This window comes from Micromonospora noduli, assembly GCF_003264365.1.
GTDB lineage: Bacteria > Actinomycetota > Actinomycetes > Mycobacteriales > Micromonosporaceae > Micromonospora > Micromonospora noduli.
Window position 1 is genome coordinate 1 of record NZ_PYAK01000023.1, and the last position, 57,671, is coordinate 57,671.

Annotated in this window: 50 protein-coding genes and 1 pseudogene (1 of these 51 running past the window's edge); 31 read left to right on the forward strand and 20 right to left on the reverse strand. The window is 71.0% G+C overall.

Annotated features, from left to right (window positions below):
• Positions 1-201, forward strand: a 201-nt coding sequence (locus GUI43_RS18405) for a helix-turn-helix domain-containing protein (RefSeq protein WP_146765925.1), incomplete at its 5' end; no start/stop codon positions are given.
• A gap of 44 nt (positions 202-245) precedes the next feature.
• Here GUI43_RS18405 and GUI43_RS18410 read toward each other — a convergent pair.
• A complete protein-coding gene (locus GUI43_RS18410) occupies positions 246-2,039 on the reverse strand; it encodes an ABC transporter ATP-binding protein (protein WP_112699352.1) in 1,794 nt (597 codons plus the stop codon).
• 82 nt (positions 2,040-2,121) lie between these two features.
• Here GUI43_RS18410 and GUI43_RS18415 point away from each other — a divergent pair, with 82 nt between their 5' ends.
• Both GUI43_RS18415 and GUI43_RS18420 read left to right on the forward strand, forming a co-directional pair.
• The gene (locus tag GUI43_RS18415) at positions 2,122-2,553 is read left to right on the forward strand and encodes a MarR family winged helix-turn-helix transcriptional regulator (protein ID WP_112590140.1); all 432 of its coding nucleotides are present in this window, start codon (positions 2,122-2,124) and stop codon (positions 2,551-2,553) included.
• A gap of 98 nt (positions 2,554-2,651) precedes the next feature.
• The gene (locus tag GUI43_RS18420) at positions 2,652-4,436 is read left to right on the forward strand and encodes an N-acetylglutaminylglutamine amidotransferase (RefSeq protein ID WP_112699353.1); all 1,785 of its coding nucleotides are present in this window, start codon (positions 2,652-2,654) and stop codon (positions 4,434-4,436) included.
• 25 nt (positions 4,437-4,461) lie between these two features.
• On the opposite strand, the gene GUI43_RS18425 is transcribed toward GUI43_RS18420, so the two are convergent.
• Positions 4,462-5,595 (reverse strand): carboxylate-amine ligase, encoded by a 1,134-nt coding sequence (locus tag GUI43_RS18425; RefSeq protein WP_112603199.1) that lies wholly within the window; start codon positions 5,593-5,595, stop codon positions 4,462-4,464.
• Between the two features lie 235 nt (positions 5,596-5,830).
• Here GUI43_RS18425 and GUI43_RS18430 point away from each other — a divergent pair, with 235 nt between their 5' ends.
• A complete protein-coding gene (locus tag GUI43_RS18430; RefSeq protein ID WP_112699399.1) occupies positions 5,831-7,492 on the forward strand; it encodes a DUF885 domain-containing protein in 1,662 nt (553 codons plus the stop codon).
• Here GUI43_RS18430 and GUI43_RS18435 read toward each other — a convergent pair.
• Entirely contained in the window at positions 7,446-8,666 is a 1,221-nt protein-coding gene (locus tag GUI43_RS18435) for an RNA polymerase sigma factor (protein ID WP_112699354.1), read from the reverse strand. The genes GUI43_RS18430 and GUI43_RS18435 overlap by 47 nt on opposite strands.
• A gap of 2 nt (positions 8,667-8,668) precedes the next feature.
• Positions 8,669-9,025, reverse strand: coding sequence for a YciI family protein (locus GUI43_RS18440; RefSeq protein ID WP_112699355.1), 357 nt, complete (start codon positions 9,023-9,025; stop codon positions 8,669-8,671).
• A gap of 183 nt (positions 9,026-9,208) precedes the next feature.
• On the opposite strand from GUI43_RS18440, the gene GUI43_RS18445 reads away from it, so the two are divergent.
• Entirely contained in the window at positions 9,209-10,519 is a 1,311-nt protein-coding gene (locus GUI43_RS18445; protein ID WP_112699356.1) for a flavin monoamine oxidase family protein, read from the forward strand.
• Between the two features lie 109 nt (positions 10,520-10,628).
• Here the strand turns inward: GUI43_RS18445 and GUI43_RS18450 are convergent, their stop codons facing one another.
• Together GUI43_RS18450 and GUI43_RS18455 are read right to left on the reverse strand one after the other, a co-directional pair.
• Entirely contained in the window at positions 10,629-13,265 is a 2,637-nt protein-coding gene (locus GUI43_RS18450; RefSeq protein ID WP_112699357.1) for a discoidin domain-containing protein, read from the reverse strand.
• 227 nt (positions 13,266-13,492) lie between these two features.
• The gene (locus tag GUI43_RS18455; RefSeq protein WP_112699358.1) at positions 13,493-14,692 is read right to left on the reverse strand and encodes an ROK family transcriptional regulator; all 1,200 of its coding nucleotides are present in this window, start codon (positions 14,690-14,692) and stop codon (positions 13,493-13,495) included.
• Positions 14,693-14,927: 235 nt separating this feature from the next.
• On the opposite strand from GUI43_RS18455, the gene GUI43_RS18460 reads away from it, so the two are divergent.
• The 5 genes from GUI43_RS18460 to GUI43_RS18480 all read left to right on the forward strand — a co-directional run bounded on the left by GUI43_RS18460 (position 14,928) and on the right by GUI43_RS18480 (position 20,305).
• Positions 14,928-16,226 (forward strand): ABC transporter substrate-binding protein, encoded by a 1,299-nt coding sequence (locus GUI43_RS18460; RefSeq protein WP_112590117.1) that lies wholly within the window; start codon positions 14,928-14,930, stop codon positions 16,224-16,226.
• Positions 16,227-16,296: 70 nt separating this feature from the next.
• Positions 16,297-17,289, forward strand: coding sequence for a carbohydrate ABC transporter permease (locus GUI43_RS18465; RefSeq protein ID WP_112590114.1), 993 nt, complete (start codon positions 16,297-16,299; stop codon positions 17,287-17,289).
• The gene (locus GUI43_RS18470) at positions 17,282-18,121 is read left to right on the forward strand and encodes a carbohydrate ABC transporter permease (protein ID WP_091398610.1); all 840 of its coding nucleotides are present in this window, start codon (positions 17,282-17,284) and stop codon (positions 18,119-18,121) included. The genes GUI43_RS18465 and GUI43_RS18470 overlap by 8 nt, the downstream gene beginning before the upstream one ends.
• A gap of 29 nt (positions 18,122-18,150) precedes the next feature.
• The gene (locus tag GUI43_RS18475; RefSeq protein WP_112590112.1) at positions 18,151-19,527 is read left to right on the forward strand and encodes a GH1 family beta-glucosidase; all 1,377 of its coding nucleotides are present in this window, start codon (positions 18,151-18,153) and stop codon (positions 19,525-19,527) included.
• Between the two features lie 109 nt (positions 19,528-19,636).
• The gene (locus GUI43_RS18480; RefSeq protein ID WP_112590109.1) at positions 19,637-20,305 is read left to right on the forward strand and encodes a TMEM175 family protein; all 669 of its coding nucleotides are present in this window, start codon (positions 19,637-19,639) and stop codon (positions 20,303-20,305) included.
• Here the strand turns inward: GUI43_RS18480 and GUI43_RS18485 are convergent.
• A complete protein-coding gene (locus tag GUI43_RS18485; protein WP_170158751.1) occupies positions 20,265-20,873 on the reverse strand; it encodes a nucleotidyltransferase family protein in 609 nt (202 codons plus the stop codon). The genes GUI43_RS18480 and GUI43_RS18485 overlap by 41 nt on opposite strands.
• A 126-nt stretch (positions 20,874-20,999) precedes the next feature.
• Between GUI43_RS18485 and GUI43_RS18490 the strand changes: the two genes are divergently transcribed.
• Genes GUI43_RS18490 through GUI43_RS18515 form a run of 6 tightly spaced genes read left to right on the forward strand, consistent with a single transcriptional unit; the run spans position 21,000 to position 26,174 of the window.
• Positions 21,000-21,497 carry a 2Fe-2S iron-sulfur cluster-binding protein gene (locus GUI43_RS18490; RefSeq protein WP_181518587.1) on the forward strand — a complete coding sequence of 166 codons (498 nt, stop codon included), beginning with the start codon at positions 21,000-21,002 and terminating at the stop codon, positions 21,495-21,497.
• Positions 21,494-22,477, forward strand: coding sequence for an FAD binding domain-containing protein (locus GUI43_RS18495; RefSeq protein WP_112590100.1), 984 nt, complete (start codon positions 21,494-21,496; stop codon positions 22,475-22,477). Before GUI43_RS18490 ends, GUI43_RS18495 begins: the two co-directional genes overlap by 4 nt.
• Positions 22,474-24,564 (forward strand): xanthine dehydrogenase family protein molybdopterin-binding subunit, encoded by a 2,091-nt coding sequence (locus tag GUI43_RS18500; RefSeq protein WP_112699359.1) that lies wholly within the window; start codon positions 22,474-22,476, stop codon positions 24,562-24,564. Before GUI43_RS18495 ends, GUI43_RS18500 begins: the two co-directional genes overlap by 4 nt.
• 28 nt (positions 24,565-24,592) lie before the next feature.
• The gene (locus GUI43_RS18505) at positions 24,593-24,958 is read left to right on the forward strand and encodes an ArsR/SmtB family transcription factor (protein WP_112590094.1); all 366 of its coding nucleotides are present in this window, start codon (positions 24,593-24,595) and stop codon (positions 24,956-24,958) included.
• The gene (locus GUI43_RS18510) at positions 24,958-25,599 is read left to right on the forward strand and encodes an SRPBCC family protein (RefSeq protein ID WP_112590092.1); all 642 of its coding nucleotides are present in this window, start codon (positions 24,958-24,960) and stop codon (positions 25,597-25,599) included. The genes GUI43_RS18505 and GUI43_RS18510 overlap by 1 nt, the downstream gene beginning before the upstream one ends.
• A gap of 59 nt (positions 25,600-25,658) precedes the next feature.
• Entirely contained in the window at positions 25,659-26,174 is a 516-nt protein-coding gene (locus tag GUI43_RS18515) for an NUDIX domain-containing protein (RefSeq protein WP_112590089.1), read from the forward strand.
• A gap of 108 nt (positions 26,175-26,282) precedes the next feature.
• Here the strand turns inward: GUI43_RS18515 and GUI43_RS18520 are convergent, their stop codons facing one another.
• Both GUI43_RS18520 and GUI43_RS18525 read right to left on the reverse strand, forming a co-directional pair.
• Positions 26,283-27,716, reverse strand: a complete 1,434-nt coding sequence (locus tag GUI43_RS18520; protein WP_112699360.1) for an ATP-binding protein — start codon at positions 27,714-27,716, stop codon at positions 26,283-26,285.
• Positions 27,717-27,814: 98 nt separating this feature from the next.
• Complete coding sequence (locus tag GUI43_RS18525) at positions 27,815-29,473, reverse strand: NAD(P)/FAD-dependent oxidoreductase (RefSeq protein ID WP_112590084.1); 1,659 nt, start codon at positions 29,471-29,473, stop codon at positions 27,815-27,817.
• 151 nt (positions 29,474-29,624) lie between these two features.
• Between GUI43_RS18525 and GUI43_RS18530 the strand changes: the two genes are divergently transcribed.
• The 7 genes from GUI43_RS18530 to GUI43_RS18565 all read left to right on the forward strand — a co-directional run bounded on the left by GUI43_RS18530 (position 29,625) and on the right by GUI43_RS18565 (position 36,688).
• The gene (locus tag GUI43_RS18530; RefSeq protein WP_112699361.1) at positions 29,625-31,862 is read left to right on the forward strand and encodes a hypothetical protein; all 2,238 of its coding nucleotides are present in this window, start codon (positions 29,625-29,627) and stop codon (positions 31,860-31,862) included.
• A gap of 25 nt (positions 31,863-31,887) precedes the next feature.
• Entirely contained in the window at positions 31,888-32,379 is a 492-nt protein-coding gene (gene smpB, locus GUI43_RS18535) for an SsrA-binding protein SmpB (RefSeq protein WP_112590079.1), read from the forward strand.
• Between the two features lie 128 nt (positions 32,380-32,507).
• Positions 32,508-32,900 (forward strand): SCO5389 family protein, encoded by a 393-nt coding sequence (locus tag GUI43_RS18540; RefSeq protein WP_112590077.1) that lies wholly within the window; start codon positions 32,508-32,510, stop codon positions 32,898-32,900.
• A 569-nt stretch (positions 32,901-33,469) separates the two neighbouring features.
• A complete protein-coding gene (locus GUI43_RS18550; protein WP_112699363.1) occupies positions 33,470-33,892 on the forward strand; it encodes a TOBE domain-containing protein in 423 nt (140 codons plus the stop codon).
• A gap of 131 nt (positions 33,893-34,023) precedes the next feature.
• Positions 34,024-34,791 (forward strand): molybdate ABC transporter substrate-binding protein, encoded by a 768-nt coding sequence (modA, locus tag GUI43_RS18555; RefSeq protein ID WP_428842220.1) that lies wholly within the window; start codon positions 34,024-34,026, stop codon positions 34,789-34,791.
• Complete coding sequence (gene modB, locus GUI43_RS18560; protein WP_112699364.1) at positions 34,788-35,624, forward strand: molybdate ABC transporter permease subunit; 837 nt, start codon at positions 34,788-34,790, stop codon at positions 35,622-35,624. The genes modA and modB overlap by 4 nt, the downstream gene beginning before the upstream one ends.
• Positions 35,621-36,688, forward strand: coding sequence for an ABC transporter ATP-binding protein (locus tag GUI43_RS18565; RefSeq protein ID WP_112590061.1), 1,068 nt, complete (start codon positions 35,621-35,623; stop codon positions 36,686-36,688). The genes modB and GUI43_RS18565 overlap by 4 nt, the downstream gene beginning before the upstream one ends.
• 84 nt (positions 36,689-36,772) lie before the next feature.
• Here GUI43_RS18565 and GUI43_RS18570 read toward each other — a convergent pair whose 3' ends face one another.
• The 4 genes from GUI43_RS18570 to GUI43_RS18585 form a co-directional block, all read right to left on the reverse strand.
• Positions 36,773-37,186, reverse strand: coding sequence for a type II toxin-antitoxin system Phd/YefM family antitoxin (locus GUI43_RS18570; protein WP_112699365.1), 414 nt, complete (start codon positions 37,184-37,186; stop codon positions 36,773-36,775).
• A 29-nt stretch (positions 37,187-37,215) separates the two neighbouring features.
• On the reverse strand, positions 37,216-37,788 hold the full coding sequence (locus GUI43_RS18575) for a GNAT family N-acetyltransferase (protein ID WP_112590056.1): 573 nt from the start codon (positions 37,786-37,788) through the stop codon (positions 37,216-37,218).
• Positions 37,789-37,868: 80 nt separating this feature from the next.
• The gene (locus GUI43_RS18580; protein ID WP_112602463.1) at positions 37,869-38,309 is read right to left on the reverse strand and encodes a hypothetical protein; all 441 of its coding nucleotides are present in this window, start codon (positions 38,307-38,309) and stop codon (positions 37,869-37,871) included.
• A gap of 34 nt (positions 38,310-38,343) precedes the next feature.
• On the reverse strand, positions 38,344-39,570 hold the full coding sequence (locus GUI43_RS18585) for a hypothetical protein (protein WP_112590053.1): 1,227 nt from the start codon (positions 39,568-39,570) through the stop codon (positions 38,344-38,346).
• 176 nt (positions 39,571-39,746) lie between these two features.
• On the opposite strand from GUI43_RS18585, the gene GUI43_RS18590 reads away from it, so the two are divergent.
• On the forward strand, positions 39,747-41,300 hold the full coding sequence (locus tag GUI43_RS18590; protein ID WP_112699366.1) for an NAD(P)/FAD-dependent oxidoreductase: 1,554 nt from the start codon (positions 39,747-39,749) through the stop codon (positions 41,298-41,300).
• A gap of 33 nt (positions 41,301-41,333) precedes the next feature.
• Here the strand turns inward: GUI43_RS18590 and GUI43_RS18595 are convergent, their stop codons facing one another.
• Both GUI43_RS18595 and GUI43_RS18600 read right to left on the reverse strand, forming a co-directional pair.
• Positions 41,334-42,152: a hypothetical protein gene (locus GUI43_RS18595; RefSeq protein WP_170158752.1), complete on the reverse strand. Its 819-nt coding sequence runs from the start codon at positions 42,150-42,152 to the stop codon at positions 41,334-41,336.
• Positions 42,153-42,310: 158 nt separating this feature from the next.
• Positions 42,311-43,036, reverse strand: a complete 726-nt coding sequence (locus GUI43_RS18600) for a TetR/AcrR family transcriptional regulator (protein WP_249037783.1) — start codon at positions 43,034-43,036, stop codon at positions 42,311-42,313.
• Between the two features lie 22 nt (positions 43,037-43,058).
• Here GUI43_RS18600 and GUI43_RS18605 point away from each other — a divergent pair, with 22 nt between their 5' ends.
• On the forward strand, positions 43,059-44,186 hold the full coding sequence (locus tag GUI43_RS18605) for an FAD-dependent oxidoreductase (protein ID WP_112699367.1): 1,128 nt from the start codon (positions 43,059-43,061) through the stop codon (positions 44,184-44,186).
• 353 nt (positions 44,187-44,539) lie between these two features.
• Here the strand turns inward: GUI43_RS18605 and GUI43_RS18610 are convergent, their stop codons facing one another.
• Positions 44,540-45,091 (reverse strand): hypothetical protein, encoded by a 552-nt coding sequence (locus tag GUI43_RS18610; RefSeq protein WP_146765926.1) that lies wholly within the window; start codon positions 45,089-45,091, stop codon positions 44,540-44,542.
• Between the two features lie 168 nt (positions 45,092-45,259).
• On the opposite strand from GUI43_RS18610, the gene GUI43_RS18615 reads away from it, so the two are divergent.
• Positions 45,260-45,775 (forward strand): hypothetical protein, encoded by a 516-nt coding sequence (locus tag GUI43_RS18615; RefSeq protein ID WP_112699369.1) that lies wholly within the window; start codon positions 45,260-45,262, stop codon positions 45,773-45,775.
• A 40-nt stretch (positions 45,776-45,815) separates the two neighbouring features.
• Here GUI43_RS18615 and GUI43_RS18620 read toward each other — a convergent pair whose 3' ends face one another.
• Positions 45,816-46,661: an SAM-dependent methyltransferase gene (locus tag GUI43_RS18620; RefSeq protein WP_249037784.1), complete on the reverse strand. Its 846-nt coding sequence runs from the start codon at positions 46,659-46,661 to the stop codon at positions 45,816-45,818.
• A gap of 233 nt (positions 46,662-46,894) precedes the next feature.
• On the opposite strand from GUI43_RS18620, the gene GUI43_RS18625 reads away from it, so the two are divergent.
• The gene (locus GUI43_RS18625) at positions 46,895-50,359 is read left to right on the forward strand and encodes a ThuA domain-containing protein (RefSeq protein WP_112699371.1); all 3,465 of its coding nucleotides are present in this window, start codon (positions 46,895-46,897) and stop codon (positions 50,357-50,359) included.
• 496 nt (positions 50,360-50,855) lie between these two features.
• A pseudogene (locus tag GUI43_RS18630) lies at positions 50,856-51,251 on the forward strand (SDR family NAD(P)-dependent oxidoreductase); the annotation flags it as partial.
• 24 nt (positions 51,252-51,275) lie between these two features.
• Here the strand turns inward: GUI43_RS18630 and GUI43_RS18635 are convergent.
• Positions 51,276-51,743 carry a nuclear transport factor 2 family protein gene (locus GUI43_RS18635; protein WP_112699404.1) on the reverse strand — a complete coding sequence of 156 codons (468 nt, stop codon included), beginning with the start codon at positions 51,741-51,743 and terminating at the stop codon, positions 51,276-51,278.
• A gap of 199 nt (positions 51,744-51,942) precedes the next feature.
• Between GUI43_RS18635 and GUI43_RS18640 the strand changes: the two genes are divergently transcribed.
• Entirely contained in the window at positions 51,943-52,587 is a 645-nt protein-coding gene (locus GUI43_RS18640) for an alpha/beta fold hydrolase (RefSeq protein WP_112699372.1), read from the forward strand.
• An 82-nt stretch (positions 52,588-52,669) separates the two neighbouring features.
• Positions 52,670-53,194, forward strand: coding sequence for an orotate phosphoribosyltransferase (pyrE, locus tag GUI43_RS18645; protein ID WP_112699373.1), 525 nt, complete (start codon positions 52,670-52,672; stop codon positions 53,192-53,194).
• Positions 53,195-53,368: 174 nt separating this feature from the next.
• Here the strand turns inward: pyrE and GUI43_RS33915 are convergent, their stop codons facing one another.
• Positions 53,369-53,605 carry a hypothetical protein gene (locus GUI43_RS33915; RefSeq protein WP_170158753.1) on the reverse strand — a complete coding sequence of 79 codons (237 nt, stop codon included), beginning with the start codon at positions 53,603-53,605 and terminating at the stop codon, positions 53,369-53,371.
• Between the two features lie 194 nt (positions 53,606-53,799).
• Positions 53,800-56,871, reverse strand: a complete 3,072-nt coding sequence (locus GUI43_RS34945; RefSeq protein WP_112699375.1) for a S8 family serine peptidase — start codon at positions 56,869-56,871, stop codon at positions 53,800-53,802.
• 267 nt (positions 56,872-57,138) lie between these two features.
• Between GUI43_RS34945 and GUI43_RS18660 the strand changes: the two genes are divergently transcribed.
• Positions 57,139-57,671 carry the 5' portion of a DUF4034 domain-containing protein gene (locus tag GUI43_RS18660; protein ID WP_112590025.1) on the forward strand. 427 nt of this gene lie beyond the right edge of the window, so 533 of the gene's 960 nt are visible here — the first part of the coding sequence; its start codon is at positions 57,139-57,141; the stop codon falls past the right edge of the window.

Sequence of the window (57,671 nt, forward strand, 5' to 3'; positions counted from 1 at the left end):
GCCGCCCCGGCGTCGCCACCGGACGCGACCGGCGGGGCGGCGGGTCGGCGTCGGCGGCCGGGACGGCCGCCCGCGCTGGGCCGGGAGCAGGTCGAGGCGGCCCGGCGCATGCACGCGGCGGGCACCCACAGCGTGGACGCTATCGCCGCCACGCTGGGTGTCTCGCGGGCCACCGTCTACCGCCACCTGACCGCGTCATAACGAGACAGTTCCGAGACTGTTTCGAGACGGTTGTGATCCGGCGTTCAGGCCGCCAGGGTGGCGTAGCGGCCGTTTCGGTTTAGCAGGCTGGCGTGGGTGCCGGCCTCGACGATCCGACCGTGGTCGAGCACCGCGATCTGGTCGGCGTCGCGGACCGTGGAGAGCCGGTGCGCGATGGTGATCGTGGTGCGTCCCTGGGCGAGCACGTCGAAGGCCCGCTGCACGGCGCGTTCGGTCTCGGTGTCCAGCGCGCTGGTGGCCTCGTCGAGGACCAGGATGCGCGGGTCGCGCAGCAGGGTCCGGGCGATGGCGAGGCGCTGCTTCTCACCGCCGGAGAACCGGTGCCCGCGTGAGCCGACCACTGTGTCGTACCCGTCGGGCAGCCCGGCGATCAGGTCGTGGATCTGGGCGGCGCGGGCGGCGTCCTCGATCTCGGTGTCGGTGGCCTCCGGCCGGGCGTAACGCAGGTTCTCCCGGACGGTGGTGTGCAGCAGGTACGTCTCCTGACTGACCACGCCGACGATCGCGGCCAGGTCGGCCAGGCGCAGGTCGCGCAGGTCGACGCCGTCGACGGTGATCCGGCCGGCGCTCGGGTCGTGCAGTCGGCTGATCAGCCCGGCGAGGGTGCTCTTGCCGGAGCCGGTCTCGCCGACCAGCGCGAGGCTGGTGCCGGCGGGCACGTCGAGGGTGATCCCGGCGAGGGCGGCGGTGTCGCTGCCCGGGTAGCCGAAGGTGACGTCCTCCAGGCGCAGGTGGCCGCGCACCCGGGTGGGGTCGAGGCGGACCGGCTCGGTGGGGTCGGCCACGTCGACCGGAAGGTCCAGGTATTCGAAGATCCGGGCGAAGAGCGCCAACGACGCGGTGAGCGAGACACCCACGTTGAGCAGCCCCATCAGCGGTCGGAACAGACCGCCCTGCAGGGCCGTGAAGGCGACCAGGGTGCCGATGCTCAGCGTGCCGGCGGTACCGGGCAGCCCGGCGGCGAGGTAGATGACCGCCGGTACGGCGGCGAAGATGATGCTCATCGAGGCCATCCGCCAGCGGCCGGCCAGCTCACTGCGCAGTTCCAGGTCGACCAGGCGGGCCGAGGAGGCGGTGAAGCGGTCGATCAGCGCGGGGCCGGTGCCGAGGGTCTTGGCCAGCTGTACGCCACTGATCGAGAGCCCCTCCTCGACGGTGACGTTGAGGTCGGCGAGTTCGCGTTGCCGTTGAGCGGTGATCTCGCGGCGCATCCGGGCGACCCGACGGGTCAGCCAGATGGCCGGCGGCAGCACCACGAGCGAGACCAGGGAGAGCTGCCAGGAGAGCGCGACCATGGCGACAGTGGTGGCGACCACTGTGGTGAGGTTGGCGGCGACGGCGGTGGCGGTGGAGGTGACGACCGACTGCATGCCGCCGATGTCGTTGGTGATCCGGGACTGCACCTCGCCGGTGCGGGTGCGGGTGAAGAACCCGAGCGACTGGCGTTGGAGGTGGCTGAAGACGTCGGTGCGCAGCCGGTGCATGACCCGCTGGCCGACCTGGGTGGAGATCCAGGTCTGTACGACGCCGAGGGCGGAGGTCACCGCCGCGACGGCGACCATGCCGAGGACCAGCCAGACCAGCAGCGTCACGTCGCCCTGCGGCAGGGCCCGGTCGATCACGGCACGCAGCAGGAACGGGGTGGCCATCGCGATGATCGAGGAGATCACGATGATCGCGGTGACGGCGGCCAGCGCGGGCCGGTGGGGGGTGAACAGGCGGCCGATGCGGCGCAGCGACACCTGACGGGCCTGCGTCTTCTCTTCGGCGCTGACGGTGCGGTGGCCGCGGTCGCGGCCCTTCGGGGTGGGTTCCAAGGGGGCACTACCCTTCGTCGACAATATTGCTGAGGTTACCTCATCATGAGGGAGCAACCACATATCCTGCTACCGTATTCCGGTGACCGAGCACACCGTCGAGAGCGCCGACGACGAGAGCCTGGCGGAGACGTTCTGGGCCGTGGCGTCCCGTCTGCGCCGGCAGAGTCGCGACTCACTGGCGCCCTGGGACGTCACCCCCAGCCAGTCCCGGGCCCTCGGCGTGCTGGCCCGCCACGGCGAGGTACGCCCCGGCACCCTCGCCGAGCACCTGCGCATCGCGCCCCGCTCGGCGACCGAGGTCGTCGACGACCTCCAGACCCGGGGGCTGGTCGAACGCCGACCCGACCCGGCCGACCGTCGGGCGACCCTGGTCGCGCTCACCGAGGAGGGCGACCGGGTCAGCACCGCCATCCGGGCCGCGCGCCGGGCCGAGGCCGACCGCTTCTTCGGCCACCTCAACGACACCGACCGCGCCGAACTGGCCCGCATCCTGCGCACCCTGCGTGGCTGACGGGTTTGCTCCCCGCGCCCACGGGTAGCCAGCGCCCCCGGTCCGGTCGGCGGGACCGGCCGGCACCGGTCGGCGCGAGGTGACGGGAGGCCCGGCTGATGTGCGGGATCAGCGGGGAGGCGCGATTCGACGGCCGCTCGCCCGACGCGGCGGCGGTCACCCGGATGACCGAGGCGATGCGCTCACGCGGCCCGGACGACGAGGGCCTGTTCACCGACGGCTGGGTGACCCTCGGGCACCGTCGGCTGACCATCATCGACCTGTCCGACGCGGGCGGGCAGCCGATGGTCCGCGACGACCTGGGCCTGGCGCTGGTCTTCAACGGCTGCATCTACAACTACCCGGAGCTGCGCGAGGAGTTGCGTCGGGCCGGGTACGCCTTCCACTCCACCAGCGACACCGAGGTGATCCTGGTGGCGTACGCCCACTGGGGTGAACGGTTCGTCGACCACCTGGTCGGCATGTTCGCGATCGGGCTCGTCGACCGGGTGCGGCGGCGGCTGATTCTGGCCCGCGACCGGCTCGGCATCAAACCGCTCTACCTCGCCGAGACACCGGGACGGCTGCGGTTCGCCTCCACCCTGCCCGCGCTGCTGCGAGCCGGCGACGTCGACACCGGCATCGACCCGGTCGCGCTGCACCACTACCTGTCCTGGCACTCCATCGTGCCCGCGCCGCGGACGGTACTGCGCGGCGTGCGCAAGCTGCCGCCGGCCACCCTGCGGGTGATCGAGGCGGACGGGAGCAGCCGTGAGGAGATCTACTGGCGACCGGACTACGTGCGGGAGCCCGCCGACGCCGGGATGGACGCCGCCGACTGGCGGGCCTCGATCGGCGACGCGCTGCGCGCGGCGGTACGCCGACGGCTGGTCGCCGACGTGCCGGTGGGGGTGCTGCTCTCCGGCGGGCTGGACTCCAGCCTCATCGTGGCGCTGCTCGCCGAGGCCGGCCAGCAACACCTGCGTACGTTCAGCATCGGCTTCGACAGCCGCGACGGCGAGTCCGGCGACGAGTTTCACTACTCAGACCTGGTGGCCCGCGCGTACGACACCGACCACCATCGGATCCGGCTGGCCGACGACGACCTGGTGCCCGCCGTCCGACGGGCCGTGCTGGCGATGACCGAACCGATGGGCAGCCACGACGTGGTCGCCTTCCACCTGCTCTCCGAGCAGGTGGCGCAGCACGTGAAGGTGGCCCAGTCGGGGCAGGGCGCCGACGAGGTGTTCGCCGGCTACGGCTACCACCAGCCACTGGTCGAGGCGCCCCGGCACGGCGCCGCCGAGACGTTCGCCGCCGCGTTCTTCGACCGCGGCCACGACGAGCTGCGCCGCATCGTCGGCCCGGCGTACGCGCTGGAGCACGACGCCAGCCGGGACCTGCTCACCGGGCACCTCGCCGCGCCCGGGGCGCAGACCGCGCTGGACGCCGTGCTGCGCCTGGACACCCACCTGATGCTCCCCGACGACCCGGTCAAGCGGGTGGACAGCATGAGCATGGCGTGGGGTCTGGAGGTGCGTACGCCCTTCCTCGACCAGGACCTGGTCACCCTGGCCGCGCACTGCCCGCCGGAGCACAAGGTCGCCCAGGGCGGCAAGGGCGTGCTCAAGGAGGTCGCCCGGGAAGTTCTGCCCGCCGAGGTGATCGACCGGCCCAAGGGCTACTTCCCGGTGCCGGCGCTGCGCAACGTGGACGGCCCGGTGCGCGAGCTGGTGGCCGAGGCGTTGCAGGCGCCGGCCGCACGCGAGCGAGGTCTGTTCCGCCCGGAGTACGTGGCTCATCTGCTGGCCGAGCCGGACCGGGCGGAGGCCGCGGCCGGCAGCAACAAGCTGTGGCAGCTCGGCCTGCTGGAGCTGTGGCTACAAACCCACGACATCCGCTGAATCCCCGGTGCGTGCTGACGGGCGGTCAGTTGGCGGCGGTGCGGGTGATCAGGTCGTCGAGGACCGCGCGCAGGTCCCCGGCGCGGTCCAGCACCTGTCGCTGCCGCATCGCACCGGTGCCGTCGCGGCGCAGCCGGGCGAGCTGCGCCAGCACGTACCCGAGGTCGCCGTGGCGCAGCAGGGCCGGCGCGATCACCGCCATCAGCTCGTCGACGAGCGCCCAGGCGGGGCGGGTCCCGCCGGCACGCAGGTCGATCAGCTCGCCGTCGAGACCGTCGTGGGCGGCCCGCCAGTGCGCCGCGGCGACCAGGCAGTCCCGGACGTCCGGGGCGGTCACCCCGGCGCGTACGTCGTCGGCGAGGGTGGCCACGAGGGACCGGACCAGCGCGGCGACCAGCACCGCGTCGTCCACCTCGGTGCAGACGTCACCGACCCGCACCTCCACCGTGGGGTACATCGACGACGGCCTGGCGTACCAGTAGACCATCGCCGCGTCGAGCATGATGCCGGCGGCGATCAACTCGTCGACAGTGCGGTCGTAGTCGGCGACGGAGGCGAAGTACGGCGTCGGACCGATACTGGGCCAGCGTTCCAACTGCATCGAGCGCCAACTGGCGTGCCCGGTGTCGTACCCGTCGTGCAGCGGAGAGTTGGTGGTTATCGCCTGCACCACCGGCAGCCACACCCGCAGGTGGTTGCAGACCTGCACGGCCAGTTCCCGGTCGGGCAGCCCGACGTGCACGTGGCAGCCACACACCGCCGGGTCGTGCGCCACCGGCCCGTACCGGCGCGACATCGCGTGGTAGCGCGGTTCGTCGGGGACCGTCCGGTGCGGTTCGGCCACCGGGGTGGCGCCGACCGCCACCAACCGGGCCCCGGCCGCCGTGGCGGCCTCCGCGGCGGAGCGGCGCAGCGCCACCAGGTGCGCGCGCAGTTCGGTGAGGTCGGCGCAGACCGGGGTGACCATCTCCACCATGCTGTGCCGGAACTCCTGGCGGCTCTGGTCCCGGGCGGGGCCGCGCAGCGCGGCGAGCACCTGATCGGCGACCGGCAGGTTCCGGCCACTGTCCGGGTCGAGCAGCAGGTACTCCTCCTCCACGCCGAGCGTGAGGGTGGACAGGTCGGGCGCGGTGTCGACGACGGTCCGGCGGTACGCCATGGCCCCTCCCCATCCCCTGCTGCGGCGGTGCCTCGGGTTCCCGGCCTACCCCGATGACAAACACGCGCTGAGGGCCGCCGCGCGGGCGGTGAGGAAGGCCTGTTCGGCGGCGTTGTCCGTGAAGGCGACGGCCGTCCGGTACTTCGACGGCCTCCGCGTCCCGACCGAGCCGGGCCACCGCGATCGATCCGGCTCGCACCACGGCAGACCAGGCCAAGGCCCTAGCATGGCCCCCGTGATCGAGGATTTCGCGGATCGGCTCCTCTGTGACATGGCCAGCCTCGACCCCTGCACAGCGGTCGTCGAGGCTGGCGAGCAGGATGTCGACGGGCTTACCGACTACAGCCCGGAGGGCCACCAGGCCCGCGCCGACCTCGCAGTCCGCGCCCTGTGCGAGCTCGAGAGCTTGGGCGACGCACTGCCGGCCGCGGGCCCGCTGCACGCCCACCTCGCCGAACGGCTGCACACGCGTATCGCCTTCCACGACGCCGGGGAGGACCTGCGAGAACTGCACGCGGCCGCCACCGGTCCGCTCCAGCTCATCCGCCAGGCCGTCGAGGCCACCGTTCCCGGCCCCGGCGCCGAGGGCGCGGCCTTCGAGGAGGCCTGGGCTCGTGTCGGTGCGCGCATAGCCGCGATCCCCGCCGCCCTGGACGGGTATGCCCGCAGCCTCGCACTCGCCGCAGAGCGCGGCAATCTGCCGACGCGGCGTCAAGTGGAGCTCGTCACGCAGCGCTGCCGCAACTGGATCGACGACGATGTCGCCCTGGTGGACCGCTACGGCGAAGGGCGTCAGCGGGCGTCGTTGCAGGCCGCAGCGACGGACGCGCGAGAGGCGTACCAGAAACTGGCTGGGATGCTGACCGCGGACCTGGCCCCACAGGCCGTCGAGGAGGAGGCGTTCGGCCAGCAGCGGTACGCACTCTGGGTGCGTACCTTCCTCGCGGCGCAGCCTGATTTGCGTGAGCTGTACGACTGGGGCTGGAACGAGTTCAGAGCGACAGAGGCAGAACTGATCGCGGAAGCGAAGGCCCTGGGCGGGGGCGTGCCAGAGGTGCTTGCCCGGCTCGCCAGCCCCGACGCACCCGGCACCCTGCACAGCAGGGAGTCGTTCGCCGCGTGGCTGCAGGAGTTGTTGGAGGCTGCCGCCGAGCGGCTGGACGGCGTGCACTTCGACATCCCCGCCCCGCTGCGGTGCATCGAGTCACGGTTGACCACGTCGTCCGGCATTGCCTACACCGGGCCGTCGCGGGACCTGACGCGGCCGGGCCGGGTCTGGTGGTCCATCCCCGAGGACGCAGCGAGTTTCCCCACCTGGTACGCCTACAGCACCGCCTATCACGAGGGCATTCCCGGCCACCACCTCCACCTCGGCTCCGAGGTCTGCCGCGGAGGCCTCGGGCGGAGGCTCAACCTGCTCGGCGGCCTTTCCGGCAGCCAGGAGGGCTGGGCACTGTACGCCGAGCGGTTCATGGACGAGCTCGGGTTCTACGAACAGCCGGGTGCTCGACTGGGGTACCTGTACATGCAGCTGCTGCGCGCCGCGCGGGTCGTGCTCGACATCGGCCTGCACCTGCGACTGCCGATGCCATCTGGCGATGGAGCCGTGTGGACGGCGGACGCGGCGCTGAAGCTGTTGCAGGACCGCTGCCATCAAGGGCCGTACGCATCCGCCGAGCTCGCGCGTTACCTGGGCCGGCCAGGGCAGGCGCTGGCCTACAAGGTGGGTGAGCGCGTGTGGCTGGCAGGCCGTTCGTCCTTCCCCGGCGACCGGCGCGCATTCCATCGCCAGGCCCTGGAGCTGGGTTCACTGGGCTTGGATCAGTTGACAGCTTCCCTCGATTTCCGGCCTACCCCGGTGGTAGACGCGCGCTCAGGGCGGTCGCGCGTGCGGTGAGAAAGGCCCGTTCGGCCGCGTTGTGCGTCAGGGCGACGGCCGTCCGGTACGCCTCGACGGCCTCCCCGCGCCGGCCGAGCCGAGCCAGCAGGTCGGCGCGGACCACGTGGTAGACGTGGAAGCCGACCAGTTCGAGGCGGTCCACCTCGGTCAGCGCCGCCGCCGCACCGGACACCTCGGCGAGCGCGACGGCCCGGTTCAGCGCCACCACCGGGCTGGGGGCGACGACCGTCAGCTGGTCGTACAGCTGAAGGATCTGGGCCCAGTCGGTGTCGGGGGCGCGCCGCGCGGCGCTGTGCACGGCGGCGATCGCGGCCTGGATCTGGTACGGGCCCGGCCGGTCGCGGCGCAGGCAGCGACGCACCAGCGCCTGCCCCTCGGTGATCAACTCGGCGTCCCACCGGGCCCGGTCCTGGCTCGGCAGCGCCACCAGCTGACCCTCGGCGTTGGTCCGCGCTGCCCGGCGGGCTTCGGTCAGGAGCATCAGGGCGAGCAGACCGAGCGCCTCCGGCTCGTCCGGCATCAGCTCGACCAGCAGCCGGGTCAACCGGATCGCCTCGGCGCACAGCTCAGCGCGGACCAGGTGCGGGCCGGCGCTGGCCGTGTACCCCTCGTTGAAGATCAGGTAGAGCACCGCGAGAACCGCGTGCAGCCGGTCGGGCAGGTCGGCGTCGCGGGGCACGCGGTACGGGATCCCCGCGTTGCGGATCTTCGACTTGGCGCGGACCAGCCGCTGCGCCATGGTCGGCTCCGGCACCAGGAAGGCTCGGGCGATCTCGGCGGTGCTCAGTCCGCCGAGCAGCCGCAGGGTGAGGGCGACCCGGGTGTTCGGGGCGAGCGCCGGATGGCAGCAGGTGAAGATCAGCCGTAGCCGGTCGTCGTGCACCGGTCCCTCCTCGACGGGACTGTCGGCGGCGAACAACAGAGTCGCCTGGGCGTGCCGGTCGACCCGGGACGCGTCGCGGCGCAGCCGGTCGATCGCCCGGTGCCGGGCCGTGGTGATGATCCAGCCGGCCGGACTGGGCGGCAGACCGGTCGTCGGCCAGCGCGCCACCGCGACGACGAAAGCCTCCTGGACGGCCTCCTCGGCGAGGTCGATGTCGCCGAGGAGGCGAACCAGGACGGCGACCGCGCGGCCGTACTCGGCGCGGAACACCGCCTCCACGTCGGGCACTGTCAGTTGCCGGCCCCGCCCTGGAAGGGGCGCACCTCGATCGGCAGGGTGGTGGCCAACGCGTAACGGCGACCCCAGTGCAGGGCGGCGTCCAGGTCCGGCACGTCGATGATGGTGATGCCGCCGAGGTACTCCTTGCCCTCCACGAACGGTCCGTCGGTGATGAGCACCTCGCCGTCGCGGGGACGCAGCACGGTGGCGGTCTCCGGGCCGTGCAGGCCCTGCCCGAAGACCCACGACCCGGTGGACGCCAACTCGTCGCGCAGCTCGCCGAGCTGACGCATCACCCCGGCCAGGAACTCCGGCTCCGGCGGCAGCTCACCCTGCGGCTGGTGGATGCTGAGCAGGTAGCGCGTCATTGTTCCTCCTCACGGACGGCCGGCCCGTCGCCGACCTCTCATCCTCCACACGATCGGCCGCCGCCCAGATCGACAGGCCGGCGGAAAATACTCGGCGGCCGACCCGGCCCCGGTGTGTGCCGTGACCGGGGCCGGTAGTCATGGCTGCGGCCGTTGTGGGTAGACCGCGGTGTGGTCGACGGTATGCGCGTGATCGTGGTCGGCGCCGGCTTCTCCGGTCTCGCGGCCGCGTTGGCGCTGAGCCGCGCCGGTGCCCAGGTGCGGGTGCTGGAGGCCCGCGACCGGGTGGGCGGTCGGGTGTTGACCCGCTGGCTGCCCGAGCTCACGCAACTCGACCTGGGGGCGCAGTGGATCGGGCCGACCCAGGACCGGATGTACGCGTTGGTCGCCGAGCACGGGCTGGCCACCTTCGCCTCGGCATCGGTCGGCGCGACCACAGTGCTCTGGGCCGGTGAGCGCCGGGCCGAGCCGCCGGCGCAGGTGGGCCGGGTACTCGGTCTGCTCGACGAGTACGCGGCACGTCTGGACCCGGCCGCACCCTGGGCGACGCCGGAGGCCGCACTGTGGGACCGGACGACCCTCGGCGGTTGGCTCGCCGCCACGGCCGGGGACGACGACACCGCCGACTACCTGGGGCGGGTGCTCGCCGGCGGGCTGCTGGCCACCGGTGCGGACGAGCTGTCCCTGTTGCACCTGCTGTTCTACCTGCGCAGCGCCGGCGGGACCGGGCCGTTGCTGGGGATGGCTGGCGGCGCGCAGCAGGACCGGATCGTGGGCGGGCCGCCGGCGCTGGCCGAACGGATGGCCACCGCTCTGCCGCCGGGCGCGCTGACGTTGGCCGCGCCGGTGCGGGCCATCGAACAGACCGTCGACGGCGCGACGGCGTGGACCGACACCGGGCCCGTTGACGGCGACGCCGTGGTGGTCGCGCTGGCTCCGGCACTGGCCGGCCGGATCCGGTACGACCCGCCGCTGCCCCCGCTGCGTGACGGGCTCACCCAGCGCATGCCGATGGGTTCGGCGCTGAAGGTGCACGCCGTCTACCCGGAGCCGTTCTGGCGTGCCGACGGGCGCTCCGGGGTGGCCACCAGCAGCGCCGGTCCGCTCACCGAGACGGTCGACAACTCCACCCCGACCTCGCCGCTCGGGGTGCTGACCGGGTTCAGCTACTCCTCGGACGCCGCCACGCTGCGCGGCATGTCCCCCGGGCGGCGTCGGCGATGCCTGCTGGAAGCGTTCGCCAGCGTGGTCGGGCCACGAGCCGAGGACCCGGTGGATCTCGTCGAGTACGACTGGTCGGTCGACGAGTGGACCCGGGGCTGCTTCTCCGGTGCGCTCACCCCGGGCACGTGGCGGACGTACGGCCCGCACCTGCGGACGCCGGTGGGGCGGGTGTACTGGGCGGGCACCGAGACGGCGACCCGTTGGAGTGGTTACCTGGAGGGCGCGGTGCTCGCCGGTGAACGGGCGGCGGCCGAGGTGCTGGCCGGCTGAGCGGCACGACCGCGGCCGGCCCGGTCTCGGCGGGACCGGGCCGGCCACGGCCCTGGGTGCTACCCGGCCGACCCGGTCCCGGAGGATCGGGCCGGCGCGGGCGCCCCGGTCAGGGGTAGGTGGTCAGGTACACCTGCTGGTTGGCCGCGTTCGCGGTGCCACCGGCGTTGTTGATTACCCGGTTGATGGTGCCGACGCCTCCGAGCGAGACGGTCACCATGTTCGTGAAGCGCACGTTCGGGTTGTTGGGCACCTCGAAGGCCCGCTCCTCCACGACCGCGGGATTGACGTTGAAGTAGCTGTAGCTACCCAGCCCGAACGCCTGGTGGCTGGTCACCGAATCGGCCACCTTGTACGCGGCGTAGCCCCGGGTCGACCCGTTCATCCAGGCTGCCTGGTTGGGCGGGTCGTACGGCAGTTCGTTCTGGTAGAAGTACGTCCGGCCGCCGTTGCCGTTCCAGATGGTCTGGTACTTCTGGTAGTGCTCGACGAAGAGGCCGTACATGGTCACGTTGTCGCCGTTGACGGTGAGCCCGGTGTCGGCGGTGTTCAGCGTCCAGCCGGTCGGTACGCCGCTGGCGGCGTGGTCAGCCCGCCACAGCCACATGTGGTCGCCGATCACGTTGTCGCTGTTGACCGTCAGCGTGTTGGTGGCCTTGCCGACGTGCGGCCCCCCGATGCGGAAGAACACGTCGTGCAGCGAGGTCGGGTTCGTGGCGTGACTCGCGGACGAGCCGGACGGCCCGACCTCCATCAGCACCGGCGAGTTCGTCGTGCCGGCCTCGAACATGATGCCGGCCACCTTCACGCCGTCCACATCGGCCACCCGCATGCCCACCGCACCGTTGTCGGCCTGGATGGTGGCCAGGCCGAGACCGAGGACGACAGTGTCGGCCCGGTTGACCTGGATCGGCTCGGTGACGCGGTGCACGCCCGGGGTGAAGAGCAGGTGCCGCCCCTGGGCGAGGGCCGCGTTGATGGTGGCGGCGCTGGTGCCGGGCTGGACCACGTAGAACTGCGACAGCGAGATGGACGAGCCGGCCGGGGTCTTGTTGTACCAGCTGGTTCCGGTCGAGTTGGTGCGCAGCGCCGGCACGAAGACCCGGTACTCACCGGTGCCGTCGACGTACAGGAACGGCTTCTCCCGGACCTGTGGGGTCTGCGGGATGACGGTGTGCGACGGGTTGGGGAAGCTCGGCGCGGGAGCGCCGTTGACGCCCTGGAAGACCATGTTCCACACCGAGCCGGTCCAGCCGTTGCCGAACTCGCTGTTGCGGGAGTACCACTGCTGCTGCGAGCCGGAGACGACCAGGCCGTCGATGCGGGTGTCGGCCATCAGGCCACCGCTGGACCAGCCGTCGCCGCCGTTCCAGAGCTGGATCTGGTTCTGCGCGCCGCGCAGGTGCATCCGCCGGTACGGCGCCGCCTGGGACACCGCCCAGCGCTCCACGGTCTGCCCGGCGGGCAGGGTGACCGACAGGTTCTCGGCGGCCCGCCAGAAGTTCTGGGTGGCGTTGCCGCCGAACCAGAACGCCTCGGCACGCACGTGGCCGTTGAGGTTGACGTCGTCGGGGCTCATGCCGAGGCCGGCGACCTGGGTGAAGAAGCCGAGGTTGACGTCGGCGGTGTAGTTGCCGGGCTTGAACAGCACCGCGTAGCGCTGCGGGCCGAACTGGTTGGTCTCCTGCTGGGTGAAGAGGGTGTTCAGTCGACTCTGGATGGTTGACGTCGGCGTGCTGGGGTCGAAGACGAACGTGTTCGGCCCGAGGTTCGGATTGCGCGGGTCGGTCGTGTCGACCGGGGGCTCGCCGGTCCCGCCGCCGGTGGTGTTCACCGCCAGTTCCCAGAGCGAGTAGCCGTAGGCGGTGCCCCGCGCGGTGCCGTACATCCGCAGGTAGCGCCCGCTGCCGGTGACGGTGAGGGACTGCGTGCCGCCGGTGGCCGTGGTGGTGGAGTAGATCGTGGTCCAGGTGGACCCGTCGGCCGAGGTCTGGAGCTGGAAGGCCCGGGCGTACGCGGCCTCCCAGATGAGCACCACCCGGCAGATGGTGCGGGTGCTGCCGAGGTCGACGCGCAGCCACTGCGGGTCGCTGGCGGTGCTGGCCCAGCGGGTGCCCGTGTTGCCGTCGACCGCCGCGGATGCCGCGAGGCCGGCGTCCTGGCTGGACGAGGCGGTCGCCGAGCTGCCCTGCGCGACGTTGGTGCTGCCGCAGGTCGGCGTGGTGCCGCCGGTCTCGCCGTACACCTGGAACTCCCAGAGCGAGTAGCCGTAACCGGTGCCCCGGGCGGTGCCGTTCATCCGTACGTAGCGGCCGGCGCCGGTGACGGTGAGGTTCTGGGTGCCACCGGTGCCGGTGGTGGTCGAGTAGATCGTCGTCCAGGTGGCCCCGTCGTCGGAGGTCTGGAGCTGGAAGGCCCGGCCGTAGGCGCCCTCCCAGAGCAGGTTGACCTGGCTGATGGTGGCCCGGGCGCCCAGGTCGACCTGGAGCCACTGCGGGTCGCTGAACGCGCTGGCCCAGCGGGTGCCGGTGTTGCCGTCGACGGCCGCGGAGGCCGGGGTGCCGGCGTTCTCGCTGGACGAGGCGGTGGCGGGGCGGCCCTGGGACAGCAGGGTGGGCGCGGCCTGCGCGGGCGCGGTGGCACCGGTCGGGGTGAGCGCCGCGACCAGGGCCACGGTGAGCCCGACGAGCAGGTGCCGGACGGCGCGTCGAGGACGCGGGCGTACGGATGTTGCACGAGATGTCATGACATCGCCTGTCGATAGGGGTTACGGGGGGTGCCGCGCGGATGGGATCGGCTCGCCCCGTGGCGCCGTGGGTGGTGCCGCCGATGCGGCGTCGCGGGTCGGAGAGCGCTCTCGTAGGAGTGTTGCGGCGAGATTGCGACGGCGTCAAGACATCGATCTATAACTTCGTTATTTATCCCGAGGATTCTTTTTGGGTAATTTGCCGACGGCGCCGCAGTCGTCCCCGCTCAGCGGCGGACGCCACCCTCGGTGAGGAAGCGGGCGATCGGGAGGGTTGCCGCGCCCAGCGCCACCGCGTCCACCCCGAGCCGGCACAACTCGATCGACGCCTGCTCGTACGGCTGGCGTAGCGCCTGCCGGCCTGCCGCCTCCCGCACGGCCGGCAGCAGGTCGCCGAGGGCCATCGCCGCCCAGCCGCCGAGCACCACGCGCTCCGGGTTGAACAGGTTGATCAGGTTGGCCACCCCGGCGCCGAGGTAGCCGGCGGTGTCCTCCAGCACGCGTCGGGCGGTGGCCGAGGTCTCGGCGGCGGCGACCAACGCGGCGATCTGGGACTCCTCGTCCTCGCCCGGCACCGGTCGACCGCGGCGCGCCTCCCGGTAGCGGTCGATGATCGCCTCCGCCCCCACGTACGCCTCCAGGCACCCGCGCGCGCCGCACCGGCAGACCCGGCCGCCGTACACCAGCGTGGTGTGCCCCCACTCCCCCGCGCTGCTGGACGCGCCCCGGTAGGTGGCGCCGTTGGTCACCACCGACGCGCCCACCCCGGAGCCGACAAGCGCGAAGACGGCGTGCCGGGCGCCCCGGCCGGCGCCGAACCACATCTCGGCCTGGCCGAGGGTCTTCGCGCCGTTGTCGATGTGCAGCGGCAGGTCGGTGCCGGCGCCGATCAGACGCTCCAGCGGCACCCCGTCCCAGCCGAGAGCCTGGGCGTGCACGACGGCCTCGGTGCCCTGCTCGACCACGCCGGAGACGCCGATGCCGACGCCGAGCACATCGCCGGGGGCCACCCCGGCCTGGCCGGTGACCGCCTCGATGCCGGCCAGCACGTGCCCGGCCACCAGGTCGGGCTCGGTGCGGGCCGGGTCGAGCGGGTACTCGACGCTGGCCAGCAGGGTCATCGCGAAGTCGAACAGCTCCACCCGGACCCGGGTCTCGCCGACGTCCACGCCGATCAGGAAGGCGAAGCGGGGCGCGATCCGCAGCAGCATGCTGGGCCGGCCGCCGTCGGACTCGGCGGCGCCGGCCTCGACGACCAGCCCTTCGTCGATCATGTCGGCCACCACGTTGCTGACCGCAGGTTGGCTCAGCCCGGTGCTGCGCACCAGGTCCTGCCGGGTGAGCGGGCCGTCCAGGAAGAGCTTGGTCAGCAGGGCGGACCGGTTGCGCAACCGCACGCTGCGGTTGGTGGCTCGCGCCAGCTCCACTCGTCACCTCGTTCCCGTCGGCCGTTCGAGGCGACTGTAACCGCCTCGTGCTTGACGACCCACCAGCCAGCAACTTTAATGACGACATAATTTAAGCCGTGATGTAACTCCCGGGAAACGCCGACGGACCCCGACGGCGCACCCCCGAACCCTGTCCGCAGCCGGCCCCCGTCGCCCGACCCCTATCGGTGACGAAGGCCGGCGGACCCCCACCACGCACCGGAAGGGCTGACCCGTGTCGAGACGACACCTCGGGATATTCACCGCCGCCGTACTGGCGGCCGCCTCGCTGACCGCCTGCGGAGGCTCCGGCGACGACTCCGCCGCATCGCCCAAGACACTCACCTACTGGGCCAGCAACCAGGGCGCCAGCCTGGAGGCCGACAAGACCATCCTCCAGCCGGAGTTGGACAAGTTCGAGAAGCAGACCGGGATCAAGGTCACCGTCGAGGTGGTCCCCTGGTCGGATCTGCTCAACCGCCTGCTGGCCGCCGCCGCCTCCGGCAAGGGCCCGGACGTGGTCAACATCGGCAACACCTGGTCGGCGTCGTTGCAGGCCACCGGCGCGCTGGTCGAGTTCGACGACGCCGCCCTGCAGGCCGTCGGCGGCAAGGATCGGATCGTGCCCGCCGCGCTCGCCGCCGCCGGCGCCCCCGGCAAGCCGCCGGCCGCCGTGCCGCTCTACAGCATGGCGTACAGCCTGTACTACAACAAGAAGTCGTTCGCCGACGCCGGCATCACCGCGCCGCCGACCACCTGGGAGCAGCTCGCCGAGTACGGCAAGAAGCTGAGCACCGGCGGCAAGTGGGGCCTGGCGATCGAGGGTGCCAACCCGTCGGAGAACGCCCACCACGCCTTCACCTTCAGCCAGCAGTACGGCGGCGAGTGGTTCGACTCGGCCGGCAAGCCGACCTTCGACACCCCGCAGAACGTCTCGGCGATCAAGCGGTACATCGACTTCATGGCCGCCGACAAGATCACCAACCCGAGCAACGCCGAGTACGCGCAGAACCAGTCGGTCTCCGACTTCGCCAACGGCAAGGCCGCCATGCTGCTGTGGCAGTCCGCCGGGTCGAACCTGAAGACGCAGAACATGCCCGCCGACGCGTACGGGGTGGCCCCGGTGCCGTTCCTGGCCAGCCCGCCGGCCGGCGGCAAGAAGGTCAACAGCATGGTCGCCGGGATCAACATGGCGGTCTTCAAGCACACCAAGAACAAGGACGGCGCGCTGAGCTTCGTCAAGTTCATGACCAGCGACGAGGAGCAGACGATCCTCAACAAGACGTACGGCTCGCTGCCTGCGGTGAAGACCGCGGCCTCCGACCCGGCGTTCAGTGCCACGGAGCAGAAGACCATCCAGGAGACCCTGGTCACCACCGCGGCCCCGCTGCCGCAGGTGCCCGACGAGAGCACCTTCGAGACCCTGGTCGGCACCGCGATGAAGGAGTTGTTCGCCGACGCGGCCAGCGGCAAGCCGGTCACCGAGGCGTCGGTGAAGGCCAAGCTGACCGACGCGCAGCAGAAGATGCGCTGACCCAGGCGTCACCGGTGGCCGTGGTCGGGCGCTGAGCCCGGCCACGGCCACCGCCTCCGAGAGGACCCCGATGGCAACCAGCACCACCGCGCCGGACGCCGACCGGCGCGAACCCCGGGCCGGGTCGCCGACCCGGGGGCCGGCCCGCCGGCCCCGCGGCCCCCGCCGCTCGCTCCTGCCGTACCTGCTGCTCGCACCGGCCATCGTGCTGGAACTCGCCATCCACGTGATCCCCATGGTCGTCGGGGTCTGGATGAGCCTGCTGGAGCTGACCCAGTTCCACATCCGCGACTGGTCCACCGCGCCCTTCATCGGGCTGGAGAACTACCGGGCGACGCTCGACCTGAACAGCGCCGCCGGCAAGGAACTGCTGCACTCGTTCTGGATCACCCTGGCCTACAGCCTGCTCTCGGTCGGGTTCGCCTGGCTGCTCGGCATCTCGGCGGCGGTCGTCCTGCAACGGCCGTTCCGTGGACGGGCGATCCTGCGGGCGCTGTTCCTCACCCCGTACGCGCTGCCGGTCTACGCCGCCGTGATCACCTGGAGCTTCCTGCTGCAACGCGACACCGGCCTGGTCAACCACGTGCTCGTGGACCAGCTCGGGCTGATGAACGAACGGCCCTTCTGGCTGATCGGCGACAACAGCTTCTGGTCGCTGCTGGTCGTGTCGGTCTGGCGCAACTGGCCGTTCGCGTTCCTGTGCCTGATGGCCGGGTTGCAGAACGTGCCCGGCGAGCTGTACGAGGCCGCCGCCATCGACGGCGCCGGGTTCTGGCGCCGGCTGCGCTCGGTCACCCTGCCGATGCTGCGGCCGGTCAACCTGGTGCTGCTGCTGGTGCTGTTCCTGTGGACGTTCAACGACTTCAACACCCCGTTCGTGCTGTTCGGCGGCTCCGCGCCGGAGCAGGCCGACCTGATCTCCATCCACATCTACCGCAGCTCCTTCAAGACCTGGGACTTCGGCTCCGGGTCGGCGATGTCGGTGGCGCTGCTGCTGTTCCTGCTGGTCGTCTCGGCCGCGTACCTGCTGATCACCAACCGTCGGAGGGACGACCATGCGTGAGACCGCCGGTGAGCGCTGGGGCCGGCGCATCGTGCTGACCCTGCTCACCCTCTTCGTCGTCATCCCGCTCTACGTGATGGTCACCTCGGCGGCCAAGCCGTTGCAGGACGTGCAGAACGGCTTCACCTGGTGGCCCAGCCGACCCACCCTGCAACCGTTCATCGACATGTGGAGCACCGTGCCGCTGGCCCGGTACCTGGTGAACAGCCTGGTGGTGTCGAGCATCGCGGCGGTCTGCTCGGTGGCGGTGGCCATCTTCGCCGCGTTCGCGGTGAGCCGGTACCGGTTCCGCGGTCGCGGTGTCTTCTCGGTGACGGTGCTGTCCACGCAAATGTTCCCCGGCATCCTGTTCCTGCTGCCGCTGTTCCTCATCTACGTCAACCTGGGCAACGCCACCGGCATCGAGCTGTACGCCAGCCGTACCGGCCTGGTCATCACGTACCTGACCTTCTCGCTGCCGTTCTCGATCTGGATGCTGGTCGGCTACTTCGACTCGATCCCCCGGGGTCTGGACGAGGCGGCGCAGGTCGACGGCGCCGGTCCGCTGCGCACCCTGTTCCAGGTCATCCTGCCGGCCGCCGTGCCCGGCGTCGTCGCGGTCACCGTGTACGCGTTCATGACCGCGTGGGGTGAGGTGCTCTTCGCGTCGGTGATGACCGACGAGGGCAGCCGCACCCTGGCCGTCGGCCTGCAGGGTTACTCCACCCAGTTCAACGTCTACTGGAACCAGATCATGGCCGCCTCGCTGGTGGTCAGCATCCCGGTCGTCGTCGGGTTCCTGGCCCTGCAGCGCTACTTCGTCGCCGGCCTCACCGCCGGCGCGGTCAAGTGAGTCATCCAACCCCAGAGGAGAACCGACCCGTGCCCGACCTGTCCAAGCTGCCACCCGACTTCCTCTGGGGTGTCGCCACGGCGGCGTACCAGATCGAGGGGGCCGTCGACGTCGACGGCCGGGCGCCGTCCATCTGGGACACCTTCTCGGCGACCCCCGGCAACGTCGACAACGGCGACACCGGCGCGGTGGCGTGCGACCACTACCACCGGTGGCCGGAGGACCTGGCGCTGCTGCGCCGACTCGGCGTGGACGCGTACCGTTTCTCGGTGGCCTGGCCCCGGGTCATGCCCGACGGCGTCGGGCGGGTCAACGCCGCCGGGCTGGACTTCTACGACCGGCTCGTCGACACGTTGCTCGCCGACGGGATCCGGCCGTTCGTCACGCTCTACCACTGGGATCTGCCGCAGGTCCTTCAGGACCGGGGTGGTTGGCCGGAGCGCGCCACCGCCGAGGCGTTCGCCGACTACGCGGCGGTGGTCGCCGCCCGCCTCGGTGACCGGGTCGCCGACTGGTGCACCGTCAACGAGCCGCTCTGCGTGTGCTGGATCGGGCACCTGGAGGGCAACATGGCCCCCGGCGAGCGGGACCTCACCCGGGCGGTGCACGCCTCGCACCACGTGCTGCTCGGGCACGGGTTGGCCACCCAGGCGATCCGCGCCAACGCGACCCGCCCGCCCTCGGTGGGTCTGGTGGTCAACCTCAGCCCGATCGAGGCGGCGACCGACCGACCCGAGGACGTCGCGGCGGCCCGCCGGGCCGACGGGCACGTCAACCGGTGGTGGCTGGACCCCATCCACGGGCGCGGCTACCCGGCCGACATGATCGCCACCTACGGCGTCGAGCCGCCGGTACGCGACGGCGACCTGGCGGTGATCGCCACGCCGACGGACTTCCTCGGGGTGAACTACTACTTCCGCCAGCTGGTGGTCGACGACCCGACCGGTCCGGCCCCGTACGCCCGGCAGGTGCCGGTGCCCGGCTCGGTGGAGACCGCGATGGGCTGGGAGATGTACCCGGCGGGTCTGGAGCGGCTGCTCGTCGACGTGCACGAGGAGTACCGGCCGGGCCGGATCATCGTCACCGAGAGTGGCTCGGCGTGGTCGGACGAGGTCACCTTGGACGGCACGGTGGAGGACAAGGAACGCACCGACCACCTGGAGCAGCACCTGGCCGCGTGCGCGTCGGCGGTGGCCCGAGGGGTTCCCCTGGACGGCTACTTCGTCTGGTCGCTGCTGGACAACTTCGAGTGGGCGTACGGCTACGACAAGCGCTTCGGGCTGGTGCACGTCGACTACGCCACCCAGCGCCGGACGGTGAAGGCGAGCGGTCTGCGCTACGCCGAGTTGATCCGCGCCCACCAGCGGCTCGCCCGCACCACCGGCAGCGCGACGCCGGTGGCCTGAACGGGGGCGGTGCGAGCGGCCGCCCGGGGTTTCGACCCCGGGCGGCCGTTCCCGTCCGGATCGGAGGAAACCGCCACCGACCGCGTCGCCGAGTGGCTAGCCTGCGGCAATGTCCGCAGCACCCGACGAGGTCGAGCAGCCCGACCCCAAGGGGCGAGTCTCCGCCACCGACCGGATGACGGCCTTCAGCGACGGCGTCTTCGCCATCGTCATCACGCTGCTGGTCATCGAGCTACGGGTGCCCGAGTACCACGAGGGCGAACTCCTCACCGGCCTGCTCGGCGAGGGCGCCTCCTACCTGGCCTTCGTGGTGTCCTTCGTCTACATCGGGGTGCTCTGGCTCAACCACCACGCGCTGCTGCGGCTGATCCGAGGCACCACGCTCACGCTGAGCTGGATCAACCTCGGTGTGCTCTTCGGCGCGGTGATCATTCCCTTCCCCACCGCGGTGCTGGCGTCCGCGTTCACCCACGGCGACACCGACGACCAACGCGCGGCCGTCGCCCTGTACGCGCTGGCCGCGGCCCTGATGTCGGCCCCCTGGCTGGTGTTCTTCGGCTACCTGCACCGCCACCCGGCACTGCTGGAGCGTCGGGTCAGCCCCGAGTACGTGCGTACGCAGCGGCTGCGACCGGTCACCGGCCTGATCCTGTACGGGCTCAGCGGTCTGCTCGGCTGGTTCGTCAGCCCGCTGCTGGGCCTGATCGGCGTCATCGTCATGATCACCTATCACGCGGTCACCAGCGAGGGGCTGCCCCGCTGGCTGACCCGCCGCTGAGCGGGCGGAGTCGGAGCAGGTCGGCCGGGGTGTCCACGTCGGCCGGGGACCCGACGTCGTCACAGGGCACCTCGACCACCAGATCCGGCCGGTCGCGCAGCAGGTCGCGAGCGCCCCGGTCGCCGAGGGCATACCCGCTCAGGAGCGGCCAGGTTCGTCGAGCCAGCAGGATCGGGTGCCCGCGCCGGCCGGCGTAGGTGGCGACCGCGACGACCGCGCCGTCGGCGTACGCAGTGCGCACCCGGCGCACCGCGACCGGGCTGAGCAGCGGCTGGTCCACGAGGACCACGACGGCGGCCGGTACGTCGGCCGGCAGCGAGGCCAGGCCCCGCAGCAGCGACGAGCCCAACCCGTTGGACCAGCGGTCGTGCCGGACCGGCACGGCGCCGGGCAGGTCGGGCATCTCGTCGGCGCCCGCGCCGAGCACCACGTGCACGGGTGCGCAGCCGCCGTCGCCGAGCAGCCGGACCGCGCGCCGCACCAGCGGCTCGCCGTCCAGCTCCACCAGCGCCTTCGGTCGGCCGTAGCGCCGCCCGGCGCCGGCGGCGAGCAACAGTCCGGCGGTCACCGTCGTCACCTCCCGTACGAAGGGCTTTGCGTTATTCGCCCTGAGATATACCGACAAAGCTAGTCTGGGCCGGTGCAGGGCGGAGGAGAGAACGCGACGACGATCGACGAGCGCCACTCGTCCCGGGTGACGGTCGAGGTCAACGGCGCGTCCCGTGCGGTGACCCTGGACAACCGCACCACCCTGCTCGACACGCTGCGCGAGCATCTCGACCTGACCGGGGCGAAGAAGGGCTGCGACCACGGCCAGTGCGGCTCCTGCACGGTGCTGCTCGACGGCCGCCGGGTGAAGAGCTGCCTGGTCTTCGCGGTCACCGTGGACGGCCGGTCGGTGGTGACAGTCGAAGGACTGGCGGGTCCGGACGAGCTGTCTCCGTTGCAGGCCGCTTTCATCGCGCACGACGCGTTCCAGTGCGGCTACTGCACCCCCGGGCAGCTCTGCTCCGCCCGCGGCATGCTCGACGAGGTCTCCCGAGGTTGGCCCAGCGCTGTCACCGACGACCTGAACACGCCCGCCGAGCTGACCGACGCGGAGATTCGCGAGCGGATGGCCGGCAACCTGTGCCGCTGCGCCGCGTACCCGCACATCGTCGCGGCCGTGCGCGAGACGGCGGCGTCCTCGTGAAGGCGTTCCGCTACCACCGGCCCGCCGACGTGGCCGACGCGGTCGCCGTGCTGGCGGCCGAACCGCAGGCCGCCTACCTGGGCGGCGGAACCAACCTGGTGGACCTCATGAAGCTCGGGGTGCAACGCCCCGACGTGCTGGTGGACGTGACCCGGCTTCCACTCGACACCGTCGAGGGGCTGCCCGACGGTGGGCTGCGGATCGGCGCGACAGTCCGCAACAGCGACCTCGCTGCCCACCCGGTGGTACGCCGCGACTACCCGGTGCTGGCCCGCGCCCTGCTCGCCGCCGCCTCCGGACAGCTGCGCAACATGGCCACCACCGGCGGCAACCTGTTGCAGCGCACCCGCTGCGTCTACTTCCAGGACACCGGCAAGGCGTGCAACAAGCGAGAGCCGGGCAGCGGTTGCGCCGCTCTGCACGGCCAGAACCGCGACCTGGCCGTGCTGGACTGGTCCGAGCAGTGCGTGGCCACCCACCCGTCCGACCTGGCCGTCGCGCTGGCCGCCCTCGACACGGTGGTGGAGGTGCACGAGGCCGACGGCCCCCGTGACGTCCCGATCGCCGACTTCTACCGCTCCCCCGGCACCCAGCCGGAACGGGAGACCACAGTGACCCGGGGCGCGCTGATCACCGCCGTACGGCTGCCGCCCCTACCGGCCGCGCGCCGCTCGACGTACCTCAAGGTGCGCGACCGGGCCTCGTTCGCCTTCGCCGTCGGCTCGGTGGCCGCGGTGCTGGACCTCGACGGGGACGTGGTTCGCGACGTGCGGCTGGCGTACGGGGCGGTGGCGCACCGGCCGTGGCGGGCGTACCGGGCCGAGCAGGAGCTGCGCGGTCGTCAGTTCAGCCCGGAGCTGGCGGCACGGGCCGCCGACGCGGAGCTGGCCGAGGCGCGCCCGTTACGACACAACGGCTTCAAGCTGCCACTGACCCGGGCCATCACCGTGCGGGCGCTCAGCGAACTGGCGTCGTCGTGAGCACCGGGGCGGTCGGACGGGCGTACCCCCGGCTGGAGGGCCCGGCGAAGGTCACCGGCACGGCCCGGTACGCGGTGGAGTACCCGGTGGACGGGGTCACCTACGGCTGGGCGGTGCCGTCGGCGGTGGTGCGGGGCCGGATCACCCGGATCGACATGACGGAGGCGCTGGCCTCGCCCGGTGTGCTGGCCGTGGTGCACCACGGCAACGCGCCCCGGATGGCGCCCGGCCCGCAGCCGGAGCTGCGGCTGTTGCAGGAGCCGACTGTGCACTACCGGGGGCAGTACGTCGCCGTGGTGGTGGCCACCAGCCTGGAGGCGGCCCGCGAGGGCGCCCGGCTGGTCCGGATCGACTACGACACCGGCCCGCACAGCACCGTGCTCACCGACGACCATCCCGGCCTGTACAAGCCGGACCAGGTCAACCCCAGCTATCCGACGGACACCGCCGAGGGCGACTTCGACGCCGGGTACGCGGCCGCCCCGGTGCGGGTGGACGCCACGTACCGCACCCCGGCGTACCACAACAACCCGATGGAACCGCACGCCACGACGGCGCAGTGGCACGACGGACGGCTGCTGGTGCACGACTCCAACCAGGGCGCGTCGTCGGTGCGGGCCACCCTCGCAGAGCTGTTCGAGGTGTCTCCGGAGTCGGTGCGGGTCGTGACCGAGCACGTCGGCGGCGGTTTCGGCAGCAAGGGCTACGCCAAGGCCGCGGTGGTGCTGACCGCCCTGGCGGCCCGGCACGTGGACCGCCCGGTGAAGCTGGCGCTGACCCGCCAGCAACTGTTCGGGCCGGTCGGCTACCGCACCCCCACCATCCAGCGGGTCCGCCTCGCCGCCGACACCGACGGCCGGCTCACCGCCATCTGCCACGACGCGATCAGCCAGACCTCGACCATCCGCGAGTTCGCCGAGCAGACCGCCGTCTACACCCGCAGCATGTACGCGGCACCGCACCGCCGCACCACGCACCGGCTGGTCCGCCTCGACGTGCCCACGCCGTTCTGGATGCGCGCCCCCGGGGAGTGCCCCGGCGCGTACGCCCTGGAGTCGGCGGTGGACGAGCTGGCCATCGCCGTCGGCATGGACCCGGTGGAGTTGCGCATCCGCAACGACACGGCTGTCGACCCCGACCAGGGGCGCCCGTTCACCAGCCGCAACCTGGTGGCCTGCCTGCGCGAGGGCGCACAGCGGTTCGGCTGGGCGGACCGGGACCCGACGCCCCGCGCCCGGCGCGACGGGCGCTGGCTGGTCGGCACGGGGGTGGCCGGGTCGAGCTACCCGGCCCGCGCCCGGCCGTCGTCGGCCAGAGCCACCGCCCGCCCCGACGGAAGCTTCCTGGTCCAGATCAACGCCACCGACATCGGCACCGGCGCCCGGACGGCGATCTGGCAGGTGGCCGCCGACGCGCTCGGTGTGCCGCCGGAGCTGGTGGAGATCCACATCGGCGACACCATCCTGCCGACCGCGCCGGTGGCCGGGGGCTCGATGGGCACCGCCAGTTGGAGCTGGGCGGTGATACGCGCCGCGCAGGCGCTGCGCGAGAAACTGCGCGACGGCGGGCCGCCGACCGGCGAGGTGACCGCCGAGGCGGACACCACCGAGGAGGTGGGTGGGCAGCCGGCGCTGCCCCGGTACGCGTACGGGGCGCACTTCGTCGAGGTGCGGGTCGACGCGGACACCGGCGAGGTACGGCTGAATCGGATGCTCGGGGTGTTCGCGGCGGGGCGGGTGGTGAACCCGACGACGGCGCGCAGTCAGCTCATCGGCGGCATGACGATGGGGCTGTCGATGGCGCTGCACGAGGAGGGCGTGCTCGACGAGCGGTACGGCGACTGGGTCAACCACGACCTGGCCACCTACCACATCACCGGCTGCGCGGACGTGGAGTCCATCGAGGCGTACTGGTTGGACGAGCGGGACGACGAGCTGAACCCGGCCGGGGTGAAGGGCCTCGGCGAGATCGGCATCGTCGGCGCCGCGGCGGCGGTCGCCAACGCGGTGCACCACGCGACCGGCGTACGGATCCGGGAACTGCCGATCCGGCTGGACAAGCTTATCGGAGTATCAGACTTGCCTTAAATAAGCCGTCAGTGATACAACTGTCGTCGTGCACGCCTTCGACGTGCTGGGCGATCCGGTCCGGCGCCGCATCCTGGAACTGCTCGCCGGTGGCGAGCAGACCGCTGGCGCGGTCAGCGCGGTCATCCGCGAGGAGTTCGGCATCTCCCAGCCCGCCGTGTCCCAGCACCTCAAGGTGTTGCGCGACAACGGCTTCGCCACCGTGCGGCCAGAGGGCACCCGGCGGCTCTACGCGGTCGACCCACGCCCACTGCGCGAGGTCGACGGCTGGCTGGAGCACTTCCGCCGGTTCTGGACCCCACCCCTGGCGGCACTCGCCACCGAGCTGGCCCGGGGCCGACGCGAGCGTCGGCTGCGCGGGCCCGCCGACAAACCCGACGAGAGGAACACCTGATGTTCGACGCCACCGAGCAGATCAACGCCGTCCAGCGGAAGGTCGGCAGCCGCACCCTGGAAGCCGGTGAGGCGCGGGTCACCACGATCAGCCAGACCTACCAGGCGACGGCCGAGGATCTGTGGGACGCCTGCACCAGCGCCGAGCGCATCCCGCGCTGGTTCCTTCCGATCTCCGGTGACCTGCGGCTGGGTGGCACGTACCAGCTCCAGGGCAACGCCCACGGCAACGTCGAGAGCTGTGAGCCGCCGCACCGCTTCACCGCCACCTGGGAAATGGGCGGCGAGGTGAGCTGGATCGAGGTGCGGGTCACCCCCGTCGGCGACGAGCGGGCCCGCCTCGACCTGGACCACATCGCGCACGTCGACCAGGACCGGTGGGCCCAGTTCGGGCCGGGCGCGGTCGGCGTCGGCTGGGACCTCGGGCTGCTCGGCCTCGCCTCGCACCTGGCCGGCGACGGCAGCGGGATCACCCCCGAGCAGGGCGCCGAGTGGACCGCCTCCGCCGAGGGACGACGGGCCATGGAGCTGAGCAGCCAACTGTGGTGCGAAGCGAGCATCGCCGCTGGCACCGACGCCGACGAGGCGAAGGCCGCCGCCGAACGCACCACCGCCTTCTACACGGGCGACCCGGCAGCCTGAGCCCGGGACGAGGCGGCGGCGCGACGGTCTGGGCGGGGGTCGGAGTAACGTGCTGCGGCATGACCGGCACGCCGTACTCGCACTGCTCCTACTGCGGCGCCGCCTACCCGCCGGCCGCCGGATGGCCGCGAGTCTGCGCGGTCTGCGGCGAGACCGTCTGGCGCAACCCGCTGCCGGTGGCGGTCGCGGTGCTGCCGGTCCGCACCGCCGAGGGCCTGGGTGTGGTGGTGGTCCGCCGGGACATCGAGCCGGCCCGCGGCCTGCTCGCGCTGCCCGGCGGCTTCATCGAGTACGGCGAGGAGTGGTCCGACGCCCTCGTGCGGGAGCTGCGGGAGGAGACCGGCCTGATCGCGGCGGCCGAGGACGCCCGCCTGTTCGCGGTGCACGGCGCACCGGCGGGCGGCACGATGATGGTCTTCGGAGTGCTGCCCGAGCGGGCGGCCCAGGACCTGCCACCGTCGGCGCCGACCGAGGAGGCGACCGAGTGGCTGGTGCTCACCGACCCGGTCGAGCTGGCGTTCTCCACCCACACCCGGGTACTCGCCGACTTCCTCACCCCCAACCACCCCGCCTGATCCCTGCACCCCACCCCGCGATCTTGCACTTACTGTGCCGACACAAGGCGGCGTACCACCCATATCGACAACCGAAACTGCAAGATCGGCGCGGCGGACGCGGGGACTTCAGTGCGGTGCGTCCTCGGTGATCGGCAGCAGGACCCGGAAGGTGGTACGCCCCGGCTCGGTCTCCACCCGGATGTCGCCGTGGTGTTTGTGCACCACGATCCGGTACGAGATGTCCAGCCCCAGGCCGGTGCCCGCGCCGACCGGCTTGGTGGTGAAGAACGGCTCGAAGATGCGCGGACGCACCTCCGGCGGGATGCCCGGCCCGGTGTCGGTGATCTCCACCGCCAGTTGGTCGCCGACCCGTCCGGTACGGACGGTCAACACACCCTTCTCCCCCATCGCGCCCAGCGCGTTGTCAATCAGGTTGGTCCACACCTGGTTCAGCTCGGCCGCGTACGCCGGGACCGGTGGGAGGCCCCGGTCGTACTCGCGGGCCAGCTTGACCTCGGCGGGGATCTTGCCCTTGAACATCACCAGCGTGGCGTCGAGCAGGTCGTGCACGTCCACCACCCGGTGCGGCGCGCGGTCCAGCTGCGAGTACTGCTTGGCGGCGTCCACGAGCCCCGAGATCCGGGTGACCGCGTCGCCGATCTCGCGCATCAGCAGCTCGGTGTCGACCGTGTAGGTGAGCCAACGCACCGCCGCCTCCAGGTCCGCGGCGCCGACCGCGGCCTTGACCTGCGCCAGCCAGGCCGCGTCGAGCCCACCGCCGACCAGGATCGGCGCCAGGTCCCAGGCCCCGCCGACGCCATGGTCCTCCAGCCAGTCGGTGAGAGTGTCCTCGGCGTCGGCGGTGGCCATCGGGGTCAGCTTCGGCGCGGTGGCCACCCGGGCGACCGCCTCCTCCTGCAAGGCGACCAGGCCGTGCAGGGCGCTTCCGTCGAGCCGCCCGTCGGCGATCATGGCGAGCTTGTGCCGCATCCCGGCGACCCGGTCCCGCAGAACCGACGTGGCCCGCACCGCCGCCGCGGCCGGATTGTTCAGCTCGTGGGTCAACCCCGCCGAGAGCGAACCGAGGGCCAGCAACCGCTCCCGCTCACCGACGATGGCCTGACTGTCCCGCATCCCGAAGAACAGCCCCTCCAACAGGTGCATGGGCATCGGGAACCACGACCGCAGGGCGTACGCGAAGTCCTCCGCCGGCAGCACGAAGAACTCCGCGTCGGTCACCGCCCGCAGGCTGTTGCGGTAGATCTGGTCGACCTGGTCACCCAGGTACGCCTGAGTGGCCCCGCCGTACACCCCGCGCTGGTCGGTCCGGCTGACCTCGACGTCGTCGCCGCGCACCAGGCGACTCAACGCCACCGCCCCCCGCACCAGCACGAAGAAGCAGGTCGCGGGCTCACCCTCGCCGTACACGAGGGTGCCGCCGGCGCGCTGCTCGACCCGGCCGTGCTCGGCCAGCCAGTCGAGCTGCCCGTCGTCGAGCGCCTCGAACAGGAACAGGGTGCGCAACTGCGCCGGTGTCAGCCGGTCAGACTCGGTGGTCACAGGGACTCCTTCGCTCGCGACTGCGGGGCTCGCAAACCCGGCTCACTCCTCGCGCTCACCGGGACTCCTTCGCTCGCGACTGGGCTCGCAGAATTGGCTCACTGGGCCTCCAGGTAGCGGTGCACCAGCGACACCGCCATCGCACCCTCGCCGACGGCCGAGGCGACCCGCTTGACCGACTCGGCCCGCACGTCGCCGGCGGCGAACACGCCCGGCACGCTGGTCTCCAGGTGGTACGGGTCGCGCGACAGCGACCAGCCGGCCGGCCGCCGCCCCCCGGCAAGCAGATCCGGACCGGTCACGATGAAACCACGGTCGTCGCGGACCAGCACCCCGTCCAGCCAGTCGGTGCGGGGCTCCGCGCCGATGAAGATGAACAGCCAGGAGGTGTCGACCGAGCGGGCCTCCCCGGTGCGGGTGTCGCAGAGGGTGAGCCGTTCCAGGTGGTCCTCCCCCGCCCCGCCGACCACGGCGGTGTGCGGGTGCACGGTGATCCGGTCGATCCGTTCCAGCTGGTCGATCAGGTAACGCGACATCGAGTTGGTCAGGTCCGCACCACGGATGAGCAGGTGCACCCTCGACGCGTACCGGGAGAAGTGGACCGCCGCCTGGCCGGCGGAGTTCGCCCCGCCGACGATGTAGACGTCCTGCTCGACGCAGCTCGGCGCCTCGGTGGCGGCGGCGCCGTAGAACACCCCCCGCCCGGTGAAGTCGGCCAGCCCCGGGGCGTCGAGCACCCGGTACGAGACGCCGGTGGCCAGCACCACTGTGTGCGCGGCGATCTCGGTGCCGTCGCCGAAGCGCAGCAGCCGGGCACCGCCGGCCTCGCTGAGACCGACCACCTCCCGGGCGCTGAGCAGCTCGGCGCCGAACTTGACCGCCTGCCGCCGAGCCCGATCGGTCAACTGCGCGCCGGAGACACCGTCCGGGAAGCCCAGGTAGTTCTCGATGCGGCTGCTCTGCCCGGCCTGACCGCCGGTCGCCCGTCGCTCAACGAGCACGGTGCGCAGCCCCTCCGACGCGCCGTACACCGCCGAACCGAGACCGGCGGGGCCGCCGCCGATCACCACCAGGTCGTAGAAGTCACACGCCGGCACCACCGTCAACCCGGCCAGCGCGGCCAACTCGGCCTCGCTCGGGGCGACCAACGCCTTGCCCTCCGGCGTCACCACCAGCGGTACGTCCGCCTCGGTGGCCCCGGCCGCGTCGAGCAACCGGACGCCCTCCGGATCGTCGGACAACAGCCACCGGTACGGCACCAGGTTGCGGGCCAGGAAGTCGCGGACCTTGAACGACGGGGCCGACCAGCGGTGCCCGACGACCCGGATCTCCGCGCTGGCCGCGTCCGGGGTGACCGCCCACGCCTCCAGCAGCCCGTCGACCACCGGGTACAGCTTCTCCTCCGGCGGGTGCCAGGGCTTGAGCAGGTAGTGGTCCAGGTCGACCACGTTGATGGCCTCGATCGCGGCGTCGGTGTCCGCGTACGCGGTGAGCAGCACCCGGCGGGCCGCCGGGAAGATGTCCATGGCCGCTTCCAGGAACTCGACGCCGGTCATCTCCGGCATCCGGTGGTCGGCCAGCAGCAGCGCCACCTGTTCGCCGCGCAGTTTGACCTCGCGCAGCGCGTCCAGCGCCTCCGGGCCGGAGGACGCCCGCAACACCCGGTAGCGGTCGCCGTAGCGGCGCCGGATGTCCCGGGCCACCGCCCGGGACACCACGGGGTCGTCGTCGACGGTCAGGATCACCGGGTTCGCCATGGCGCCATGAAATCACCTGTCGAGGGTCGACCGCACCATCGCCAAGGCCCGGCCCACGGTTGACCGCCTCGCAGACGGGTAAGCCGGGAAGCCGCGCGGGTGGCCGGACATCGACGACCCGCCCGGTTGCCGCGCGAACCTCGGGGGGCCCATGGCGGACGCGACACCGACCGGACCGACGACGTCGGGCGGGATCGTGGAGCTGCGGGTGCACGGTGTCTCCGGCGCGGGCGCGGACCAGGTGTTGGACCGGCCGTACGTGCACCAGGTCGCCGGAGACCGCAGCGGAGGTTTCTACCGACCCCGACCCGGCTATCCCGACTCCACCGGAACGGACGGGGTGACGCTGGAGGCGTACCGCTGGAGTGACCTGCCCTCCGGCACTGCCGTGCGGACGCTGTCGCTGGTCTTCCTGCTGCCGTTCATGCTCTGCAACGTGGCGCTCTGGATGCGTCCGGCGAACACCGTCTCGCAGCGCGGCTTCATGGCGTTGTGCCGGGTGCTCGCCCTCACGCTCACCGTGCTCTACGTGCTCTCCATCGTCGGGGTGGCGCTGGACCTGGTCGCGTGGCGCTGCATGGACACCCCGTCCTGCCTGTCCGGCCGGAGCTGGCTGTCCTGGCTCGGCGGGCGCCCGACCGGGCTGCGCCTGGGTGTGCTGGCGCTCGTGCCGGTCGCCGCCATCGGGCTCGTCTGGTGGTTGGGCGCTCGCCCGGGCCATTCGTTCGACGCGTTCCGGACGCCTTCGACGCTGACGTCGAAACACCAGTTGAGCGCCGTCGGCCAGTGGGACGGCGAGCCGCTGGTGGGCCGGTTGCGCTCGGTCCATGTCGCGGCGGCGTTCGCCACGCTGAGCGGCAGCCTGCTGGCCGCGCGAGCCAGCCAGCACCGCTCGTGGGTGATGGTGATCCTGTTGACGGCCACCGGGGCGGCGCTGCTGGCCTGCCTGGTCATGGTCACCGTGGTGCCGAGCATCGACCGCACCGACCGGTCGCCCCGGGTGGACGCCGTCTTCCGCGGGCTGCGCACCATCACCTGCGGCCTGACGATGCTGGTGATCGTGCACGTCGTCATCAGCCCGGCGCCGTGGCCGCAAGGCGGTGCGCTGCCCGGTTACGGCGCAATCGTGGCCTGGCTGTTCGTCAGTCAGACGGTCCTGGTGGTAGCGCTCGCCGTGCTGGTGATCTGGCGGCGGGGCGGCGGGCAGAGCCGGTCACCGATACGCGCGTTGGGAGCGCCGGTCTTCATGACGATCTCGGCCGGGCTCGCCGTGGCGTTCTCAGCCGAGCTGGTCTACCGGGTGGCGGACCTGCTCGATCGCGAAGGGACGACCGCGGACGGCCTGGAGACCAGCCCTCCCCTGGCGTACAAATGGGCGATCTTCGGGTTTTTCCTGGCCGTGGTGACCGCACTGCTGGTGGCCGGCCTGGTCACCAGGATGACCCGGCGCGGGCGGCGGCGGGCCGCGCGGGCGATCGTGGCCGCCGACTTCCCGGACGCGCCGCCGCGGGCGGCGGCCCGGCTGCGGCGGGTCGAGCAGGCGGTGGCCCGGGCCCGCTTCACCGAACGGTTGGAACCGCTCTCCGTGGTGTACGCCGGCCTGGCGGCGCTCGGCCTGGCCACCAGCGTGCTCGGCCTGCTCCAGCTCCCACCCGGCGACGTGGCGCAGCGCTACATCGGCGTGCCGGAGGGCATGGTCAACTTCCTGATCGGTTCGGGTAGCTACGTGATCGCCGCGATCCTGCTCGGCCTGGTGGTGGGCGGCATCTTCGCGTACCGGACGGCACAGTTCCGTCGGTACGTGGGGGTGCTCTGGGATCTGGGCACCTTCTGGCCCCGGGCGGCGCACCCGTTCGCGCCGCCCTGCTACGCCGAGCGGGCCGTGCCGGAGTTGGCCAAGCGCATCACCTACCTGGTCGAACAGGGGCAGGGTGTGCTGCTGGCCGGACACAGCCACGGCTCGGTGCTGCTCGCCGCCACGGTCCTGCAACTGCCCACCCGGATCACCGAGCGGGTCGCCCTGCTGACCTACGGGTCACCGCTGGGCCGGCTGTACTCCCGGCTCTTCCCGGCCTACGCCGACGAGCCGGCGCTGCGGGAGATCGGCGAACGGATCGGCTGGCGCTGGATCAACCTGTGGCGCGACACCGACCCGATCGGCGGCTGGATCTTCGCCTCCCACCGTCCCGGGGAGGCCGAGACGCTGACCGGTCCGCCGGCGACCGTGGACCGGCGGTTGACCGACCCGCAGGACGTGGTGCCGGCGCCCAGCGACAGCGTTCCACCACCGATCCTCGGACACTGGCCGTGTGAGTCGCAGGAGGCGTTCGGGGACGCCGTACGGGACCTGACCGCGCGACTGCTCGCCGAACGCCGGACGACCGGCTGAGGCAGCGGCCGGATATCGTCGCGGGGTGAGCCCCTCCAAGCAGCCCGAACGCCGGTTGATCGCCTCGAACAAGAAGGCCCGGCACGAGTACACAGTGCTGCGCACGTACGAGGCGGGCATCGTGCTGGTCGGCACCGAGGTGAAGTCGCTGCGCGAGGGGCGGGCCTCGCTGGTGGACGCGTTCGCGCACGAGCGCGACGGTGAGATCGTGTTGTACGGCCTGCACATCGCCGAGTACGCCTACGGCACGTGGACCAACCACGCCCCGCGCCGCAACCGCAAGCTGCTGCTGCACCGCGCCGAAATCGACCGGATCCTGGACAAGGTCCGCGAGGGTGGGGTGACCATGGTCCCGCTGTCGATGTACTTCGAGAACGGCTACGCCAAGGTCGAGTTGGCTCTCGCCAAGGGCAAGCGCTCCTACGACAAGCGGCAGACGCTGGCCGAGCGCGACGCCAACCGGGAGATCGCCCGCGAGCTGGGCCGGCATCTCAAGGGCCACCCCCGCCGGCCCTGACCTCCTTCGGATCGCGGTTCTTTCACGCGGCACGCCCTGCGGGTCGTTGACGTCCCTGCGATGACGTGGTCTGCTCAGTCGACGCCGTTATTGAAAACGGTAATCATTAGCTGAAGCGGAGGAGAACCATGTCACTCACCGTCCCGCCCGCCCTGCTCGACGCCGCCGAACGCGGCCCCATCGACGACGAGGCGTTCATCGCCTGCGTCCGCGACTCGCTGCCGTACGCCTGGGCCACCGTCAGCCGGGTGGTCGCGGAACTGGAGGCCGGCGACGCCGACCTGGCCGACAACGTCGTCCCGCCGCCCACCGACGCCGACCGGGGTCAACTGCTCCGCGCGCTGGCGAGCGACGCGATCCGCGCCGGCCTGGAGCGACACTTCGGCGTACGCCTGGCCTTCCAGAACTGCCACCGCGTCGCCGCGTTCCGCCCATCGGCCGTCGACAGCGAGCGCTACCGCCGCTTCGTGTCGACCCGTGGCCAACTGCTCAACCAGTCCCCCGAACTGCGCAACTGCTGACCGTCGCGGCGGGCGGGCTCACGCGAGCCCGCCCGCCGCACACCCCGCGCCCACACCACGCCCACCCCACGCCCACCCCGCGCCCACACCCCACGGCCACGGCCACGGCGACGGCGACGGCGACGGCGACGGCGACGGCGACGGCGACGGCGACGGCGACGGCGACGGCCCAAGATCTAGGCAACTTCCCGGATGTTGCTGCCTTCGGCGCGGGAGAGGCAGCAACATCCCTGATATTGCGCGGATCTTGAGGACGGACACCGGGCCCGACCGACCGGGTGCGGGTTTTGGGGCGCCCCGCGCCCCGCGCCCCGCGCCCCGCGCCCCGCGCCCCGCGCCCCGCGCCCCGCGCCCAAGATCGTGCTCGAACCAGGATGCAGTGGCTTCATCGGTACGCGACACCACTACTTCCTGGTTCGAGCGCGATCTTGCGGGAGCGCCCAAGGAGGGCCGCAGGCGTCCGGACGCCGAGCAGAAGGGCGCGAATGCTGGCCTTGCGGCCCTCAGTGAACGCGGTTGCTGCCAATGTCGGGCTTTCCCCCTGGCAGGTGCGGGTTTAGGGTGAGCGGGTGACGACGTACCGGATCGGGGAGGCGGCCGACCTGCTCGGCGTCAGCGCCGACACCATTCGCCGCTGGGTGGACGCCGGGCGCCTGCCGGCCGGGCGCGACGAGCACGGCCACCGGGTCGTCGACGGCGTCGACCTGGCGTCGTTCGCTCGCGCTCAGGCCACCGACCCGGATGCGGGCGCCGAGTTCTCCTCGGCCCGCAACCGGTTGCGCGGCATCGTCGTCGACGTCCGTAAGGACACGGTGATGGCCCAGGTCGACATCCAGGCAGGCCCGTTCCGGGTCGTTTCGCTGATGAGCCGGGAGGCCGTCGACGAGCTGGACCTGCGGGTCGGTTCGGTGGCCGTTGCGGTGATCAAGTCGACCACGGTCGTGGTGGAGCGGGCCGCACCCGCCCCGGCGCGCGGACGGTCGGCCAGATGAACGCGGGGACTGCCGGGCGGATGAACGCGCGGACGGCCGGGCGGATGAACGCGCGGACGGCGGGGCGGATAGACGCACGGACGGCCGGGCGGATAGACGCGCGGGGCAGGCGTACGGCGGTGGCCGTGCTGGTGGCAGCCGGCCTGGCGGTCACCGGCCTGGCGGTGACCGGCTGCAGCGCGGGCGACGGCCGGGCAACCGGCAGCGGTGGGGACGGGCGGGTGACCGGCCCGGTGACCGTGTTCGCGGCCGCCTCGCTGACCGAGTCGTTCACCCGGATCGGGAAGGACTTCGAGGCCGCCAACCCGGGCAGCCGCGTGACCCTCAACGTCGCCGGCAGTTCCGCCCTGGCCAACCAGATCACCCAGGGCGCGCCGGCGGACGTGTTCGCCTCGGCCGCCCCGGCGAACATGGCCACGGTTGTCGAGGCCGGCGACGCCGACGGCACGCCGAGCGTCTTCGCCCGCAACCAGCTGGTGATCGCGGTGCCCGGGGGCAACCCGAAGGCGGTGGTCGGCCTGGCCGACCTGACCAACCCGGGTGTGAAGGTGGCGCTCTGCGCCAGTCAGGTTCCCTGCGGCGCTGCGGCCCGCACCGCCCTGGACGCGGCCGGCGTCGCGCTGACGCCGGTCACCCTGGAACGGGACGTCAAGGGTGCGCTCGCCAAGGTGAAGCTCGGCGAGGTCGACGCGGCACTGGTCTACCGAACGGACACGCGGGTGGCGAGCGCCGACGTGACCGGTGTGGAGTTTCCCGAGTCGGCGCGGGCGGTCAACGACTACCCGATCGTCGCGTTGAAGAACGCGCCGAATCCGGACGGCGCACGGGCCTTCGTCGCGTACGTCCGCTCGGCGCCGGCGCAGGCGGTCCTCGCCGAGGCGGGGTTCCAGGCTCCGTGAGGCAGGTCCACGACCACAACACACCCCACCGTCGGCCGCCCACGTCTCGACGGCGGGGGCGGGTGCCGGCGGCGCTGCTGATCCCCGCCGGGCTGGGGTTGCTGTTTCTCGTCCTGCCGTTGGCGGGGCTGCTGATCCGGGCACCGTGGACGACCCTGCCGGAGCGGCTCACCGAGCCGGGAGCGTTGACCGCACTGCGGCTGTCGGTGCAGACCGCCACCCTGGCCACCGCGCTCTGCCTGCTGCTCGGGGTGCCGCTCGCCTGGGTGCTGGCCCGGGTCGAGTTTCCCGGCCGTCGGCTGGTACGCGCGCTGGTCACCGTGCCGCTGGTGCTGCCGCCGGTGGTCGGTGGGGTGGCGCTGTTGCTGGTCTTCGGCCGGCGCGGCCTGCTCGGCGGCTGGCTCGACAGCACGTTCGGCGTCACCCTGCCCTTCACCACCACGGGTGTCGTGCTGGCCGAGGCGTTCGTCGCCATGCCGTTCCTGGTGATCGCCGTGGAGGGTGCGTTACGCGCCGCCGACCACCGCTTCGAGGAGGCCGCGGCGACGTTGGGCGCCAGTCGGTGGACCACCTTCACCCACGTCACGCTGCCGCTGGTGGCGCCCGGTCTGGCCGCCGGGGCGGTGCTCTGCTGGGCGCGGGCGCTCGGCGAGTTCGGTGCCACCATCACCTTCGCCGGCAACTACCCCGGCCGGACGCAGACCATGCCGCTCGCGGTCTACCTGGCGTTGGAGACGGACCTGGAGTCGGCGATCGTGCTCAGCCTGGTGCTGCTCGTCGTGTCGGTAGGCATCCTGGTGGCGTTGCGGGACCGCTGGATGACCACCGCATGAGCGACCGGCTTCTCGACGCGCGGCTCGTCGTCGACCGGGGCGTCTTTCGGCTCGACGTGCCGCTGCGGGTCGCGCCGGGCGAGGTGGTGGCGCTGCTCGGCCCGAACGGCGCCGGCAAGACCACCGCGCTGCGGGCGCTGGCCGGGCTGCATCCCCTCACCGACGGGCACGTCACCCTCGACGACGTCGACCTGGACCGCCCGGCGACCGGTGGCTGGGTGCCCACCGAACGCCGGTCGATCGGCGTGGTCTTCCAGGACTACCTGCTCTTTCCGCACCTCAGCGCATTGGACAACGTGGCCTTCGGGCCGCGCCGGCACGGCGTCGAGCGGCGGGCCGCCCGCGCCACGGCCCTGGAGTGGCTGGGTCGGGTGGGGCTTGACGCGCAGGCGCAGCGCCGGCCGCGGCAGCTCTCCGGCGGTCAGGCGCAGCGGGTGGCGCTGGCCCGCGCGTTGGCCGTGGCGCCGTCGCTGCTGCTGTTGGACGAGCCACTCGCCGCACTGGACGCCCGCACCCGGCTGGACACCCGCGCGGAGCTGCACCGGCACCTGTCGGCGCACGCGGGCGCGACGGTGCTGGTCACCCACGATCCGCTGGACGCGCTGGCGTTGGCCGACCGGCTGGTCATCGTCGAGGGTGGCCGGGTGGTGCAGGAGGGCGACGGGCCGAGCGTCACCGCCCGCCCGCGCACCGACTATGTCGCTCGGCTGGTCGGGCTGAACCTGTACCGGGGTCGCGCCGACGGGCACGGGGTGCGGGTTTCGCCGGAGCTGACCCTCACGGTCGCCGACCGGTTGGACGGCGAAGCGTTCGTGGCGTTCCGTCCGGCCGCGGTGGCTCTACACCCGGCCCGGCCGGAGGGCAGCCCACGGAACACCTGGGCCGGCACCGTGGCCGGCGTCCAGCGCCACGGTGACAACGTGCGGGTGCAACTGGACGGACCGATCGGGGTGGCAGCCGACGTCACGCCGGCCGCCGCCGCCCAGCTGCGGCTGATTCCCGGCCAGCGGGTCTGGGTGGCGGTCAAGGCGACCGAGACCCACGCGTACCCGGCCACCGGCTGACCCGACGCCGGCCACATCGTCACCGGGGGTGGACCGGGCCGGCGCGTCCCTCGCCGCCGCCCGCGGCAAGCAGACCGCCGCGAGTCAGCCGGCGAGCAGGTCGGCGTGTGCGGCGCGCAGCCGGGCCAGCGTCGGGTCGCTGCCCGGGACGACCCGGCTGTCCAGCTCGGCCCACGCCTCGGCCAGCGCCGCGCGGACCGCGCCAAGCTCGGCGGCGTGTCGTTGTGTGCTGCGTCGGTGCTGCTCTTCGAGGCGGCGGGCCCAGCCGGCGGTGACCGTCGCGAGCCGGTCGGCGTCGGCGCGGGCCTGGGCGCCGCTGCGGGCGGCTGCGGCGGGGACGATCGCGGCGACCGGGCGGGGATCGCCGTCGCGGGTGACGACGGTGACCGCGTCGGTCAGCTCGCCCAGCGCGACGAGCTGACTGAACCGGGTGCGCGCCTCACGCAGCGGCACGGAACGCGGCGGGTCGGAACGAGGGGTGAGCGCGGGGACGGCCATGGATGCATGGTGCCGCTCGGGTATGACAACTATTCGCTGTCGTCAGTGGACGGTGCGTGGCGGGCGGACCACTCGTCGGCCAGCACCGACCAGACCTCAAGGTCGATCCGACCGTGCGGACCCGGGCTGACCTGGCGCAGCGTGCCGTCGAGGCGCAGGCCGAGCCGGTCGGCGAGGGCCTTGCTGCGGGTGTTGTCGGCGTTGGTACGCCACTCCACCCGCTGGATGCCGCGCTCGCGCACCGCCCAGTCGACGATCCGGCGCACCGCCGGGGCGACCATGCCCCTGCCCTGCGCTGCCGGCTCCACCCAGCAACCGACCTCGCAGACGCCCCGGGTCACGTCGAACGACACGAACATGACCCCACCCACTAGTGTGCCCCGCCACCACAGCCCCCAGATGCCACCGCTGTCGCTGGCCCAGAAGTCGGCGTACCGCTGCAACACCGCACGGGCCGACGGCAGATCGGTGGCGACGAAGGACGGCGACACCCAGGGCTGGATGTGCTCACGGGCCCGATCGAGGTGGGCGAGGAACTCCTCGGCCCGCCACGGGTTCAACGGGCGCAGCTCGACGTCCTCGGTCAGCGGCAGGGCGAACACCGGGCCTCCCCGAAGGTCCGTTGGCAACGACGGGTAGCAGACTCGCACAGGGCCGCAGGTCGGTCACGGCCCGGGGCCGCTCACTCCGGCAGATGGGTACGCAGCGCGGCGAACTGGGCCACGGTCAGGTAGGAGGGGTTGGCGGCCTGCGGCTGACGGAACACCTCCAGGGCGGCGAGCCGGTCATCGGCGCGCAGCAGCAGCCGGGATACCCGGTCCCGTTCGGCGAGGATGGGCAGATCCAGCGGCACCGACCACGGCTGCCCCGGTGCGCCTGGCTCGGCCGCCCCGGTGACCCGCCCGACGCCCCATACTCCGTACGGCAGTCGGCCCCGGCTGCCGCTGGCCCAGAAGACCACCGGCTGCCCGGCGCGCATCAACCGCGCCCGGTAGCCGGGACGCACACACCAGCTCGTCACCAGTGGCTCGCGGGCGAACCGGGCGGCGAGGTCGACCAGGTCAGCGTTGCCCTTGATCAGCCAGGCGCCCAGGTCGTCGAGGCGTACCCGTGGCTCGGTCATCGTGTACATCTTGCCCGGCCGACGGCAGCGCCAATCAGATGATCATGTGGGTCCAGTAGCTAAGCCAGAGCACGAACAGCACGCCCTGCACCACGGCGAGCGTCGCGGTCAGCCACACGTCGACGCTGGCGTGGCGGGCCCAGCGAGCCAGCACCAGCGCCACCGGAAAGGCGGCGAGCAGATAGCGCAGCAGGCTCTTGTACACCGGCGGACCCATCGACAGCGGCACCAGCACCATGAGGATGCCGTACACCAGGTAGGCCAGCTCCCGGCGGCGGAACCCGGCGACCAGCACGGCCAGGACGGCCACGGCGAACCACGCCCGAGCGGCGTCGCGCGGCTCCCCGGTCAACCCGTTCAGCAGCACCGGAACGGGGTTCTGCACCTTGATGCCCCATCCGGTCTCCTGGGCGTGCTGGTAGGCGAACCAGTCCCCACCCCGCCACCGGCAGTACGCCATGAAGGTGAACCATCCGGCGGGTAGCAGCACCAACGGCCAGCCGATCCGGAGGTAGCCGAGCAGGGCGCGCGGCCCGAGCCGCCAGTCGTGCTGCCGGAGCAGCACCAGGGCCAGCGGCAGCGCCACGAGCAGGCCGACGGAGCGGCTCATCGCCAGGAAGTAGCCGATCACGCCGACCAGCAGCCACCGGCGTCGCTCGGCGTAGTAGAAGGCAGCCAACGCGAGGCAGACGAAGAGCGACTCGGTCAGTGCGGCCTGGAACAGGAACGCGGTCGGCAGCAGCACCAGGTACCGGGTGAACCGGCGGGCCGTGTCCGCGTCGCCGAGCAGCAGCTCCGCCAGCCGGTAGCCGTACCAGAGCGCCAGCAGGAACGCGACGTTGCTGATCACCAGCAGGGCCAGGGCGTTGTCGCCGCCGAGCACCGCGCCGAGGGGCCGGGCCAGGAACGGGTACAACAGCGGGAATCCGAAGTCTCGCCACGGCCCGGTCAGCGGCAGCTCGCTCAGCCGCAGGTAGAGCAGCGAGTCCCAGGCGAACCAGAAGGAGATCCACCGGTGCCCGGAGATCTCCCGCTGTTGCGCCCACATCAACGTCTCGTCGGCCGGCGGCGCACCGGGGATGTCGTCCCAGGCGTGCAGGGCCAGGAGCCCGAGCACTGTGAGCAGCAGCTTCGCGCCGAGGAACAGGCCGATGACGTACGGCCAGGGCGCCGGCACCCGGCGGGCCAGGCGTGCTCCGCCGCGGCCGGCCGCGACCGCCCGGGCGGCCAGCGTCGCCGCGCGGCTGCGCCACCGGTCCATCCGCCCCGCCTCCCCAATCCCCCGGTCCGCCGGCCGCGCGGGGAAGTCGCTCTTCTCGTGGTACGCCGCAGCGCGCCCCGCCGAAGCGAGGACCAGCTATCACCAAGTGTGACATTCTGCCCATAGCGGGTAGACGCCGCGCCTCAATCATGGCGGTGAGCAGGGAGCGCGTCAGCATGAGCGAGCAGAACGGCACGGTGGTCATCGGTGCGGGGCCGGCCGGGCTCACCGCGGCGTACGAGTTGCTCCGGCACGGCCGGTCGGTTCAGGTGTTCGAGGCCGACGAGGTGGTCGGCGGAATCAGTCGGACAGTGGAGCGCGACGGGTGGCGGTTCGACATCGGCGGGCACCGGTTCTTCACCAAGGTGCCCCGGGTGGAGGCGTTCTGGCACGAGATCCTGCCGGACGAGGACTTCCTGACCCGGCCCCGGATGAGCCGCATCTTCTACCGGGGCGCCCTGTTCAACTACCCACTCAGCGCCATGAACGCGCTGCGCAACCTGGGTCTGCCCGAGGCCGTCCGCTGCCTCGGCTCGTACGCCCGCGCCCGGCTGCGGCCGCCAAAGGACCAGTCACACTTCGAGGGCTGGGTGTCGGCCCGGTTCGGCTGGCGGCTGTACTCGATCTTCTTCAAGACGTACACCGAGAAGGTCTGGGGCATGCCGGCGGACCGGCTGCAGGCCGACTGGGCGGCGCAGCGGATCAAGAACCTGTCGCTGGCCACGGCGATCCGCAACGCGCTGCTGCCCCGACGTCGACGCACCGACGTGACCAGCCTGATCGAGGAGTTCCAGTACCCGAAGTACGGGCCCGGGATGATGTGGGAGCGCTGCGCCGAGCAGGTTCGCGAGCGGGGCGGGCAACTGTCCACCGGCAGTTGGGTCACCGCCGTGCACCGCGACCCGGCCCGTGGGCGGGCGATCAGCGTGACGGTCAACGGCGCGGGCGGGCAGCGTACCGAAGCTGCCGACCACGTGATCTCGTCCATGCCGATCTCGGAGCTGGTGACCGCGCTCCACCCGCCGGCGCCGCCGGAGGTGCTGGCCTGCGCGGCCGACCTGCGCTACCGCGACTTCTTGACTGTCGCCCTGGTCGTGCCGGCGGAGTTCTCGTTCCCGGACAACTGGATCTACGTGCACGACCCGGGGGTACGGGTGGGCCGGATCCAAAACTTCGGCTCCTGGTCGCCGTACCTCGTCAAGGACGGCCGCACCTGCCTGGGCCTGGAGTACTTCGTGTTCGAGGACGACGAAATGTGGCGTACCCCGGATGCCGACCTCGTGGCCCTCGCCACCGCAGAGCTGGAGCGGTTGGGGTTGGTGCGACCCGGCGTGGTGGAGGCCGGCTACGTCGTGCGCATGCCCAAGGCCTACCCGGTGTACGACGAGCGCTACCAGCACAACGTGGACGTGATCCGAGCCTGGCTGGCCGAGGCGGTGCCCAACGTGCACCCGGTGGGCCGCAACGGCATGCACCGCTACAACAACCAGGACCACTCGATGCTGACAGCGATGCTCACCGCCGAGAACATCGCCACAGGGAGTACGCACGACGTCTGGTCGGTCAACGTGGAGCAGGACTACCACGAGGAATCCTCCGGCTGCGACAGTCGGCGGGGCACCGGCCGGGACGCTCCGGTGGTGCCCAGCCGGATCATCGCGGCCCCGATCACCGTGCCGGAGGGGTCGGACGACCGAGCCCCTGTCGCAGCTCCCCCGTCTCACGCGTGAAGCGGAGCACGCTCTCGCGGCACGAGCAGGTGCTCAACGTGGCAGGTGCGTGCAGTGGGCCACTGTGGCGTCGTCCGGGCTGTGCGCATCCGCGCCACCGGTGGTCTGCGCCTCGGCCTGCCGGACGCAGGCGATGACGCCGGCCGGCCCGCCGGCCCGAAGCAGGTCCAGCACGCCCGGCCAGTCGGTCCGACCGTACGGGTTGACGATGCGGCTGGCACCGTTGCTGAGCAACGCCACACCGTTCAGGTCGGCGAGGGACCGGCTGCCGATCACCGCTTCCCGCGCCGCGCGCGGGTCGTCCTTGGCGATCCAGTAACCGCCCGGCTGGTTCCGGCGGGCACGCAGCGCGGTGGCGCAGGAGGCTCGCAACCGGTCGTACTCTGGCGATTTGCGGGCAATGCCGGCCAGCGGCGCCGAGCAGTCCCGCCGGGCAGTGGTCTCGCGCTCATCGGTGATCACCAGTGGGCCGCCGTCGACCTGGTCGATGACCAGGAAGGAGTCCGCGAGCAGGAGCCAGTCCAGGCGGTCCTGGTGGGCGCGGACCATCGCGACGGTGGCCTGCGGGCTGCTGGGGTCCGCGATGTCGCAGGTGTCGCCGTGCTCGGCGGCGATCTCCCCGATGGCGGTGGCGAGGATCGCGGCGAGCTCTCGTCCGTCGCCGCGCGACAGGTGGCCGAGCAGCGCGCCGCCGAGGCGGTGCGTGTACCAGGCGACGCCGTGGGAGCAGAGTGACTCGGCTCCCGGAATGCCGGCACCGTCGAGCAGGACGACAGCGCCGGGGACCGCACCGACGAAGTCCTCGTTCGACCGATCGGCCCTGCCGGAACTCGTCGCCAGGCTGACGTCCACTCGTGGGCTCCTGTCTGGACTCGTGTCGCCGCTGTGTGGGTACGGCTGGTCGAGCGGGTCAGGTTGGTGGAGAGCGGCATACCTCAGGGGTATATCTATGACTCAGAGGTATACCGCTCGACGAGACACATCCGGTCGGTGAGCCGCTGGCCAGCGGATCACGTTCGGCGTCGGCGGGTGATGCCGTCCAGGATGGTGGTCAGGTTGTGGTTGAAGGTGTCCTCGGCGTTGAGGTGGGCGCCGTCGATGACGAGCCGGGCCACTGTGGGGTACCTGCCGGTTTTCAACATGCGCGTGAGGTAGGGGCCGAGGCTGGCCTGGAAGGCAGCTTCATCGGTGCCGGTGGAACGTGCGGTGCGTCGTTCGGTGACCTCTCTGCGGACCGATCCGATGACGAAGGCGTTGAGGGCGCCCACGACTCGCTGGAGATCGTCGATGTCACGCACGCCGGGGGCCGCACTGAGCGCCGCTGCGGTCGCCTCGCCCACGGCGAGCGCGTGTGGTCCCAGGTGTGGCCGTCCGCCGAGCACGTCGGAGAACCACTCATGGTCAAGGGCTGCATCGCGGGTCGCGTGGGCGATGGCCAGCACCGTGTCGCGCCACCCGGAGCGCTGGCCCACCTCGGCGATCCGGGCATAGACGACGTCGACCATGAGATCGAGTAGCTCCGACTTGTTGATCACGTAGTCGTAGAGCCGCATCGGACCGACACCGAGCTCTTTGGCGATCTTGCGCAGTGACAGCCCGTCGAGGCCGTGCGCGTCGGCAAGCCGGATCGCCGTGGCGGCGATCTTCTCGCGGCTCAACGGCACCGGCACCGCCCGCGGCTGAGGTTCGGGCCGCTCCCAAACGGGCAGCGGCTCGCTACCGTACGGTGTATCCACCAATACAGTGTACGGTAGCGCCGTGAGAACGCGAATTGCGATCGCCGGTGGCGGTCTCGGCGGGTTGACGCTGGCACGGATCCTGCACCAACACGGCATCGACGCGGTGGTGTACGACCGGGAGGCAAGCCGGTCCGCCCGGCCCCAGGGCGGGGCCCTCGATCTACACCCGGAATCCGGGCAACTGGCCCTGGCCGAGGCGGGTCTCGCCGGCCGATTCCAGTCGGAGGCGCGGCCCGAGGGCGAGGAACATCGCATCCTCGACCCGACCGGACGCACTCTGGTGCACCACGAGCCGCAACCCGGCTCATTCTCCGGACGACCCGAGATCGACCGGAGCGCACTGCGTGACCTCCTGCTCGACTCCCTCCCCGGCGACACGGTTGCCTGGCGGCGCCGGGTCGTCGCGGCGACCCACCGACCCGAGGAGGGCTGGGAACTGACGTTCCACGACGGCCAAACAGCCAGCTGCGACATCCTCGTCGGCGCGGACGGCGCGCGCTCAGTCGTCCGGTCACTGCTGACTGACGTCGAACTGTCCTACGTGGCAACGCTCGTGGAGCTGAGCGTCGAAGACGTCGACCAGCGTCATCCCGATCTCGCCGAGCTGGTCGGCCCCGGAAACCTGTGGTGTGTCGGGGTGAACCAGATCCTGGCAGCGCAACGTCTCGGCGACGGCAGCCTCCGGGTCGGGATCTCGCTGCGCGCGGAGGACCGGCCCCTGGATTCCTACCGCAGTAAACGCGCCCTGCTGGACCTGTTCGCTGGCTGGAACCCCCGCCTCACCGCGCTCATCGAGGCAGCCGAGAGCGCGCCGACGCCACGCCTGATCGAGGCGATGCCCATCGGTACGCGCTGGACCAGCCGGCCGGGTGTCACCCTCATCGGCGACGCCGCGCACCTCATGCCACCGGTCGGCGAGGGCGCGAACCAGGCCATGCTCGACGCCGCAGAACTCGCCAGCCAGCTTGCTGCCAACCCGGGCGGCCCGAATTCGGCGATTCGGACGTACGAAGAGTCGATGTTCAGCAGGATTCACCCGATCGCCAACATGTCCGCACGAGTCCAGGCGATGATGCTCTCCCCTACCGCGGCGGAAGACATCGTCCGCTTCTTCACCCGACCCGCGGAGCCCGCACGCACAGACTGAGATCTGGCGCTGTCGACACGGCTGGCGATAGTCGTTTCATGACGAGGGATGTGCGCCCTGAGTCCGGCCCGCACCGTCGGCCTTGGAGCTGCATCTCGACCTCGACTACGTCGTGTGCCGGATCGATCCGCGGCCGATGCGGGGAGTTCACTTCTGGGTCGTGCCGGCCACGTAGATCTTCCATGTTTGGGACATCGTCGGCAGCTTGCACTCCATCTGTCTGCCGTTCGAGTTGAAAGGCCTGCGCCAGGAGGCCGGTCCACGCCCGGGGGAGCCCTGCTGGCACCTGGAAGGGCGCGACCTGAACCTGAGGTTCCAGGCGGCGCGCCGGAAGGCCGCGAGATTGTGGCTGCTCAAAGATCGAGGATGGCGCCGTTCGTAGCGAAGGCGTTCACCGTAATGAGAAGTCGTTCCAGGAACTCGCGAAGGTCCGCGCCTGCGACAGAGACGCCGTTTTCGGTTCCGGCGTAGACACCGCCGACATAACTGGCGCCGCGCAGCCGGAAGACCCGACCATCGGCCGTCGCTTCGGCGTACAGGTCACCACCGCCGTTGCTGCCGAAAACGACTACGTCGATGCCATCGGCGCCCGGCTCGCCGATCCGATCCGCCCGATCCTGCACGTCAAGTAGCGCCAGTAGTTCCTTGGATGAATGGATGAAGTATCCGTTGCAGATGTCCGGCAGTGTTACCGGACCGACCTGTTGGTGTAGCGCGACAAGGTCAACCGGCATCCACGGCAGGCGCTGCCGCAGCAGATCAACCTCGGCCCTGGGCGCCGGCGGGCCCACCTGATGATGGTCCGCCTCGAACGGAAAGTCCGACACGACATCACGAAGAGCCCGGTCGACTGCGGCTTGCAACTGCGTGGCCCACGCATCCATCCAGCGCTCCGTCAGCGTCAACGCCCTACCTCACGTCCGTCGTCCCGGCGATACGATTCTGCGGTGTCTGGACGTCAGCTAAAGCGTGGCACGGCTGTCGACACCACCTGTGGACAGGACAGCTGTCGCTGAAAGCATTCCAGGAGGATCCGCTCGCCCCGGAGGCGTTCGGGCCGGCATACTCGGCCGGTGTTCGACTTCGGCATCGACGGATATCAACCGCGTTGGTTGAACGGGGAAGACAGCGTCGCGAGGCATCACGGAGGACGCCTGGCCAGGCTTGTCGGTCGAACGCTGAGAAGTCCGTGGGTCGTGTGGGAAGCCGAACACGACGAGTGGTTTGCCGACTGCCCGGTGGTGCTCGATTTCGCCGGGGAGCGTCTGGAAGTCAATCACCAGAAGTTCGATGACCTGTCGATCACTTGGAACTCGGTGGACGTGACCCGGCCGCCGGTGTGGTCAACATCGGACGACTTCCGGCTGGTCTGGCGCGATGATGCTCCCGCCGTGTTGGCTGCCCTGCGCGGGCAGCGGTTGGAGGCGGTCGAGCTTCTCGAATGGGCCGGCGGAGACCTGGCGGACGGTTCCGTCGCTGTTGGCCTGCGCTTTTCGGACGGCTGGCTGGCTCTGTACAACCCCTTGGACGAGAACGGGATCGCGTTCGGCCAGTTGGAGCCGGAGTATCGCCGACACCGACTGGGATAGGCCTTCTCCCTGCCTGGACAAGCCCGGCGCGTGCAACCGGTCAGGGCTTACGGCCCACCGCGCCGTAGATGGAGGCGTCGGCCAGGGACGGGCGCTGCTCCGGTGGCACCTGCGGCCGCCACTCGGTGACCGGGGCGATGCCCGGTTCGGCCAGCTCCAGACCGGTGAAGAAGCGGGCGAACTCAGCACGGTCGCGGGGTACGGCGTCCTGCTTCATCCGGCCGGCGGCGAACTCGGCTTCCATCCGCCTGACGATCTCGGCGGGGATGTGGTCGGTGGTGAAGTGGGTCAGCGCCAGCCAGCTGCCCGACGGCAGAGCGTCGAGCAGGCGGGCGACCTGCTCGTGTGGGCGGTCGTCGTCGGTGAGGAAGTGCGTCACGGCGATGAGCACCAGGGCCACCGGTCGGGACAGGTCCACTGTGGCGTGCAGCTGCGGGTCGGCGAGGATCTTCTCCGGGTCGCGTAGGTCGGCGTCCAGGTAGGCGGTGGCGCCGGCCGGGTGGCTGGTCAGCAGCGCCCGGGCGTGGACCAGCACCATCGGGTCATTGTCGACGTAGACCACCCGGGAGTCGGGGGCGACGGACTGGGCCACCTCGTGGGTGTTGTCGGCGCTCGGGATGCCGGTGCCGATGTCGAGGAACTGCCGGACGCCGACCTCCTCGGCGAGGAACCGGACCGCCCGGCCGAGGAAGGCCCGGTTTTCCCGGGCGAGCGTGCGCACCCCCGGATAGACGGCCGCGATCTGGTCGCCGGACTCCCGGTCGACGGCGAAGTTGTCCTTGCCGCCGAGCCAGTAGTTGTAGCGGCGAGCCGGATGCACAGTCGTGGTGTCGATCCGGTCGGCACCCCGATCCTCGGGCAATTCCGACGTGGACGGCACCGTCACGAGACCTCCCCAGGTCGACGGGACACACTGCATCCGTAGAGTCACCGCACGTATCCAGAGGCCATCTTAAGCCGTACCCATGGGCCTGTGGGGCCCGCCGACGCGCGGACGCCGCCGGGGCGGGAAACCGCTTACCAGAGGGCTATTGACGGTCGTCACTGGCTGTCAGTACCGTGATGCGGGCAGCGAGAAAGCGCTTTCCGACCCCTCACCGTCCGACAGGGAGCGCCCCCATGCCCCGACACCTCCGTGCGTTCTGCCTGATCCTGCTCTCCATCGCCACAGTGGTGAGCACCACCACCGCCCTGCCCGCCGAGGCCGCCCCGCGCTTCCGGGTGTTGGTCTTCTCCAAGATCACCAACTTCTACCACGACTCGATTCCGGCCGGCATCGCCGCGATCCAGCAGCTCGGCGCCGCCCACAACTTCGAGGTCGTCGCCACCACCGACGCGGCGGCCTTCACCGACGCCAACCTCGCCACCTTCGACGCTCTCGTGTTCAACAACACCAACAGCCTCCCGACCTCGGGTGACCTGCTCAACGCCAGCCAGCGGGCGGCGTTGCAGACGTTCATCCGCAACGGCGGCGGTTGGGCCGGCCTGCACGCCGCCTCGGCCAGCGAACGCGACTGGCCGTGGTACGAGGGCCTGGTCGGCACGATCTTCGACTACCACCCCGACTTCTCGTCCACCGGCGGCACCTTCCCCGGCCGGGTCAAGGTGCTCGACCGGGCGCACCCCTCCACGCGCAACCTGCCGGAGCTGTGGGAGCAGAGCGAGGAGTGGTACAACTGGCGGACCAACCCGACCGGCAACGTACACACCCTCGCCCAGATCAAGGTGCGTGACGGGATCAACGGCCTGGACGAGGGCGTCGACCACGCGTACTCCTGGTGTCAGCGCTACGACGGCGGCCGGTCCTGGTTCACCGCCGGCGGACACGCCAGCTCCCAGTTCAGCACCCCGACCTTCCTGGAGCACCTGCGCTACGGCATCGAGTGGGCGGCCGGTGCGGTCGCCGGTGACTGCTCGGCCACCAAGACCAGCAACTTCGAACGGGTGGGGCTGGTCACCGAGAACCTGGCCGACCCCTTCGAGTTGGCCGTCGGCCCGGACCGGAAGGTCTACTACATCCAGCGCACCGGTGCGCTGAAGGTGGTCAACTCCGACACCCTCCAGGTCACGACGCTGCTGGACTTCGCGTACACCTCGGCCATGACCGACCAGTCCGACGGGCTGCTCGGAATGACCCTGGACCGCAACTTCGCCAGCAACGGCTGGATCTACCTGCTCTGGTCGGACAAGACCCTCAAACAGCTCAACCTGTCCCGGTTCACTGTCGCCAACAACAGCGTCGCGCTCTCCTCGGAGAAACGTCTGCTGACCATCCCCACCTATCGCGGTGAGGGCCGGGCCAACTCGCACATGGGCGGGTCGCTCGCCATGGACGCCACCGGACGGCTCTACGCGGCGATCGGTGACAACACCGACCCGTTCGCCTCCAGCGGCTACACCCCGGTCGACGAACGCGCCGGCCGCGCCGCCTGGGACGCCCAGGGCACCGCCGGCAACACCAACGACCTACGCGGCAAGATCCTGCGGATCACCCCACAATCCGACGGTACGTACACGGTGCCCAGCGGCAACCTCTTCCCGGCCGGCACCGCGAGGACCCGGCCGGAGATCTACGCGATGGGCATGCGCAACCCGTTCCGGATCACCATCGAACCGCAGACCAACGCGGTGCTGGTGGCCGACTACGGGCCCGACGCCCGCGCAGCCGATCCCAACCGTGGTCCGGAGGGGACTGTCGAGTTCAACCGGATCACCAGCGCCGGCAACTTCGGATGGCCGTACTGCGTGGGCAACAACATCCCGTTCAACGACTACAACTTCGCCAACAACACCTCGGGGGCGAAGTTCAACTGCGCCGCACCGGTGAACAACTCCCCCAACAACACCGGCCTGACCACCCTGCCGGCGGCGAAGTCCGCGCTGGTCTGGTACGCGTACTCCGCCTCCACCCAGTTCCCGGAGCTGGGCACCGGCGGTGGCGGGCCGATGAGCGGCCCGGTCTACGACTACGACCCGGCCAACACCCGCACCACGAAGTTCCCCGAGTACTTCGAGGGCAAGTGGATCACCTATGAGCTGACCCGCAGGTGGTTCAAGACGCTGTCGATCCACAAGACGGCGCAGACCTTCAGCAACGCGCGGTTCGGCCCGACGGCAGTGGGTGACCTCCAGTCGATCAACGGGATCTTCGGCAACATGAGCTGGATCCAGCCCTTCGAGGCGGAGTTCGGCCCGGACGGTTCGCTCTACGTCATCGACTTCGGCGAGGGCACCGGCAGCGGTCGCGGCGGCAGCAACGCCGGCGCGGGCATCTACCGGATCGACTACGTCGCCAACGGGCGGCCACCGACCGCGAAGGTCGCCGCCACCCCGGACAGCGGACGTACGCCACTCGCGGTGACGTTCTCCTCGGCCGGGTCGTCCGCCGGTGACGGGTCGGCGCTCAGCTACGCCTGGGACTTCACCAACGACGGCAGCACCGACTCCACCGCCGCCAACCCGAGCTTCACCTACCCGACGGCCGGGAAGCACACCGCCCGGCTGACCGTCCGCAACAGCGGCAACGGGTTGACCGCCACCGCGGTCACCGACGTGGTGGTCGGCAACACCCGACCGACGGTGACCATCACCGTGCCCGACGGCGGATTCTTCGACTTCGGCGACAAGATCCCGTACACGGTGACGGTCACCGACCCGGAGGAGAGCACCATCGACTGCGCCAAGGTGACAGTGCAGACCCAGCTCGGGCACGACTCACACGCCCACCCGCTGGACGTCTACACCGGCTGCTCGGGCCTGCTCGCCACCGAGGCGGACGCCGGTGACGGCCACGGGCCGGGGCAGAACCTCTACACCCTGATCACCGCGCAGTACACCGACGGCGGCGCGGCCGGCGGCGTACCGGCGCTGACCGGCTCGACCCGCGTGCAGTTGCAGCCCAAGAGCAAGGAGGCCGAGCACTTCAGCGCCCAGTCCGGCGTCACTGTCAACGACCGGGCCACCGCCCGCGCCGGCAAGCGGCTCGGCGAGGTCGACCACAACGACTGGGTGGCGTTCGGGCCGGCGGACCTGCGCAACGTCGGCTCGGTGACGCTCGGGGTGACCAACGGCGGGCTCGGCGGCACCATCGAACTGCGCACCGGCTCGCCCACCGGCACGTTGATCGGCACGGCCACCATCGGCTCCACCGGCGGGTGGGACAACCTGGTCTCCCCCACCGTCACGCTGACCAACAAGCCCACCGGCACGACCACCCTGTACGCGAAGTTCGTCAACGCCGCCCAGGTCAACGGCACCCCGGACCTGCTCGCCCTGGACTGGCTGCGGTTCAACGGCGCCGGGGTCAAACAGGAGCCGGGCGGGACGCTGTCCCTGGCCGCCAACCCGACCGGCGGCGCCGCACCGCTGACCACCACGCTCACCGCCACGGCAACCGCGCCGTCCGGGCAGAGCATCACCGACTACGCGTGGGACTTCGGCGACAACAGCGCCATCACGCACGGGGCGACACTACGGTCGACGACCCACGGCTACCCCCGCAAGGGGACCTTCACCGCCCGGGTGACGGTCACCTACACCAGCGGGGAGACCCGCTCGCTCAACCTGACCATCACGGTCACCTGATCGTCTGGCGATGGCGGGCGGGGGTCCACCCTGCCCGCCGCCGCTCGACACCGCTGGGTTGAGCACTAGACGGTGGTGCGCCCAGACGAGCTAGTCCACGGGCCCGGCGAGCCGAGGCGTCGGCGCGTCAGATGCTCCCAGGCCGCGCCGGTGACGCTGATCGGGGAGCCGGCAACGTAGATCTTGGACAGTTGCCGTTCCCGCGCAACGGAAACTGTCCAAGATCTGGGTTGCGGCGGTAAAGCTGTTCAGGTCGAAACTTGCTGACCCAGCCCCAAGTCCTCGCGCGGACGTGCCCGCCTCAACTCGATCAATATCGCCGCGAGGCGTCCCACCGTTCGACGAGGCTCGGCCCTGAGGTGCCGACACGCGAGGTCCTCCGGCTGGATGGATCGGCGGTACCGATTCTGGACTAGCGGGTCCATTATCTGCGAGTCACAGTCCGATACGGCGGCGAGCACTGGCCCGACCGTTTCGGAAGCGACGGGGGAAGACAATGGATTTGCAGCTTGCCGGTAAGCGCGCTCTGGTGACGGGTGCGAGCAGCGGCCTCGGCGCGGAGATCGCGGCGGTCCTGGCCGCCGAAGGCGTTGCCGTGGTCGTTCACGGCCGGGACCAGACCCGAACGGAGCAGACCGCCCAGAAGGTACGCGGTCAGGCCGTGGTCGCAGACCTCACCACTGATGTCGGCGCCGAGGCCGTGGCTACCCAGGCCGGTGAGGTGGACATCCTGGTCAACAACGCCGGCGCCTACGATCCCGAATCAGGGTGGTCCGACCTGAACGCCGACGCGTGGGCCGACATGTACAACCTCAACGTGCTCAGCTCGGTCCGCCTGATCCGACATCTAGCCCCCGCGATGCGGGCCAAGGAATGGGGCCGTGTCATCCAGATCGGCAGCGGTAGGCGCACCTGCTCAGGGTCGGTATGCCCCCTCGATGGTGGTGCTCTCTTGCGGACGGAGCGCGGTCAGGAGGCTGTCGAGTTGACCCCAAGCCCGCGCGCTGGCGATGGGGTCGATGTAATCTCGGGACTCGATGATGAGCCCATTGCGGATACGCATCACGAAGACGCATGGCACCGTAAACGCCTCACCTGTCTCGACCACCCGCCCCTGATAGGCAAACTCGGCGACAATCACCTCCGGGTCCCCAGTCTCATGAATCGTCACGTCGACTGGCTTACGGCTCAGCGTCCGGGCGACCGGAGGCTGCGCGGTGAAGTGCTCGTGCAGTTCGTTACGGCTACGCAGCGGCGGCGGGTTGAGCGGGTGGAACGGATGCGTGACATGGGTTTGTTCGGCGTACAGGTCGGCCAAGTCTTCGTACGGACCGTCGCAAACACCGTTCACCAGCCGGAGGAAAGTTTCGCGTGGGCTGCTCATGCCGGGCTTCCTTCGCAATCGGTAGGTGTCACCTAAGCCACGCCGAGGACTACCTCAGGGGTGGCCGGTACCCCATCGACGGCACCCTACTGACCTCAACGTCGGTTTGACTGGCCCGAAGCGCTCTCGTCGTCTGCATCCAGAGCATCGTCGTCATCGACAGAGGCGCGTGTCGTACCTGTGTGTGAGGCTTCGGGGCATGGCGACTTTCGTTCTGATCCACGGCGGTGGGGGCAGCGCCTGGGACTGGCACCTCCTTGTCCCCGAGCTGACCAGCCGCGGCCACGACGTGGTGGTACCAGAACTGCCGATCGAGAAAAGATCCGCGGGGTTCGCCGAGTTCTGCCAGACGGTCGTCGAGGCGATCGGTGACCGGAGAGACCTCGTGGTCGTCGGGCACTCGTACGGTGCGTTCACCGCGCCGCTCATTGCCGACAAGCTGCCGGTGCGGCTGCTCGTCCTGCTGACACCGATGATCCCCAAGCCCGGTGAGAGGCCCGGTGACTGGTGGGCCAACACCGGTTACCGCAGCGCCGAGGGGCTCAGTGAGGAGCAGCAGTTCTACAACGGTGTCCCGACCGAGGTCGTCGCGGAGGCAGCGGCACACACCCGGGACCAGGTCAGTGCGGAAGGGGACGAGCCGTGGCCCCTGGAGGCCTGGCCGGACGTGCCGACGACGGTGCTCCTCGCACGCGAGGACCGGTTCTTCCCGGCGGACTTCCAGCGCCGGATTGCCGCCGACCGGCTCGGCGTCGTCCCGGACGAAATTGACGGCGGCCACGCGGTGGCGCTCAGCCACCCGAAGCAACTCGCCGACCACCTCACCGCGTACCCGCTTTCCTGAAGGCGGGACCACGGCCGTCATGATCCGAACCTCCGGCTACGGGCACGATTGCTTGATCCAGGCGAGATGCCAGGCTGAGTAGATGACCTACCCGCTCGCGCGCCGCGTCTACGACACCTGCCATCTCACCGGACGTTTCCGTCTACGGTCAGGGCAGATCAGCGAGGAATACTTCGACAAGTACCTGTTCGAAGGGCAGCCGGATCTGTTGCGCGAGGTCGCCGAAGCGATGGTGGCCAAGCTGCCGGAGTGCGATGTGCTGGCGGGGATGGAGATGGGCGGTATCCCTCTCGCCACTGTGATGTCACAGCTGACGGGGCTGCCCACAGTCTTCGTGCGGAAGCACGCCAAGGAGTACGGCACCAACAAGGCTGCCGAGGGCGGTCCGGTGAACGGGCGGCGTGTCGTGCTGATCGAGGACGTCGTCACCACGGGAGGCGCACTACTGGCATCGTGCGCGCAGCTACGGTCCATCGGCGCGCAGGTGGAGACAGTGGTCTGCGCCATCGACCGAGAGCAGGGCGGTCGTGAGAATCTCGCGGCCGAGGCACTACAGCTTCGCGCCGCCCTCACCCGCAGCGACCTCGAAGCTTCCTTGATCACTTGACAGCTTCGGCGCCGCTCGACCAGCGGCATGAGAGCTGTTCTCGTGAAGTCGTCGCTATGAGAAGGTCGGTTGATGTTACGTGGACGACTACTGACCGAGAGCCTGCGCGTTGGCGTCGACGTGCGCGTACCTTCGCTACGCGTCGTCCGAGTCGGCAGGCACGACGTATCAATTTCAACGTCGGCTGACCAGCCGAGTGTCTGGACTTTTCTGGACTTCGAGGCGCCCGACGAGGTAGCAGCGGCGCTGGCTGAATCCTTGGTCAGCGATCAAGGTTGGTACGCGGACTTCGAGGTAGGGGATGATCACGTCGTCGTTTTCCCCGGTCGGGTCTTCCGCTATACCAAAGGTGATCGCGCGGGAAGAGACGCCGCCGTGGAGTACGGCCGGACGGTCGGCGTACCCGGTCATCAACTCGACTGGGGCGAATAGGAGCGTTACTCAAGTCGGGTCAGAAGGTATCAGGCTGGGCGACGAGAGCGGGCACGGCGATAAAGCCTGCGTCGTCCGCGGCCGTGCCGGCCGTTGGCGTACGTCACCGCCTGGTCGGTGGTGCCGGGCGTGGGGCGGTGCACGTCGGCGCCGCCCCACGCTCGGTTGAACGGTTACTGCCAGGAACTCTGTTGGGTGTAGACGAGGTTGCCGGGGACCACAGTGCCGTTGGTGCTGTACTCGGTGTACGCCCAGAAGTCACCCTCGGCCAGCGGCTTGTTCGGCTTCAGCGTGAAGTTGAAGCCCTGACCGCGCTCCGAGGTGGAGGGCAGCGTGAGGGTGGCACCGGAATACGTGGCGTTACGGCCGATGATGGCGTGGCCCAGCTCGAAGTCGACGACGGGACCACCGGGGTACTGTGCGAACACGTACGCGGTGTAGCGCCCCGGCTCGGGCAGGAACTTGTACGCCTGCTCGGCACTGGTCCAGAACCTGTCACTGCTGTAGATGAGCTTGTCGCCCTTGTACAGGTAGAGATCAAGGTTCGTGTTCGGGTCGGCGGTGTTGGCCTCGACGACGATGCCGGCGGTGTTCGCCGGCACCGTGAAGTCGACCTTCTTCACTCCGGTGGCGCTCGGGTCGAACACGCCCCCGTAGACGCCGGCCGGCATCGAGTACGACGTGCGCCGCATCGGGGTGTAGCCGGTGCTGCGACCGACGAGCGGGCCGGTGAAGCCCGGCTGGACCATGCCGAAGGCGCCGTTGGCCATCCGGGCGAACTCCTCGCCGTCGTCCGCGTACGGCCGGGCCGAGATGCCCCACGGACGGGCGGCGACCGGGATCCGGGCGCTGTGGGCCTTACCCTGCCAGGTGATTGACCCGGTCACGTACCGGTCCCAGGGCGCGCTGCCCCGACGCAGCGTGATGGTGACAGTCGCCGACTTGCCGGGCGCCAGGGTCACCGACGCCGGCGACACGGTGGCCTTCATGCCGGGCAGACCGGACACCGACGAACGGTAGGTCTCCCGCGCCTTGCCCACATTGGTCAGGGTGCGGGTGAGGGTCACCGGGCGGGTCCCGTCGTACTCGCGCAACGAGATGGCCGGCAGGTTGAGTTCCTTGCCGTCGGGCGCGGCCGTCTCGCTGAACTTGGTCAGCTCCGCCGCCGTGGGCTCGATGACCAGTCCCGGGTCGGTGGCCCGGGGCAGATTGATGAAGCCGCTGCCCTGGTCCAGGGGGTTGCTGGTGCCAACGGTGTCGGTGGCGGTGGTCCGCAACGCCGAGGCGACTCTGCCCGGCGACCAGTCCGGATGCGTGGCGCGCAGGACTGCTGCCGCGCCGGCAACGTACGGCGAGGCCATCGAGGTGCCGGAGTATGCGTCGTACTGTCGCCCGAAGTTGCCCGCCGGTGAGACCGCGGCGATGATGTCCGACCCCGGGGCGACCAGGTCCGGCTTGAAGACGCCGTAGGTCACCTTGTCCGGGCCGGTGGAGGAGAAGTCCGCCACGCTCGGTATGCCCGGGACGCTGGAGCCGTCACCGCCGGTGCGCAACGACACGGTCGCGTCGGTGGGGTGGCGCATCAGGTAGTTGAACAGCGTGCCGGCCTGCTTCTCGGTCGGCAGGTAGACCACCGGGAAGTTGAAGATGGAGTTGATCCGGTAGTTGCCGACCGGGTCGAACACCACCATCGCCGCCCCGCCCTTGGCCTTGATCTCGGCGGCGGAGCCGAACATGTCGGACAGCGCGCAGGCGACCACCTTGCCCTTGATCTTGGCAGGGTCGAGGCTGCCGGGTTCGCAGTAGACCGCGCCCAGATCCGGGGAGCCGGCCTGTTCACCGAAGACCAGCGGCCGTGCGTCACCGCCGGGCAGGGCGTCCAGCGAGCCGCCGACCAGCTTCGTGCCGTCGCCCAACTTCGCGGTGGCCTCGTCGAGCTTGGTCACCGCCGCGCCGACAGTGGTCACCCAGGGTGCCGCGTTGCTGATGGCCCCGCTCACGATGCCGGTGTTTCCCGCCGAGGCCGCCACGAAGATCCCGGCCAGGGTGGCGTTGAGGAAGGCGATGCCGATGGGGGTGTTGGCCTCCCAGTCGCCGAGCTGCGAGCCGATCGAGAAGTTCAGCACCTGCACGCCGTCGGCGACGGCCGCGTCGATGCCGGCGATGATGTCGGCGTCGTAGCCCATGCCGCCCCAGAGCACCTTGTAGACGGCGATCTGGGCGTCCGGTGCCACCCCGGAGACGGGACCGAAGCGGCGACCGTCGATCGTGACGTTCGAGATCGGCAGGCCGGCCGCCGTGGAGGCGGTGTGGGTGCCGTGCCCGGCCGCGTCGCGGGGGGACAGGAACTCGCCCTCGGGCACCGAACCACCGCCGGCGAGCCACGAGTCGGCGAAGTAGCGGGCACCGACGATTTTGCCGTTGCAGTGCTCGGCCACGAAGGCGACGCCGGTCTGGCAAGTGCCGTGCCAGGTCGCGGGGGCGGGCATCTTCTTGGCGAACGACGCGCTCTCCGGCCAGATGCCGGTGTCCAGGACGCCGATCACCATGCCCGCGCCCGTGCCGGGGCCGGGCTTGGCCGGCCGGCCGGAGCGGTCCGTCGGCGCCGACTGGTCCGCGCCACCGGGGGTGGCGGGCGTCGGGTTGGCCTCGGTCGGCGTGGTCGCGGCGGGCGGCGCCGAGGGGGTGCCGAGGGCCCGCGAGGCGGTCACGGCGCGGACGCGCTTGTCCGCCCGCAACGTGCTCACCTGCTGGGCGGTCAACTTCGCCGAGAACCCGTTGAAGGCGGCGGTGTAGACGGCGTTGACAGTGACCCCGGCCGCGGCGGCGACGGCCCCCCGCTGCGTGTCGAGGTGCCGGCGGTACGCCTGCGACGGCGTCGACGTCACGTCCAGCCGGTTACCCGCCGCCGGGCGGGTCCGCGCCAGACCGGACACCCCACCGGTGTACGTGGTCAACGGGTCCTCGGCCAACTCGACGACGTACATGCCGGAGCCGGTCTCGTCGACGGCTGCCTTCGGGGTGGCCGCACGGTTGCCGCCGGGTCGGCGGTCGGCCCCGTCGGTCAGGGTGACCTTCCGGTCGGACCCGGCGGTGAAGTAGCCGGTGCCACTGCCGTTGCCCGACGACCCGGCGGGTGCCGCCGACGCCGTTCCCGCTACACCGGTGGTACCGGTGATCAGGGCGACGACCAGCGTAGGTATCGCCAGTCTTCGCAGCCTGTTTCCGCTCGTGCCTGTAGCCACGAGGCTCCTTTCGGTTGCTCCCTTGTGGAGCGTTTCTCATTGATCGCGACCCGCACTGGGAGCGCTCCCCCACCCAAGTCCACGACGGTTAATCGAAGATTTGCGCGGTGTTACGGATCACTGGTGCGTATAAGATCACAACGCCTCGGCGATGCGGCCCAGCCCCACGAGTCGGCTCCGCCACCGCTGAGCGCATCGGTCAGCCGCAGGCCGCGTGATCATCTAGTATCAGCGGCCACCTGGCGTACGACATGGGGGTTCGGTGGCATGTGGTCATTCATCAAGCGGTCAAAGGCCCCGGTACTGGACCCGACCTATGGTGACCCGCACCGGAAGGCCCTGATCCGGGCGTTGGAGAAGCGCAGGTGGAAGTTCGCCCGGGAACTGCTCACCATGGCCGCCGATCCGGACGAGATGGCCTTCCTCATGGAGGCGGTCGGCGGGGTCGACGGGATCCAGGACTGGATCGGCGACTGGATCGACGCCGAGCCCGAGTCGACGCTGCCCGTGCTGGTCGCCGGTTGTCACGCGGTGCACTGGGCGTGGGAGGCACGTGGCGGCAAGCGGGCCAAGTACACCGCCGCTGCCCAGTTCAAGGCGTTCCACGAGCGGTTGCAGTACGCCGAAGCGTTGTTGGAGAAGGTGCTCGCCCAGGAACCCGACAACGTCACCGCACGAGCCTGGCTGGTCACCAGCGCCCGGGGCCTGGGCATCGGAGCGGCGGAGGCTCAACAGCGCTTCGAGGCGGTGACGCGACTCCACCCGGGGCACGTGGTCGCGCACGAGCAGCGGTTGCAGTA

Coding starts and splice junctions, on each gene's coding strand:
- GUI43_RS18420 (WP_112699353.1), top strand. CDS start 2,652: ATGTGCGGGATCAGCGGGGAGGCGCGATTCGACGGCCGCTCGCCCGAC.
- GUI43_RS18425 (WP_112603199.1), bottom strand. CDS start 5,595: ATGGCGTACCGCCGGACCGTCGTCGACACCGCGCCCGACCTGTCCACC.
- GUI43_RS18440 (WP_112699355.1), bottom strand. CDS start 9,025: ATGACGCGCTACCTGCTCAGCATCCACCAGCCGCAGGGTGAGCTGCCG.
- GUI43_RS18445 (WP_112699356.1), top strand. CDS start 9,209: ATGCGCGTGATCGTGGTCGGCGCCGGCTTCTCCGGTCTCGCGGCCGCG.
- GUI43_RS18450 (WP_112699357.1), bottom strand. CDS start 13,265: ATGACATCTCGTGCAACATCCGTACGCCCGCGTCCTCGACGCGCCGTC.
- GUI43_RS18465 (WP_112590114.1), top strand. CDS start 16,297: ATGGCAACCAGCACCACCGCGCCGGACGCCGACCGGCGCGAACCCCGG.
- GUI43_RS18470 (WP_091398610.1), top strand. CDS start 17,282: ATGCGTGAGACCGCCGGTGAGCGCTGGGGCCGGCGCATCGTGCTGACC.
- GUI43_RS18480 (WP_112590109.1), top strand. CDS start 19,637: ATGTCCGCAGCACCCGACGAGGTCGAGCAGCCCGACCCCAAGGGGCGA.
- GUI43_RS18510 (WP_112590092.1), top strand. CDS start 24,958: ATGTTCGACGCCACCGAGCAGATCAACGCCGTCCAGCGGAAGGTCGGC.
- GUI43_RS18515 (WP_112590089.1), top strand. CDS start 25,659: ATGACCGGCACGCCGTACTCGCACTGCTCCTACTGCGGCGCCGCCTAC.
- GUI43_RS18525 (WP_112590084.1), bottom strand. CDS start 29,473: ATGGCGAACCCGGTGATCCTGACCGTCGACGACGACCCCGTGGTGTCC.
- GUI43_RS18530 (WP_112699361.1), top strand. CDS start 29,625: ATGGCGGACGCGACACCGACCGGACCGACGACGTCGGGCGGGATCGTG.
- GUI43_RS18540 (WP_112590077.1), top strand. CDS start 32,508: ATGTCACTCACCGTCCCGCCCGCCCTGCTCGACGCCGCCGAACGCGGC.
- GUI43_RS18565 (WP_112590061.1), top strand. CDS start 35,621: ATGAGCGACCGGCTTCTCGACGCGCGGCTCGTCGTCGACCGGGGCGTC.
- GUI43_RS18570 (WP_112699365.1), bottom strand. CDS start 37,186: ATGGCCGTCCCCGCGCTCACCCCTCGTTCCGACCCGCCGCGTTCCGTG.
- GUI43_RS18580 (WP_112602463.1), bottom strand. CDS start 38,309: ATGACCGAGCCACGGGTACGCCTCGACGACCTGGGCGCCTGGCTGATC.
- GUI43_RS18585 (WP_112590053.1), bottom strand. CDS start 39,570: ATGGACCGGTGGCGCAGCCGCGCGGCGACGCTGGCCGCCCGGGCGGTC.
- GUI43_RS18590 (WP_112699366.1), top strand. CDS start 39,747: ATGAGCGAGCAGAACGGCACGGTGGTCATCGGTGCGGGGCCGGCCGGG.
- GUI43_RS18625 (WP_112699371.1), top strand. CDS start 46,895: ATGCCCCGACACCTCCGTGCGTTCTGCCTGATCCTGCTCTCCATCGCC.
- GUI43_RS18635 (WP_112699404.1), bottom strand. CDS start 51,743: ATGAGCAGCCCACGCGAAACTTTCCTCCGGCTGGTGAACGGTGTTTGC.
- GUI43_RS18640 (WP_112699372.1), top strand. CDS start 51,943: ATGGCGACTTTCGTTCTGATCCACGGCGGTGGGGGCAGCGCCTGGGAC.
- pyrE (WP_112699373.1), top strand. CDS start 52,670: ATGACCTACCCGCTCGCGCGCCGCGTCTACGACACCTGCCATCTCACC.
- GUI43_RS33915 (WP_170158753.1), bottom strand. CDS start 53,605: ATGACCGGGTACGCCGACCGTCCGGCCGTACTCCACGGCGGCGTCTCT.